At 68.3% G+C, this 57,671-nt stretch carries 44 protein-coding genes and 1 pseudogene (1 of these 45 running past the window's edge); 34 read left to right on the forward strand and 11 right to left on the reverse strand.

Annotation, left to right across the window (positions count from 1 at the left end):
- Positions 1–1,221 precede the first annotated feature (1,221 nt).
- Positions 1,222–1,677: a DUF1772 domain-containing protein gene (locus tag ACFYPM_RS20155; protein ID WP_357252489.1), complete on the reverse strand. Its 456-nt coding sequence runs from the start codon at positions 1,675–1,677 to the stop codon at positions 1,222–1,224.
- A gap of 199 nt (positions 1,678–1,876) precedes the next feature.
- Here ACFYPM_RS20155 and ACFYPM_RS20160 point away from each other — a divergent pair, with 199 nt between their 5' ends.
- The 7 genes from ACFYPM_RS20160 (at position 1,877) to ACFYPM_RS20190 (ending at position 9,260) form a co-directional block, all read left to right on the forward strand.
- Positions 1,877–2,494 (forward strand): TetR/AcrR family transcriptional regulator, encoded by a 618-nt coding sequence (locus ACFYPM_RS20160; protein ID WP_387198912.1) that lies wholly within the window; start codon positions 1,877–1,879, stop codon positions 2,492–2,494.
- Between the two features lie 745 nt (positions 2,495–3,239).
- Complete coding sequence (locus tag ACFYPM_RS20165) at positions 3,240–3,647, forward strand: acyl carrier protein (RefSeq protein ID WP_387198915.1); 408 nt, start codon at positions 3,240–3,242, stop codon at positions 3,645–3,647.
- Positions 3,648–3,651: 4 nt separating this feature from the next.
- On the forward strand, positions 3,652–4,101 hold the full coding sequence (gene acpS, locus ACFYPM_RS20170; protein WP_387198918.1) for a holo-ACP synthase: 450 nt from the start codon (positions 3,652–3,654) through the stop codon (positions 4,099–4,101).
- Positions 4,102–4,489: 388 nt separating this feature from the next.
- Complete coding sequence (locus ACFYPM_RS20175; protein WP_387198921.1) at positions 4,490–5,494, forward strand: ParB/RepB/Spo0J family partition protein; 1,005 nt, start codon at positions 4,490–4,492, stop codon at positions 5,492–5,494.
- A gap of 145 nt (positions 5,495–5,639) precedes the next feature.
- The gene (fabD, locus tag ACFYPM_RS20180; RefSeq protein WP_387198924.1) at positions 5,640–6,617 is read left to right on the forward strand and encodes an ACP S-malonyltransferase; all 978 of its coding nucleotides are present in this window, start codon (positions 5,640–5,642) and stop codon (positions 6,615–6,617) included.
- Positions 6,618–6,627: 10 nt separating this feature from the next.
- Complete coding sequence (locus tag ACFYPM_RS20185) at positions 6,628–7,731, forward strand: 3-oxoacyl-ACP synthase III family protein (protein ID WP_387198927.1); 1,104 nt, start codon at positions 6,628–6,630, stop codon at positions 7,729–7,731.
- Positions 7,731–9,260: a phytoene desaturase family protein gene (locus ACFYPM_RS20190; RefSeq protein ID WP_387198930.1), complete on the forward strand. Its 1,530-nt coding sequence runs from the start codon at positions 7,731–7,733 to the stop codon at positions 9,258–9,260. The genes ACFYPM_RS20185 and ACFYPM_RS20190 overlap by 1 nt, the downstream gene beginning before the upstream one ends.
- 290 nt (positions 9,261–9,550) lie before the next feature.
- On the opposite strand, the gene ACFYPM_RS20195 is transcribed toward ACFYPM_RS20190, so the two are convergent.
- Positions 9,551–10,144 carry a TetR/AcrR family transcriptional regulator gene (locus ACFYPM_RS20195; protein WP_387198933.1) on the reverse strand — a complete coding sequence of 198 codons (594 nt, stop codon included), beginning with the start codon at positions 10,142–10,144 and terminating at the stop codon, positions 9,551–9,553.
- Between the two features lie 129 nt (positions 10,145–10,273).
- On the opposite strand from ACFYPM_RS20195, the gene ACFYPM_RS20200 reads away from it, so the two are divergent.
- From ACFYPM_RS20200 to ACFYPM_RS20255, 12 genes are all read left to right on the forward strand, one after another.
- Entirely contained in the window at positions 10,274–11,836 is a 1,563-nt protein-coding gene (locus ACFYPM_RS20200; protein ID WP_387198936.1) for a DHA2 family efflux MFS transporter permease subunit, read from the forward strand.
- A gap of 1,092 nt (positions 11,837–12,928) precedes the next feature.
- Positions 12,929–14,119 (forward strand): FAD-dependent oxidoreductase, encoded by a 1,191-nt coding sequence (locus ACFYPM_RS20205; protein WP_387198939.1) that lies wholly within the window; start codon positions 12,929–12,931, stop codon positions 14,117–14,119.
- Complete coding sequence (locus ACFYPM_RS20210; protein ID WP_357252461.1) at positions 14,106–14,612, forward strand: ester cyclase; 507 nt, start codon at positions 14,106–14,108, stop codon at positions 14,610–14,612. The genes ACFYPM_RS20205 and ACFYPM_RS20210 overlap by 14 nt, the downstream gene beginning before the upstream one ends.
- Complete coding sequence (locus ACFYPM_RS20215; RefSeq protein WP_387198943.1) at positions 14,609–15,379, forward strand: 3-oxoacyl-ACP reductase family protein; 771 nt, start codon at positions 14,609–14,611, stop codon at positions 15,377–15,379. The genes ACFYPM_RS20210 and ACFYPM_RS20215 overlap by 4 nt, the downstream gene beginning before the upstream one ends.
- 170 nt (positions 15,380–15,549) lie before the next feature.
- On the forward strand, positions 15,550–15,990 hold the full coding sequence (locus ACFYPM_RS20220) for a hypothetical protein (protein ID WP_387198947.1): 441 nt from the start codon (positions 15,550–15,552) through the stop codon (positions 15,988–15,990).
- Entirely contained in the window at positions 15,987–17,243 is a 1,257-nt protein-coding gene (locus ACFYPM_RS20225) for a beta-ketoacyl-[acyl-carrier-protein] synthase family protein (RefSeq protein ID WP_387198950.1), read from the forward strand. The genes ACFYPM_RS20220 and ACFYPM_RS20225 overlap by 4 nt, the downstream gene beginning before the upstream one ends.
- Positions 17,240–17,644, forward strand: a complete 405-nt coding sequence (locus ACFYPM_RS20230) for a 3-hydroxyacyl-ACP dehydratase FabZ family protein (RefSeq protein WP_387198953.1) — start codon at positions 17,240–17,242, stop codon at positions 17,642–17,644. Before ACFYPM_RS20225 ends, ACFYPM_RS20230 begins: the two co-directional genes overlap by 4 nt.
- Positions 17,641–18,912, forward strand: coding sequence for a beta-ketoacyl-[acyl-carrier-protein] synthase family protein (locus tag ACFYPM_RS20235; RefSeq protein ID WP_387198956.1), 1,272 nt, complete (start codon positions 17,641–17,643; stop codon positions 18,910–18,912). Before ACFYPM_RS20230 ends, ACFYPM_RS20235 begins: the two co-directional genes overlap by 4 nt.
- Complete coding sequence (locus tag ACFYPM_RS20240; protein WP_387198958.1) at positions 18,912–21,218, forward strand: beta-ketoacyl synthase N-terminal-like domain-containing protein; 2,307 nt, start codon at positions 18,912–18,914, stop codon at positions 21,216–21,218. The genes ACFYPM_RS20235 and ACFYPM_RS20240 overlap by 1 nt, the downstream gene beginning before the upstream one ends.
- Positions 21,219–21,268: 50 nt before the next feature.
- Positions 21,269–21,976 (forward strand): alpha/beta fold hydrolase, encoded by a 708-nt coding sequence (locus ACFYPM_RS20245; RefSeq protein ID WP_387198961.1) that lies wholly within the window; start codon positions 21,269–21,271, stop codon positions 21,974–21,976.
- A gap of 103 nt (positions 21,977–22,079) precedes the next feature.
- Positions 22,080–23,240 (forward strand): FAD-dependent oxidoreductase, encoded by a 1,161-nt coding sequence (locus tag ACFYPM_RS20250; protein WP_387198964.1) that lies wholly within the window; start codon positions 22,080–22,082, stop codon positions 23,238–23,240.
- 218 nt (positions 23,241–23,458) lie between these two features.
- A complete protein-coding gene (locus tag ACFYPM_RS20255; protein ID WP_387198967.1) occupies positions 23,459–28,933 on the forward strand; it encodes a biotin carboxylase N-terminal domain-containing protein in 5,475 nt (1,824 codons plus the stop codon).
- Between the two features lie 542 nt (positions 28,934–29,475).
- On the opposite strand, the pseudogene ACFYPM_RS20260 reads toward ACFYPM_RS20255, so the two are convergent.
- The 3 genes and pseudogenes from ACFYPM_RS20260 to ACFYPM_RS20270 form a co-directional block, all read right to left on the reverse strand.
- Positions 29,476–29,568 (reverse strand): annotated as a pseudogene (locus ACFYPM_RS20260) (transposase); the annotation flags it as partial.
- An 89-nt stretch (positions 29,569–29,657) separates the two neighbouring features.
- Complete coding sequence (locus tag ACFYPM_RS20265) at positions 29,658–30,293, reverse strand: NADPH-dependent FMN reductase (RefSeq protein WP_387198970.1); 636 nt, start codon at positions 30,291–30,293, stop codon at positions 29,658–29,660.
- Positions 30,294–30,496: 203 nt separating this feature from the next.
- Positions 30,497–30,916 carry a nuclear transport factor 2 family protein gene (locus ACFYPM_RS20270; protein WP_357252435.1) on the reverse strand — a complete coding sequence of 140 codons (420 nt, stop codon included), beginning with the start codon at positions 30,914–30,916 and terminating at the stop codon, positions 30,497–30,499.
- A 190-nt stretch (positions 30,917–31,106) separates the two neighbouring features.
- Here ACFYPM_RS20270 and ACFYPM_RS20275 point away from each other — a divergent pair, with 190 nt between their 5' ends.
- Positions 31,107–31,772 carry a flavodoxin family protein gene (locus ACFYPM_RS20275; protein WP_387198973.1) on the forward strand — a complete coding sequence of 222 codons (666 nt, stop codon included), beginning with the start codon at positions 31,107–31,109 and terminating at the stop codon, positions 31,770–31,772.
- A 46-nt stretch (positions 31,773–31,818) separates the two neighbouring features.
- Here the strand turns inward: ACFYPM_RS20275 and ACFYPM_RS20280 are convergent, their stop codons facing one another.
- Entirely contained in the window at positions 31,819–32,520 is a 702-nt protein-coding gene (locus ACFYPM_RS20280; protein ID WP_387198975.1) for a TetR/AcrR family transcriptional regulator, read from the reverse strand.
- A 155-nt stretch (positions 32,521–32,675) separates the two neighbouring features.
- Here ACFYPM_RS20280 and ACFYPM_RS20285 point away from each other — a divergent pair, with 155 nt between their 5' ends.
- The 3 genes from ACFYPM_RS20285 (at position 32,676) to ACFYPM_RS20295 (ending at position 36,343) form a co-directional block, all read left to right on the forward strand.
- The gene (locus ACFYPM_RS20285; protein WP_387198979.1) at positions 32,676–34,112 is read left to right on the forward strand and encodes an MFS transporter; all 1,437 of its coding nucleotides are present in this window, start codon (positions 32,676–32,678) and stop codon (positions 34,110–34,112) included.
- A 21-nt stretch (positions 34,113–34,133) separates the two neighbouring features.
- Positions 34,134–34,829 (forward strand): NAD(P)-dependent oxidoreductase, encoded by a 696-nt coding sequence (locus tag ACFYPM_RS20290; protein WP_387198982.1) that lies wholly within the window; start codon positions 34,134–34,136, stop codon positions 34,827–34,829.
- 419 nt (positions 34,830–35,248) lie between these two features.
- The gene (locus ACFYPM_RS20295; RefSeq protein WP_387198984.1) at positions 35,249–36,343 is read left to right on the forward strand and encodes an IS701 family transposase; all 1,095 of its coding nucleotides are present in this window, start codon (positions 35,249–35,251) and stop codon (positions 36,341–36,343) included.
- 56 nt (positions 36,344–36,399) lie between these two features.
- On the opposite strand, the gene ACFYPM_RS20300 is transcribed toward ACFYPM_RS20295, so the two are convergent.
- Positions 36,400–37,407 carry a 3-oxoacyl-ACP synthase III family protein gene (locus ACFYPM_RS20300; protein WP_387198987.1) on the reverse strand — a complete coding sequence of 336 codons (1,008 nt, stop codon included), beginning with the start codon at positions 37,405–37,407 and terminating at the stop codon, positions 36,400–36,402.
- A 171-nt stretch (positions 37,408–37,578) separates the two neighbouring features.
- Between ACFYPM_RS20300 and ACFYPM_RS20305 the strand changes: the two genes are divergently transcribed.
- The 4 genes from ACFYPM_RS20305 to ACFYPM_RS20320 are packed head-to-tail and all read left to right on the forward strand — an operon-like array spanning position 37,579 to position 41,238.
- On the forward strand, positions 37,579–38,595 hold the full coding sequence (locus tag ACFYPM_RS20305; RefSeq protein WP_387198990.1) for an amidohydrolase family protein: 1,017 nt from the start codon (positions 37,579–37,581) through the stop codon (positions 38,593–38,595).
- A gap of 4 nt (positions 38,596–38,599) precedes the next feature.
- Complete coding sequence (locus tag ACFYPM_RS20310) at positions 38,600–39,409, forward strand: arylamine N-acetyltransferase (protein ID WP_357252416.1); 810 nt, start codon at positions 38,600–38,602, stop codon at positions 39,407–39,409.
- A gap of 3 nt (positions 39,410–39,412) precedes the next feature.
- A complete protein-coding gene (locus ACFYPM_RS20315; protein WP_387198993.1) occupies positions 39,413–40,258 on the forward strand; it encodes an arylamine N-acetyltransferase in 846 nt (281 codons plus the stop codon).
- The gene (locus ACFYPM_RS20320; protein WP_387198995.1) at positions 40,255–41,238 is read left to right on the forward strand and encodes an NADPH:quinone reductase; all 984 of its coding nucleotides are present in this window, start codon (positions 40,255–40,257) and stop codon (positions 41,236–41,238) included. Before ACFYPM_RS20315 ends, ACFYPM_RS20320 begins: the two co-directional genes overlap by 4 nt.
- A gap of 11 nt (positions 41,239–41,249) precedes the next feature.
- On the opposite strand, the gene ACFYPM_RS20325 is transcribed toward ACFYPM_RS20320, so the two are convergent.
- A complete protein-coding gene (locus ACFYPM_RS20325) occupies positions 41,250–43,028 on the reverse strand; it encodes a helix-turn-helix domain-containing protein (RefSeq protein ID WP_387198998.1) in 1,779 nt (592 codons plus the stop codon).
- Between the two features lie 264 nt (positions 43,029–43,292).
- On the opposite strand from ACFYPM_RS20325, the gene ACFYPM_RS20330 reads away from it, so the two are divergent.
- Genes ACFYPM_RS20330 through ACFYPM_RS20350 form a run of 5 tightly spaced genes read left to right on the forward strand, consistent with a single transcriptional unit; the run spans position 43,293 to position 50,013 of the window.
- Complete coding sequence (locus ACFYPM_RS20330) at positions 43,293–43,835, forward strand: SRPBCC family protein (RefSeq protein WP_387199001.1); 543 nt, start codon at positions 43,293–43,295, stop codon at positions 43,833–43,835.
- A gap of 10 nt (positions 43,836–43,845) precedes the next feature.
- Positions 43,846–45,417 (forward strand): class I adenylate-forming enzyme family protein, encoded by a 1,572-nt coding sequence (locus ACFYPM_RS20335; RefSeq protein WP_387199004.1) that lies wholly within the window; start codon positions 43,846–43,848, stop codon positions 45,415–45,417.
- Positions 45,414–46,622 carry an FAD-dependent monooxygenase gene (locus tag ACFYPM_RS20340; protein WP_387199007.1) on the forward strand — a complete coding sequence of 403 codons (1,209 nt, stop codon included), beginning with the start codon at positions 45,414–45,416 and terminating at the stop codon, positions 46,620–46,622. Before ACFYPM_RS20335 ends, ACFYPM_RS20340 begins: the two co-directional genes overlap by 4 nt.
- Positions 46,619–48,595, forward strand: a complete 1,977-nt coding sequence (locus ACFYPM_RS20345; protein WP_387199010.1) for an FAD/NAD(P)-binding protein — start codon at positions 46,619–46,621, stop codon at positions 48,593–48,595. The genes ACFYPM_RS20340 and ACFYPM_RS20345 overlap by 4 nt, the downstream gene beginning before the upstream one ends.
- A complete protein-coding gene (locus ACFYPM_RS20350; RefSeq protein ID WP_387199012.1) occupies positions 48,595–50,013 on the forward strand; it encodes an adenylosuccinate lyase family protein in 1,419 nt (472 codons plus the stop codon). Before ACFYPM_RS20345 ends, ACFYPM_RS20350 begins: the two co-directional genes overlap by 1 nt.
- A 103-nt stretch (positions 50,014–50,116) precedes the next feature.
- On the opposite strand, the gene ACFYPM_RS20355 is transcribed toward ACFYPM_RS20350, so the two are convergent.
- The gene (locus ACFYPM_RS20355; RefSeq protein ID WP_387199015.1) at positions 50,117–51,085 is read right to left on the reverse strand and encodes a zinc-binding dehydrogenase; all 969 of its coding nucleotides are present in this window, start codon (positions 51,083–51,085) and stop codon (positions 50,117–50,119) included.
- A 114-nt stretch (positions 51,086–51,199) separates the two neighbouring features.
- Between ACFYPM_RS20355 and ACFYPM_RS20360 the strand changes: the two genes are divergently transcribed.
- Positions 51,200–51,547, forward strand: coding sequence for a MerR family DNA-binding transcriptional regulator (locus ACFYPM_RS20360; RefSeq protein ID WP_387199018.1), 348 nt, complete (start codon positions 51,200–51,202; stop codon positions 51,545–51,547).
- Between the two features lie 140 nt (positions 51,548–51,687).
- Here ACFYPM_RS20360 and ACFYPM_RS20365 read toward each other — a convergent pair whose 3' ends face one another.
- Complete coding sequence (locus tag ACFYPM_RS20365) at positions 51,688–54,123, reverse strand: MMPL family transporter (RefSeq protein WP_387199021.1); 2,436 nt, start codon at positions 54,121–54,123, stop codon at positions 51,688–51,690.
- A 1,009-nt stretch (positions 54,124–55,132) separates the two neighbouring features.
- Here ACFYPM_RS20365 and ACFYPM_RS20370 point away from each other — a divergent pair.
- Positions 55,133–57,142, forward strand: a complete 2,010-nt coding sequence (locus tag ACFYPM_RS20370) for a LuxR C-terminal-related transcriptional regulator (protein ID WP_387199024.1) — start codon at positions 55,133–55,135, stop codon at positions 57,140–57,142.
- 68 nt (positions 57,143–57,210) lie between these two features.
- Here the strand turns inward: ACFYPM_RS20370 and ACFYPM_RS20375 are convergent, their stop codons facing one another.
- A protein-coding gene (locus ACFYPM_RS20375) for a BREX system ATP-binding domain-containing protein (protein WP_387199027.1) crosses the window boundary here: on the reverse strand, positions 57,211–57,671 show its 3' end. Its footprint extends 2,203 nt past the window's final position; the window shows 461 of its 2,664 coding nt (coding positions 2,204–2,664); its start codon lies beyond the right edge, outside the window — the gene reads right to left on this strand; its stop codon occupies positions 57,211–57,213.

The raw sequence follows: 57,671 nt of genomic DNA on the forward strand, positions 1-57,671 counted from the left end.
TTTCTTGGTGGGGGCTGCCGCCGCCGGCCCCGGCTCGGTGGCCCCCCCCCCCCGGCCATCGTTTGTGGTCTGGCCAGGGGGGGGGGGGCGCCCCGGGCCCCCGGCGGGCGCCCCCCCCCCCCCCCGCCAAGGCGGCGCGACCTGCTGGACCTTGATGGCGAGGTCGATCTCCGCTGCGCGCACGCCGCCGCCGAGGGCGAGTCGGAGGTCAGCGAGGAGCTGCTCATCCGCTGTCGGATGTGGGTCATCGGGCGTCACTCGCCGAGCCATGCCCTACCTCCTAAGGCCGTGTAAGCATTCCGATCGGGCTCGATGACATATTCATGCCCCGCACCTGATGTGGCCCCCGTGCCTTGAATCGATTGTACCAGTTTTGTTAATTTCTTTGCCCCCGCAAGATTCCGCCTGCTTGGATTCGCCGTATGGCGGCCCGCGAATCTCTCATACCGGTCAAACCCGTCGATGCGTCTAGCCAGGCCGCCCGCAATGTGGATGCTTGGTCGATCTACACCAACCGCTGCCCGCATTCCACGATCCGGTGACCGCCTGGCTGTCCACGGTTCCTGATCATGTGCATGGGATTCCGAGTGATGTGTGTGTTGTCAGCCTGACTCGTGATCGCCTGCTCTTGTCCGGCTTACGTCCGTTATGGACACTGTAACACACAGTTGTAGTGCGTGGACAGAGTGATAGGGGTGCTGTACGTTCGGAAGAAGTCGGATAAAGAATGTGCCGTAAACGGCGAAAAGTCCGCGCGGTTGTGGGGTCGCCGCGAGTGTGGCCGATGTTCGGGTGTCCCGTGAGCACATTGCTGACATATCCACCGACCGCTGCGTCGAGGCCGTCACCGATTATGGCGTCGTCGCCGTAAGGACGTGGCCGCGTTGAGTGGGCAGCCCGGACCGATGCCTCGCACGCCGCTCCTCGTGACAGCTGCCCGCGCGGATCCGAATGCTGATGAGTACGACTCCGCTCAGCGAGACCGGGTTGTCACACTGGGCGGCTCGGCGGATGACCATCTACACCGGACGGATTGAGGGTGTGTGGGTCTCCCGCCACTGGATGGCCACGCTGCGGCGCGGGCACGGGCTCAGGCCCACCGGTAGGACGCCTTCAAGATCGGCAACAGCCCTGCACGCGGTCTTGCCACCTAGGCGGGACAAATCAAATACGACGGAGCCGCGGAGCGTGGGGGAAAGTCACTACTCCTTCCACTCAGGCTCAGTCGACCGTGGCGATCGAGAGAACGACGAGCAGGAAGGCCGCGAGATAGGCCCACGATCGGTATCCCTGGAACCACTCCCAGCGGTTGCGGCGCTCCTGCCAGCGTTCGGGAGGGGAATCCTTGTCCCAGCGCAGCGTCGATAGATTGATCGGCACGTTCACGACCACGGTCGTGACGATACCCGTGGCCCAGGCTGCGGCCGCCACCCAGCGCAACACCTCGGGCAACCCCGCCCCATCAGGGCGGGCCGCGTAGCTGATAGCCAGCACGAGCGAAGCCGTCATCGCCACCGGCATCACAATGCCGAAGGTGCGCAGCAGGCCCTGTTCGACCAGGATGTGGTCACGCGGCGCCAGACGCTTGACCACCGGATGCACAAAAGCATATGAACCGAACTCGGCGCACGCCGTGAACCCCAGCACGGCGACGGTGGCGAACATCAGCACGTCCATACCCGCTCCTCTCTCGTCGTGGCGGCCTGCGCGGCACCGAGCCACATCGGCGAGCCGTGCCGCAGCATCACGCGACGTGACACCGCACATGGGAAGGCACGACAGGAGCCGGTCGCCGCGATGGCCGGTGCTCCCGCGGAGGTGGCTGATCAGCAGCGCATGCCGCGAAGGTTATTGATTGATTGATAACATGTCAACCATGGGCCAGAAACGAGTCTCCTCGTCCCAGCGGCGTGCTTCCGTGCTCGCTGCGGCGATCCGGATTTTCGGCAGTAAGGGCTTCGCCGCAACCACCACGGCAGACATCGCCCGCGAGGCCGCCGTGAGCCAGCCCTACGTGGTGTCCCTGTTCGGCAGCAAGGACGCGCTCATACGAGCCGCGATCGAGCACGCGCTCGACAGGGTCGTCGAGGTGTTCGAGCAGACGATCGACGACGACGCACCCGGCGACCTCGCGCCGCGTATTGGTATCGCCTACCTTCGGCTGTTCAAGGAGCAGGGCTTGCAACTCTGCCTCGCGCACGCCTTCACCGCCGGCAGCGATCCGGAGATCGGGCCACTCGCCAGAGACGGCTTCCTCCGCGTCTACCGAGTACTCGTCGACCGCGGCAAGCTCACACCCGAACAAGCCAGTCAGACCCTCGCCGCCGGCATGATGGCCAACGTCATCCTCGGCTTACGCCTGGCCGATGACTATGACCGTGAACCCGTCGTACGCGAACTCCTCTCGGCGACCTACCCGAGCAATGTTGACCTCCTCAGGACCGTCACCAACGCATGCGATGGTGACGCCGCTCCTCATGCCGGTGTCCACTGACGTTTACCGGATTTGCCGGTGGTGTTGTGGATCCTCGCCGCAGGTGCGGTCGAGCGACTCCCCGCCGTGGTGGTGGGGGCGGGCCACGGCTGGCCAACCACCCGCACGGTGACCACCCGGGTGGTGGTGTCGGCGGCACCCAACAACCTGGCGGCGGTCGCGAACGCCAACCATCGCTGCCGCTCTTCAGATGCGGCAACAACACCTCGAAGCACATCGCAAGCGGTCGTGAATAATCCTCGGGATCCGCGGACCACGCCAATGACGCCGAAGCATGGAGCAACGTGGTATCTCTTCACGGCTCCACTTGATCCGTAATGTTCTGGTTGAGATTGGGAAACGCGACGTCAAGCCGATCGTCACCGCGGTGACGTCACTGCACGCCCGGGTGGCGTTTTGGTGCCCTGGGGGTGTCGCTGTCGCCGACCCCACGCGCGCCGGTTTCCCATCTCGGTGTCTCCCTTTGTTCGGAGTTACACCCTTCAACGACGGACCCGGTTGCGACAGGTGGCTGTACGTGTTGTCGGCCTGGTTAGCGATCGGCTGCTCTTGTCCGGCTTAGGTCTGTTATTGGCGAGGATAACCCGCAGCGCTTAGATGTGTGACGGTGTGGGATGGGTCGAGCGGTTCCAAGAGCCGGACAAAGATTTTTTGCGTGGAGGTGTACGAACTCGGGGTCACGTCGGGTCTTTAAAAGCGAGAGGTCTTTCGAGGGCCGCTCGGTGACAACGAGAAGGGACCCATTGTGGCTGTCACGCATGATGTTGTTGTGGGCGCCGTCAAAGCGGCAATGGTGGACGCGCTTGGCGTCGAGCCCGAGGAGGTGACGCCGGAGGCGACACTGTTCGGTGATCTCGGCGCGGAGTCCATCGATCTCCTGGACATCCTCTTCCGGCTGGAGCGGAGCCTCGGTATCAAGGTCACCGCCGGCGACCTGGCCGAACGCATCCAGGGTGGTATCCCTGAGGAAGAGTTCGGCACGCCGGAGGGGGTCGTCTCCGAGGTCGGGCTTGCCCACCTGAAGAAGGTCATGCCACAGATCGCGGTGGAGGACCTGCGAGGGAAGCTGCCGGCGGAGGAGGTCATGGGGTTGTTCACTGCGGACAATCTCGTGGATCTGGTGCTCGACCGGAACACCGAGCTCGTCGGCTGATTTCGTGGGAGTACGGGTCGGTGTCGATCTCGTCGAGGTGGACCGCGTACAGACACTGCTGAAGCAGCAGCCGGCCGCCAGCAGTGAGCTGTTCACAGAACGGGAACTGGCCGCCTGCTCCGGCCGGCGAGACCGGTACGTGCGGCTCGCCGGTCGGTTCGCCGCCAAGGAGGCGGTCCTGAAGGCGCTCGGCACCGGCCTAGGTCCACGGATGCGGTGGACGGATGTCGAGATCGTCAACGAGCCGTGGGGTAAGCCGCGGGTTCACCTGTACGGCGAGGTGGCGGCGGTCTGGCGAAGGCGCGGCGCGGGTCAGGTGGAGATTTCCATCTCGCACACTGCCGGTCTCGCCCTCGCCCACGCCGTTCTGGTGGAAACGGCCGCCTGTGCCTGCGTATCCGGGCACTCGGCGGTCACCCCCGAGCCGAGTTCCGAAGTGCACGGCGACGGATAGGGGCAGGCGGGGCACCCAGACGTCCGAGACAGCACGTACGTCGAGGACGGATTGAACAGCGATGGATTTGACCTGACGGATCGACTCGCTGGTCAGACACCCAGTGGGTCAGCGTGCGTGCGGTCACGTCGAGCGTCGAGACGCACTGGCGGGAGCCGACCCACGGCATCTCTCCCGATCCTCTCGGTACGGGGGCGTCGCAGCGATCGAAGTGCTGCGGCGGGCCGATCGGATTTGGGGGTTGCCGGATCGTGCGGCTGACCACTGGCACGGCGCAGTAGGTCCTGCGGTCGGCGATCCAGGCATTTGTGAGTCCTGTTGCAGCACAGCCGATACGACATATCCGAACCTCCGGTGGGAGGTACGGGCGGATTGCGGGGGAGAACTGATGTCAGGCCGGTATTCGGTTGGTGGTGCCGCGCTGCTCGAGCGGAATGTGACGGATGTTCACGGGCATGACCGGTCCGATGCTGCGATCGCTGAGCTGCCAATCGCGGATCTTCACGGAGTCGAGGCGTTGCGATTCGGTGGTGTGAACCTGGCGTACGCGCGTGTGCTGGCCGAGTCGGGGGCGGAGCTGCCGCCGATTCTGGTGCAGCGCAGTACCATGCGTGTAATTGACGGTGCTCATCGGGTGCGGGCAGCGCTGCTGTGCGGTCAGCGGACGATCACAGCAGTGCTGTTTGACGGTTGCGACCGGGAGGCGTTCGTCCTCGCGGTTCGGCTCAACGTGACACATGGTCTGCCGCTGTCGCTGGCGGAGCGGAAAGCGGCGGCGACCCGCATCCTTCACGACTATCCCGAGTGGTCCGACCGATCGATCGCCTCGGTGACTGGCGTCTCCGACAAGACGGTTGGGGCAATCCGCAGGCGGTCGCCCGCGGAGATTCCGCAGCCGACCGACCGGGTTGCCCGTGACGGAACGATCAGCCGCCGGCCGTTGGTGGAGGGTCGGCTGCGAGCGGCCGAACTGATCCGGTCGCGGCCGCACGCGCCGCTGCGGCAGATTGCCGACGAGGCCGGGATCTCCTTGACTACCGCTAAGGACGTGCGCAATCGGGTGCGGTGCGGTAAAGATCCGCTGCCCGCCCGGCAGCGAGCGACGGTGTCCGGCGCTGTGGTTGCAGAGCCCGAGTTCGATGAGGCGGATGCGATGGCCGCAGAGTTGATGATGCAGCGGTTGCGTAGCGACCCGGCGGTGCGTCGGACCGCCGGCGGTCGGTGGGTGCTGCGCTGGCTCGCGACGATGACCTTCGACGAGCAAGGCTGTGAGCGGGCTGTCGCTTGCCTGCCGCCCTACCACCTCGAGACCGTCGCACGGCTGGCGCGGCAGCGGGGCGCGGTGTGGCTGCGCCTCGCGGGGCGAATCGAGGAGCGTACGCGGTCGAACTGAGAGGTGAACACTTCTTAATTCGTCCGCGGTCGACCACCGCATTGACAGTCGTTGTGTAGCAATGTTCTACTAGCGCCCCGCGACAGGTCGGATGACCGCTGTTCCCTTATATGAAATACTCGTCTGCGCGCGTTAGGTCGGACTGATGAACAATGACGTGCAACGCCGTTGGTGTTTTTTGTTCCCAGGTCAAGGTTCCCAGCGTGTCGGTATGGGAAGAGACCTCTACGTACAACGTCCCGATCTCGTCGCGGAAATCTTCGAAACCGCAGATGAGCTGCTGGGCTTCCCGCTCTCGGAAATAGCCTGGACCGGGCCCGAGGATCGGCTGCGCCGTACCGAGATCACGCAGCCCGCGATATTCGTGGCGAGTTACGCGGCATATCGTGTGCTCGCCGAGCGAATGTCCGAACCGGTGGCCGTCGCCGGACACAGCCTGGGGGAGTACACCGCCTTGGTCGCGGCTGGTGTATTGGAGTGGACCGACGCGCTGCGACTGGTCCGCCGCCGCGGCGAGCTCATGGCCGCGGTCAACGAGACCACCCCAGGCACGATGGCGGTCGCGCTGGGATTGACCGCATCGGTGGTCGAGCGGTTGTGCGCGGAAGCCTCCGCAGCCTCCGGTGTGGTGGTCGAGGTGGCCAACTACAACGAGCCGACGCAGACCGTCGTGTCTGGAAGGACCGAGGCGGTCGCGGAATTTCTGCGCCGGGCCACGGCCGAGCTGCCCCCCGGCGGACAGATCAAGAAGATCGGGGTCGGCGCACCGTTCCACTGCTCACTGATGGCACCGGTGGAGGAGAAGTTCGCCACCGAGCTGGCCACCGTCGACTTCCGCGATCCTCGTATTCCGGTGGTGGCCAACGCCACCGGCGGATTCGTCACCACCGGCGCCGAGGCGCGTGACTCGCTGCGCCGGCAGTTGGCCGGGCCGGTCCGCTGGACGGACAGTCTTGCGACTCTCGTCGACTCCGGCGTCACCACGTTCGCCGAGGTCGGGCCCGGCCGGGTGCTGACGGGCATCTGCCGGCGCACGTACCCCGACCTGGACTGCCATTCCGCCTCCGATGCGCGCCGCATTGCCGCTCTGCTCGAAGCCAGCGTTCTGCCTCGCACCGTCTGAAAGGACTCCCATGCGCACCGCCCAGATCATCGGCACCGGCGGATACCAGCCCGGTGACCCGATCGACAACGCCACCATTGAAAAGCTCGTTGGCCCGCTGCCGGACGACGTGCTGAACGGGCTGACCATCGAGCAGCGCTTCTGGATGATCGATCCTCGGACCGGCGAGCACTTCGACAGCAACTCCGGGATGGCGTACAAGGCTGCGGTGGCTGCGTTGGCCGCTGCCGAGGTCGAGCCGGCCGAGGTGGATCTGATGATCCTGGCGACCGGGACCCCGGACTACACGCTGCCGCCGTCGGTCAACCTCGTGCAGGAAAAGCTCGGTCTCGAATCCTGCGCCACACTGGAGATCCGCTCCGGTGGCGCGGGCGCGGCGCAGGCATTGGACATCGCGCGGCTCTGGATCGAACAGGGAAATGCCACCACGGCGTTGGTCATCGGGGTGGAGGCCATCTCGCCCGCCATCGCGCCGGTATTCCTTGAGACCGAGCCGGACAAGATCCGGATGCGCGACCGAATTCCGCTCTACATGTTCGGCGATGGGGCAGGGGCGATCGTGGTGCGCGCGGGAGAGCACGGCGGACTGCGCCGCGGTGCCACCAGGGCCATCGGTGGCCTGCGCAAGCCGGGCATCTGGGCCATCGGTGGTGGCACCCACGCGCCGCTGCTGCAGCAGCAGCGGTCGAAGAAGCTGGTGGACCTCAGGGTCGATGTGGTCGGCGCCGGGGACTTCACGCCGGTGATGGTGTCTGAGGCGCTGTCGCACACGCTCGAGGCTGGCCAACTGGCCGCGGCCGACGCCGACTGGTGCCTGATCCCGGAGGGCAATGCCGGCTGGATGCTCGACTCCATGCGCGACGCCGGTGTGAAGACCGCGGACTGGGAGGCCCTGGAGGGCCGCATCTTCGACAATTTGGCGATGACCGGCGCCTGCGGCTGCGCGGCGGTGCCGCTGTTCCTCGACAACGCGTGGCGCAACGGCATGATCCAGCCTGGGCAGCGCGTCGCCCTCATCGGCGTCGAAGCGACGAAATGGATGTACGGGGGGATCGTGTGCGACTGGACCGCCCCCACCCCCTCTCCCGCTACGCAGAGCAACGAGTCCGTCTGATGTTTGATGTTGTCGTCATCGGCAGCGGCCTTGGCGGGCTGTCGGCCGGGGCGCTGCTGGCGCGCGCCGGTCTACGAGTCGCGGTGGTCGAGCGCAACGCCGGGCCCGGTGGCTATGCGCAGCCCTTCCGCCGAGGTCCCTACTTGTTCGACCCGGCCATTCACTTCACCCTGGATGCAGGTCCCGCCGGGTTCATTCCCGGGGTGCTGGACCACCTGAATGTCGCTGATCGCGTCGAGTTCCGGGAGTTACCTCAGACGTACCAGGCGCGGTTCCCGAGCCTGACTGTCGATGCGCCGCCTGGCCGGCTGGCGTTCCTCGAGCTGCATCAACGGCTGTTCCCGCGACAGGCCGACGGATTGGCGCGGCTGTTCGAACTGCGTCGCGAGATGTTCACCCAGTTCGCTGCGCTGCCGCAGCATGTCGGCCCAGGTGGACTCGATGCCGCAATGGCGGCGGCACCCCTGGTCTTCCGCTATCGGCTGTCGACCTTGACCGAGGTGCTGGATGAGTTTCTGGACGACCCGCAGTGTGCGGCGGCGATAGGCAGCATCTGGCCCTACATCGGCTCACCGCCGTCGAGGATGTCGTTCCCCCTGTTCAACCAGATGCTGGAGACCCTGCATCACGGAACCTTCTACCCGCGCGGAGGTTTCGGGACCCTGGTCGACGCCCTGGCCACCGCGGTACGCGACAACGGTGGCGAGCTGCTGCTGAACGACGAGGTGCGGCGCATCCTGGTCGAGGACGGTCGCGCCGTAGGCGTCGAGACGGCGGGCGGGACCGTGCTGCACGCTCGCGCGGTGGTCTCGAACGCCGACGCGCGGCAGACGTTCGGCGAACTGGTCGGCTGGGACCTCCTACCGGCCGCGCTGCGGCGCAGAGTTGACCGGTACCGCCTGGCGCCCTCGGCATTCGTGCTCTACGGCGTGCTGCACGCCGATCCGGCGGAACTGGGCCTGGCACACGAGAATTTCGTGTTCGGATCATGGGACCATGACGCCATCTGGGCTGACGTGCAGGCGGCCCGGCCCGGTGGCATTTGGGTGACCGTGCCGACCCTGGCCGACCCGGAACTGGCGCCAGGAGGTGGGCATCTGGGTGTGGTCACCAGCCTGGTCCGAGCCGGCGCCGACGGTAGCTGGCGCGCGATCCGGGACGCGCACGCCGACGCACTGCTGTCCACGGTCGAGGCGGGTGTGCCCGGCTGGCGCGACGCCTTCGAGATCGTCGACATGGCCACCCCCGACACGCTATTCCGCTACAGCCGCAGCGCTGGCGGAACCGCCTACGGCTGGGAGAACACCCCCGCGCAGACCGCCAGCAAACGGCTGCCGCACCGCACCGCGCTGCCGGGCCTGTATCTGTCCGGCCAATGGGCCGAGGAGGGTACCTCCTCGCTGCGGACCCTCACCTCGGGTCGAGCCACGGCCGCCATGGTGGCTGCCGACCTCGAACACCCCACGGCGATACCGGATTTCGGCGGCCCGTCGTTCGTCAACGAGCTACTGACGGGAGCGCGCCAGTAGCTGTGGGAGCGATCGCGCCGATGGGCTGAGACAGCGACGTTGGTCGTCGAGCCGATGCGGCGGTCCTTCGGATCACCGGGCCGGGATATCACGCGGCTGCACCGGGTTTCGCTGGATCGCCGCTTGTCGTTGCCGACTAGTGTGCTGCCTCATGAATAGCTAGTCGCCTCGGGGAATTCCTGGTCGGGAGTCGTGCTGCTGCACGGTTGGTGCTTGATCCGGGTCAGCGGGAGTTGCTGAGGTCGTTGGCGAAGTCGCGTACAGCGGAGCATCAAATCTGAGGCGCAACACTAGCGGTGTGCCTGCAATCCGCGGATGATCAGGTCCACCAGCCTGGTGTAGCTGCTCCCCAGGTCGGGGGAGCGCAGGGCGCCGTTGAGTTCCAGCGAGACCGCGCCGTGTAGCGCTGCCCAGACCTGCTGGGCGAGCTCGACGCTATCGCTCTCGGTGATCGCGCCGCGGGCCATGGCGTAACGGATGTGCGAGACCAGTTCCCCGAACGCCCGGCTGGCGCTGTCCTGCACCGCTCTATTGGTGAAGTGCCTGCCAGCCGAGGCATGAAACATGATCAGGTAGTGCTGCGGGTGCTTGGTAGCGAACGCGCGGTAACCTGCCGAAGCCGCTCGCAACCGGGCGATCGGGTCGGTGTCGGCCGGTGCGGCGACCTCGGCCCGCAGTCGTTCGAAGCCACGGATCAGCAGCTCCGACTCCAGGCCGTCCTTGCCGCCGAACCGGTTGTAGACGCCCATCAGCGCCACCTGGGCCTCGGCGGCGACCGCCCGCACCGTGACCCCGGCCAAGCCGTCGCGGATCAGGACCGCCTCGGCGGCGTCGACGAGGGCACGCTCGACGTCCTTGCTCGGCGTGCGGGTGCGACCAGCCATCTGTTTCGGTCTCCTCGGTTCGCGCTGCCGGACTGTCACCCTAGCCGCTTGACCTGGTTGACGGCCCGATGACGATGCTGTAGAACAACGTTACACAGATACCGCAGTCTGTTCCACAGGAGGCATGCCGTGTCCACACCCACTTTCGAGCGGGCTGATACCTCTGAGCAGACTCTGGGCACTCCCGACCCGGCCACACACACCGGCGCACGCCGCTGGCTGGCGCTGGCGGTCGTGTGTGTGAGCGTGATGTTGGCGGTGATCAACAGCACCGTGGTCAACGTCGCCCTGCCAACGCTGGGGCGGGAACTGGGTGCTTCCACCACCGCAATGCAGTGGATCGTCAACGCCTACACCCTGGTGTTCGCGGTCATGCTGCTCACCGGCGGCGGTCTCGGCGACCGATTCGGCCGTAAACGCACACTGCATGTTGGCCTGGTGCTCTTCGCGGCCTCCTCCCTGGCGGCGGCGAACGCCACCAGCACCGGCCAGCTGATCGCCGCCCAGGCAGCGATGGGCGTGGCGGCCGCATTCGTCTATCCGGCAACGCTGGCGCTGCTGTCGGCGATCTTTACCGATCGCAAGGAGCGAGCCGTCGCCATTGGCATCTGGTCGGCGGTCTCCGGCCTGGGGGCCGCCGTCGGTCCGGTCGCGGGTGGTCTGCTGCTTCGGCACTTCTCATGGCAATCGGTGTTCCTGGTGAATTTGCCGCTGATCGCGGTGGCGCTGGTCGGCGGGCTCCTGCTGCTGCCGAGGTCGCGTGCCGAGTCGACCGGTCGGTTCGACGTCATCGGCGCTTTGCTGTCCATGGTCGGTGTCGGGCTGCTGGTGCGTACGGTGATCGAAGGCCCGAGCGACGGCTGGCTGTCGGCGGTGACGTTGGGCGGATTCGCCGGTGCTGCCGTGCTTCTCGCACTGTTCGCCTGGTGGGAAGCGCGCACTGTCGAGCCGCTGCTCGATGTGAGCATGTTCCGCGACCGGCGGGTGACGGCGGCGTGCGTCGCGATCATGATGGCCTTCCTCGGGCTGCTCGGTTTCGTCTTCCTGATCACCCAGTACTTCCAGGTGATCCGCGGCTACGACACCTTGAAGGCCGGCCTGGCCATCCTGCCGTTCGCGGCGGTCATGGGCGTAATGGCGCCGTTGAGTATGGCGCTGACCGTCCGAATCGGACCGCGGCTCGTGATCTCGCTCGGCATGCTGTCCCTGAGCGCGGGTTTCGTGGTGGCCATGCAGCTCACTGCCGAGTCCAACTACTGGGGACCGGTGGTCGGTTCGATGGTGCTGATGGCCGCTGGGCTCGCCTGGGGGACTGCTCCCGCCACGGACACGATCATGAGCGTACTGTCGGCGAACCGCCTCGGCGCCGGGTCCGCGGTCAACGACACCACCCGCCAGATCGGCGCGGCGCTGGGCATCGCGGTGATCGGCTCGGTGATGAACCAGGTCTATGGTGACCGGATTACCAGTGGATTCGCCACACTTGGGTTGCCATCGGAACCGGCATCGGAGTCGCTGGTGGCGGCGGTGGGAGTGGTTCAGCAACTGCCCCCCCAGGTGGCGGAACAGGCGCTGCAGACGACCCGGGACGCGTTCATGTCGGCGCTGCACGCCGGTTCGCTGGCGGCGGCGATCGCGACCGCCGCTGCGGCAGGGGTGGTCGCGCTGCTCATGCCGGGCCTGAGGCGGTGAGGCCCGGGTCCAAGCGATAGCTGGCCGAGATCCGGAGGCGGACCCGGTCGTGCGATCGAGTCTGGACGACTCTCCCTCGGCCCGCGCCACCGCCCGAGCGATCGGCCCCAAGATGGAACGTGCAACCGGTAACCCTGCGGCAGCGGATTCCGGCATGCCACGAACCCAAGGAGGAGTACGACGAGATCGGGCGCCGGCGACGAGAGAGCCCTGATCTACGGCCAGGCCAACACCGATTTAATTCGCATCCGCCTACTCGCGCGGAAGATGGTGTCCGAAGCGAGGTGCCCGGACGAGTCGGATGTGGTCGGTGAGGGGGCGGAGCTGGAGCCCGAGGAACCGCCGCAGAACGACTGACCGAACAGGGTCGGCAGGTAGCCTGAACGGAACACTGCCGTAGCCCCGACGGGCTACGGCTATTCCAATGTGCGTGGCCTGACCGGACCGACACCGCCTCCCCTGGTACATGGGCACGTCGATGTGGATCAGGCCGTGGTGGGGATCCAGGGGTTGCTGGTAACGGCCTGGACGAAGTGCGTACGCGGGTAGCCGGAGACCTTGATCCTCAGTCTCGGCAGGCACATGCCCTGCCCGCCGGCGACCGTCGTCGAGGGACACTGCAGCGCCGCTGACGAAGCGTAGGTGGTCGTCTCGGCGGTCCCGCCGCCACACGGGCAAGGCGTGGTGCCTGCGTTACGGCTCGCCTGGCCGCTAGACGGCGACTGTCGCGCCGAGCATGAGGGCCGATCGAAGCAGGTGCTCCTGAGACGCACCCCGATCCCGGCGACGCGGGGTCCACGCGCCACCAACTCCGCAGACGAGGGCATCGACGACAACTAGGCAAGCACGATCCGTCAACTTAAAGACCTCCACAACGAACGCCGCGTCAACCCGGGCCCTATCCAGTCAACGTGGTGTCCTTTCTTGCCGAGCTGGGTCGTGTTCGTGGGGTCGCAATGAACGCGACCAACAAGTGCAGAAACCTGGATTCGCTGCGATACTCACTGCGGGCAAGGTGAACGGCGCAGCAGGCGCCAACATTTCTGCCGTGCCATGCAATTCCGATGGCCCGGTGAATTCTCCGGGGGGCACATGCTCACGTCCAAAAAACCCATTCTCATTATCGGTGGCGGTATCGGCGGCGCCGCAGCCGGACTCGCGCTGCGGCAGGCCGGCCTCGACGCCGTCGTCTACGAGGCACGCAGTCAACGCGGCACCCGCTACGGCGGCTGCTATGTGCTCTGGTACGCGGGTATGCGTTCACTGCGGCGACTCGGCGTGGCCGACAAGGTGCGCGCGGCGGGCCATCGGGTGGACCGGTTCGAGATGTGCGACGAACGCGGCCGCCTGCTGTACCGCGTCGACATGGACTCGCGCTCCGTCGAGCCGGGCCTTCGCCCGCTGGCGATCCGCCGGGCCGACGTGGTCGACATCCTGCACGCCGAGCTCGGATCCGAAGCCTTGCAGTTGAACTCGACGCTGCGGGAGTTCCGCGAGACCGCTGCCGGTGTCGATGCGATCTTCACCAACGGCCGGGTCGAAACCGGCCCGGTGCTGATCGGCGCCGACGGGCTGCATTCGAGGGTCCGCGCGCACCTACACGGCCTGAGCCCGGCCCGGCACCCTGGCTACGCGCACTGGTCCGGGATCGCCGAGACCGATTGCGGCGCGCCCAAACACGTTTTCCGGATTATGCACGGCAACGCGGCCCGGTTCGCGTTCTTCCATCTCGGTGACGGACGGGTCAACTGGTGGTGCACCCGCAACGCTCCCGCGGGCTCGGACGGCGACCACCTCGGAGAGCTTCGCGCGCTCGAAACGGCCTACCGTGGCTGGCATCCGGTCGTCGGCGACCTGCTCGCAGCGACTGCGCCGGAGTCCGTGCACCGCCGTGACACCGTCGACCGCCCACCCTTGAGGCGGTGGGGCCGCGGCCGGATCACCCTGCTCGGCGACGCTGCCCACGCCATGACCTTCGATCTGGGCCAGGGCGCCGGCACCTCGCTCACCGACGGGGTCACGCTGGCCCACCATCTGTCCCGGCGCGGCGCCCCCATTGCCGCGCTCCGCGACTACGAGCGGGCCCGCCGTGCGGTGACTGTGCCGCTGGCGCTCGCCTCGCGGCGCATCGGTGAGGCCACCGGGTGGCGCGGACCGTTCGGCCCGCAAATGAACCACCTGATCCTGCGCACGATCGGTGCCCGGATCACCCCCTCTTTGCTCGCACTGGACGCCCGCAGTCATTCCGCACTCGATATGGAGTTGTCGCATGCCGTCAGATGAAGCGGAAAAAAACAAGGCAATCATTAAGCACTACCTCCAGAAGGCATGGAACGAGGGCGACTGGAGCGTGGCCGAAGAGGTTGTCGACGAGAACGTGGTCTTCCACGACATGGTCCGCGACGGCAAGTACCCGAAGGGCCGCGAGGGTCTGCGTGCGGCGATGAATGACATCCGTACCGGCATCCCCGACTTCGTGATGGACCTGCAGCATCTCGTGGCCGAGCACGACCTGGTGGCGGTCGTGTGGAGCGCCACCGGAACCCACGCGGGGATCTTCAACGGCCTGCCCGCCACGAACCGCGTCGTGACCCTGCACGCCATGAGCATGGTGCGGATGAAGGATGGCAAGATCATCGAAGGCTGGCAGGAGGCCGACCAACTCGGTGTGGGCCGCGAATTGGGCATGGTCCCGAAATCCGAACTGCCGCGGCCGGTCGGGAGCCTGCTCGCCTTCGGCATCCGTACCCGTGACCGCATGGTGCGCACGCGATGAACCTGGGCGGCAAGGTGGCGCTCGTCACCGGCGGTGCCCGCGGTATCGGCCGCGCGATTTCGCTCGCCTTGGCCGCCGAGGGGGCCGACGTGGCCGTGAACTACCGCTCGAGTGAGGCCGCGGCCAAGGATCTCGTCGCCGAGATCGAGTCGAGCGGGCGGCGAGCGATCGCCATCGGCGGCGACGTCGCGGACCCGAACGCAGCCAAAGCGATGGCCACACAGGCGGTTTCGGAACTGGGCGGCCTGCACATATTGGTGAACAACGCCGGCATAGCCCACGACAAGCTCATTTACCACATGACGGCCGACGACTGGCGATCGGTGATGGACGTCAACTTTGGCGGCGTCTTCAACGGCACCAAGGCGGTGCTGGACCACTTCATGGTTCAGCGGGAGGGCGCGATCGTCAACATCTCCTCGGTGATGGGCGAGCGCGGCTGGACGGGGCAGGCCAACTACTCCGCGTCCAAGGGTGCGGTCAACGCGTTCACCCGATGCGCCGCAGTCGAATTGGCCCGCTTCGGCATCCGCGTCAACGCGGTGCTGCCCGGCTTCACCCCGACCGATCTCGTGGCGGAACTGGTCGACAAGGGCGGCAAGGGCATCAAGAAGCAGATCCCGATGCGCGACTTCGCCCGGCTCGAGCACATCGCCGCCATGGTCGTCCACCTGGCCAGCCCCGATTCGGCCTACACCACCGGCGCCACGATCGCCGTAGACGGCGGCGCCAGCGCTCAGCTCGGCCTCGGCCGTCCCGAGTGGTAAGGCCCGCCGCCGATTCTGATCGCCCAATTGGAGAGAAGGAACGTCGTAATGAACGACACCCTGTTCCGCCAGGTCCGCACCGCCGTCGCCGAGGACGCGGCGGCCCTGCCCGACGAGCTCGGCTTGGTCACGCTGGTCGAGTCCCGCGCGGCCGTAACCGCCTGAGTGCCGTGCGATTCCACCTGATCGACCGGATCGACGAGTACGAGCCGCACAACCGTGTTCGCGGCCGCAAACTCGTCTCGGCCGCGGAGTCGGGCCTGCGCGAGTCCGCGGACGGACCGGTCCTCGAATCCGCGCTCGTACTCGAGGCGCTGTGCCAGGCCGGCACGTGGCTGATCATGCTGTCCACCGAGCGTCGCAAACGGGCCGCGCTGCTGCAGATCGGCGGCGTCGAGTTCAGCGGCGTCGCCCGGCCGGGCGACGTGGTGGTTCTCGAGGGCACCGTGGAGTCGATGTCGGACGAGATGGCCGTGTTCTCGGGCACGGCGCAGATCGACGGCAGCGTGCTGATGCGCGCCACCGACATCATGTGCGCCCTTATCGACGCGGGCGATCTGCAGGACGACGCGCACAGCGGCCGTCTGCTCGAAGGGCTGGTGCGGGCATGAGACGCGTAGCCATTACCGGTATTGGCGCGGTGACGCCGGTCGGTAACGACGCCGACGCCACCTGGAGTGCTCTGCGAGCCGGGCGATCCGGCGTCGGTCCCATCACCTCCTTCGACGTGTCGACCTTCGCCGTCCGGATCGCCGGCATGGTGAAAAACTTCGATGCGGAAGTCGCTATCCCGGACGCCGCGCTCCGGCGCAACCTGTCGCGCCCGGGCGCCTTCGGAGTCGCCGCCGCCCTGGAAGCCCTCGCCGATGCGGGACTGTCGGACGGAGGCGATTACCGGCCGGGCGAGCGCGGCGTGAGCGTCGGCGCCACCGCCGGACGGCCGTCGCTGGCCGAGATGGCGGAGATCTTTCACCGACTACGGGAGTCGCTGCCGCTGTACCGGCAGCCAGTCGAGCATGTGCTCGAACGCGATCAGAACACCCCGGCCGCCGCCATCGCCCGGGCTGGTGGGTGTGCCGGACCCATGGTCGGAGTCTCGACCGCCTGTACCGCCTCCGGTCACGCCCTCGGCGAGGCCTACCGGCTGATCCAGGAGGGGGAGGCCCGGATGATGGTGGCTGGGGGATACGACTCGCTCATCTCCTGGCTGGATGTGCTCGGTTTCTCGCTGCTCGGTGCACTCACCACCGAGCACGCCGACGAGCCCGAGCGGGCGTCGCGACCGTTCAGCGCCGATCGGTCGGGCTTCGTGCTCGGCGAGGGCGCGGTGATGTTCGTGCTTGAGGATCTGGAATCCGCGCGGCAACGCGGTGCCCACGTACACGCCGAGATCGTCGGATACGCGGCCACGATGAACGCCTACCGGATGACCGATCCACCACCGGACGGCGGCGGCGTCAGCCTTGCGATGGCACACGCGCTCGACGACGCAGGGCTGCAACCGTCCGACATCGGATACATCGCCGCGCACGGCACTTCGACACCCGGCAACGACATCTGTGAGACGAGGGCAATCAAGGACGTGTTCGGCGAGCACGCCGACCGGGTCGCCATCAGCTCGGTGAAATCCATGATCGGCCACATCACCGCGGCAGCCGCCGCCGCGGGCCTGCTGGGGGCGTTGGGCGTGCTGCGCACCGGATACGCGCCGCCGACCATCAACCTCGACCGCCCGGATCCCGCGCTGAACCTCGACTATGTCGCCGACGTCGCCAAACCGGTGGAAACCGATGCCGTCATGGTCAACGCTTTCGCGTTCGGCGGTACCAACGCCTGCCTGATCCTGCGGAGGGACACCCCATGATCGCCATCACGGCACCAGCTCCGAAGCTGGTCGGATTGGACCGGATCGTCACCCTCGAGCCGGGCCGTGCCGCGACGGCTGTGCGTAATGTGCCCAGCACCCTCGACATCTTCGACAGCCACTTCCCGCTTTTTCCGGTACTACCGGGCGTGCTGATCCTCGGGTCCCTGGCCGAGTTGGCCGGGTTGCTGATGACCGAGACCTTCGATGGCACCTGGCAGTTGGCCGCAGCCCACAGCGTGCGCTATCGCCACTTCGTGCGGCCGGGCGACCGCATGGAATTGAGGGTGGATCTGATCGAACTCGGCGCCTGCTCGGCACGCGTGCTGGTGGACGGCAAGCGGGTGACAACCGTTGCTCGTCTTGTTCTTTCGCGGAGCGACGTCGGCGGCGCGCGATGAAGCGGGTGGTCGTGACCGGCGTCGGACTGGTCACCGGGCTCGGTGTCGGCACAGCACAGACGTGGCATGCGTTGCTGGACGGTAAGAGTGCGGTCGGGGCCCTGCGCGGTTTTGACGCGAGCTCCCTACAGTCGCGGCTCGGGGCCGAGGTCATCGACTTCGATCCGGCACCGTTCGCGGTGAATCGGCGGGTGTTGCGGAACATGACACGCAACGACCAGTTCGGCGTTGCCGGTGCGGCTTTGGCGCTCGCCGACGCCGCGGTGACTATCGACGATCCGGATCGCACGGGGTTGTTTCTCGGCGGCAACAAGGAGATCTCCGAACCGGCCAAGGTGCTCGACGCGGTGCTGCTGGCTCGCAACCCGGACGGCACCGCCGACCTGGCGCGGATGGGCGCCGAGGGCGCGGCACGGTTCTATCCACTGTTCTACGTCGAGGGCCTGCAGGCGGCGGCGCTGTTCTATATCTCGCAGGCGCACGGATTGCGCGGCACCAACACGTATTTCGCTGGCACCGGCGAGGCCGGCGCCACCGCGATCGGTCGGGCCTACCGGGCCGTGCTGCGCGGTGAAGCGGCCGTGGCCGTCGCCGGCGGCTTCGACGATCCCACCTCCTGGTGGAGCATGACGAAGCTGGACCCGATGGGTGTGCTCACCACCCGAAACGATCTGGGCGCGGGCGCGACACGGCCCTACGACCGCAACCGAGACGGATTCGTGCCGGGTGAGGGCGCCGCATTCTTGGTACTCGAGGACGCCGAATCCGCCGCCAGCCGTGGTGCCTCGGTGTACGCCGAGATCGCCGGATTTGGGCGCGGTTTCGGTGCGGAGGGCACCGCGGGAGTGGTCGGGGCTATCGAATCGGCGCTCGCCGAAGCCGGTATCGAGCCGGACGCACTCAGCTTGGTCGTCACCGAGGGCGCCGCCTCACCGTCAGGTGATATTGCCGAGATCGCGGCACTGCGTTCGGTCCTCGGCGACGCGTTGCCGCGACTGTCGGCGACCGCGGTCACGGCGGCGACCGGGTATCTGGTCGCTGGCGCGGGCGCGCTCAACATCGCGGTCGCCGCATTGGCCACTCGGCACGGCGTGGTACCGCCATTGCTCAACATGACCGACCCGGACCCCGCGTGCGCAGGACCGAACTGGGTCGTCGATGTGGCCCGCGAGCAGTCAGTGGGCTACGCCCTTGCACTGACCCGCGGGTTCGCCGGCCAGCATGTCGCACTCGTCCTCCGGACACACACAGGAAGGACACCGCAGTGATGAACACCCCCAGCCAGGGCCGCGTCGTCGTCGTCGGCGTCGGCGCCATCACCTCCCAAGGACCGACCGCCGAGGATCTGTGGCTCGGCGCCAGCCAGGGCCAGGTCGCGATCCGTCCGGTCGAGCACATGTCGATGGACGGGTACCGCACCCGCTTGGCCGGTGAGGTCGTGGCCGGCCACTCCCCTAAGCACGACGTGGGTTATCCGACCGGATTCAACGACCGCGCACTGGATTTCGCGCTCATCGCGGCCGAGGAGGCGATGGGGTCGGTAGGACTGGGCAACGACGCTGTCCCGGCCGAGCGTTGGGGCGTGGTGCTCGGCACCTGCAACGCCGGACTGCTCAGCGCCCGGCACTGGTACTTGGCTCGCGAGCACGGCGAGCCCGTCGATCCGCGGGTGCTGCTGTTCACCCCACCGCAGGCCATCGCGGAGGCACTGGCCGGCGCGTTCGGCGTGTGCGGTCCGGTGCTGTCGGTGAACACCGCCTGCGCGGCGGGCGCGAACGCCATCGGCTACGCCGCCGATCTGATCCGCTCCGGCCGCGCCGACGCCGTGCTCGCCGGCGGCACCGACGCGCTGTCGGATGTGCTGGTCGCCGGATTCAACTCGCTGGAGTCGCTGTCCCCCGTGCCCGCGGCGCCGTACTCCAAAGACCGGCAAGGGCTGTCGCTAGGTGAGGGCAGCGGCATGCTGGTGCTGGTGCGCGCCGACCTGGCCCGCGAACTGGGCCGTCCGATCCTGGCCGAGGTGGCCGGGCTCGGGCTCTCGGCCGACGGCTATCACGCCACCGCGCCTCGTCCGGACGGCACCGGCGCCGCGCGGGCCATCCAGGCCGCGCTACGGTCTGCGGGCCGCGCGGCCGAGGACGTGGTCTACGTCAACAGCCATGGCACCGGCACCGCTAAGAACGACCCGGCCGAAACCATGGCGATGAAGGTCGGTCTCGGCGATGCCAGCCGGTCGGTAGCGGTCAGCAGCACCAAATCGATGATCGGTCACCTGCTGGGCGCGGCAGGGGCGGTCGAGGCGATCGTGACCGTGAAGGCGATCGAGGAACAACTGGCCCCACCCACCGCGAGCTTCACCGCCGGTGATCCGGACTGCGATCTGGACTACACGCCGAATGTCGCCCGCCGTCTCGACATCGGCGTCGCCATGTCGAACAACTTCGCCTTTGGTGGTGCCAACGCCTCCCTGGTGCTGACCCGCGACGCGTCCCCGCCCGCTACCCCGACCACCGACCGCGTCGTGATCACCGGAGTCGGCGTCCTCTCCTCGGCTGGAGTGGGCACCGAGGTGCTGCGCGAAGCCTTCGCGAACGACCGCCGATGCACCACCGACGAGTCCGGCGCCCGAGTCGGTCGTGTCCCGCTCGACGTCGGTGAGTACCTGACGACCAAGGCGCGTCGTCGGATGGACCGGCTCGGAATCTTCAGCGTCGTCGCAGCTCGGTTGGCCCTACAGGACGCGGGCCTCACCCTGGATGACGGCAACCGGACCCGTGTCGGCACCGTCCTGGGCACCGGAATCGGCCCGATGGACACCATCGAGGCATTCGCACGCCCGCTGTTCGAAAGCGGCCCCCGCGCGGCCAACCCTGCCCTGTTCCCGAACACTGTCTACAACGCCGCGACCGGGCAGGTGAGCATGCACGTCGGCGCGGTCGGCCCGACCACCACAGTCACCACCGGGCACGCGGCCGGTGCGGGCGCGTTGGCCTATGCCTTCGACATTCTGTCCCGCGACGAGGCCGACGGCATGCTGGCGATCGCCGCGGATACCCTCACCGACACCGTGATCGACGCCTACGGCGAGATCGGGCCACTCACCACCGACGGATTCGGCCTGGCCGAGGCCGGTATCGCCGTGCTGCTTGAGCGGGCGGGTGTGGCAGCTGCCCGTGGCGCGAGTCCGCGAGCCGAACTGCTCGGCTACGGAATCGCGTCGGACGGTAGGGGGGTCGGCCGTTGGGATCGCGACGGGCACGGCGTCGAGCGAGCGCTGCGGGATGCGTTGGAGCGGGCCGGGCTGCGACCGTCAGACGTCGCCGCCGTGTGGACCAACACGGTCGGTCTGCCGGACGTAGACGATCCCGAAGACCTGGCTCTGGCACGGCTTTTCGAGGGTTCTGCCGCACCGCCGAGGTTCGCGCCGAAACGGTTGTTCGGCGAGCCGATCGGTGCCGGCGCCCCGCTGGCGTTGGCCGTGGCGACCGCCGGTGAGATGGATGGTCCGGCACTGGTTGTGAGCAGCTCGCTAGGTGGCACTCACATCGGTCTCGTCCTTGGGCCGGTGCGTTGACCGGTAGGGCGCGACCGCTTACCCGCGAGGTCGAGATCGGTGGCCGGCGAATGGGTTACGGCATCCTGCCGGGTAGCGGCCCGCCACTGCTACTGGTGCACGGTGCCGCAGCCCGCTGGCAGGTGTACCGGCCGCTGATGCTCGCCCTCCAGGACGGCTACCACCAGTACGCCCCCGACCTGCGCGGCCACGGCGTTTCGGACCGGGCACCCGACTACGGCATCGACGGCTTCGCCGCCGACATCATCGACTTCGCCGACAAAGTGGTCGGCGCACCGGTGCACCTGTTCGGGCATTCGCTGGGCGGCTGGATCGCGCTGACCGTCGCCGCCCGCCGAGCGGACCTGGTGCGGTCGCTGGTCATCGCTGACTCCGGCATCTATCCGGACGACATCCCGCATGAGGTGCGGACGGCCTGGCTGGCCGGGCTGCCGCTGGCCTTGCGATCGCTGGCGACATCGTTGCACCAGTTCGATACCGAGGTGCTCAACCAGTATCACGACAGGCGCATGACCCGCGACTACCACCCGGATGAACTGCTGGCGCGGGTACGCTGCCCGACCCTGCTGATACAGGCCGACCCCGCCTGTGGCGGGTTCATGTCCGACAACGACGTCCGGCGGGCGACCAAGCTGCTCGCCGACGTCCGCCACATCCGCCTCGACGGCGTCGGGCACGGCCTGCACATCGAGGATTCTGCCCGAGTTGCCGACACCTTCCGTGAATTCCATCGGCCCACCCAGTCGATCAGGAGCTGATCATGCCCGCCCTCGCAGACCGCGCGAGTAACCTGTTTCCCTCGATGATCATCCGCTCACCGCTGCACCGCCTGCGCGGCGGCGTGGAATTGGATGCGGCGCAATGAGTACTCGCAGGGTCGTCATCGTCGGCGCCGGTATCGGCGGGCTGACCACCGCTATCGCCCTGCGCCGCATCGGAATCGATGTCGTCGTCATCGAGAGGGCAGGTGCCGACGAGCTCGCCAAGGGCGTGGGAGTCCACCTGTGGAGCAACGCCATCCGCGCCCTGCAGCACATCGACCTCGCCGATCAGGTGGCTGAGATCGGCACAGAGGTCACCGCGCACCGCAACCTCGACTGGCGGGGCCGTCGGCTGGGTTCGTTCGACCTGGCAGCGCTGAGTGATGAGTTCGGCGCGCCGTCGGTAGGAATGAGCCACCCTGATCTACACCGCCTGCTGCTGCAGACCCTCGGTCCGGATGTGCTGAGGCTGAACTCGGAGCTGATCGGCTTCGAGCAGAACACCCAGCGTGTGGTGGCCCGTCTCGCCGACGGCAGCGTGGAGCGCGGTGATCTGCTGATCGGCGCGGACGGCATCGCATCGATGGTCCGCCGGCAGTTGCACGGCCCGACTAAGCCCCGGTATTCCGGAATGGCGGCCTGGCACGGCATCACCGACTACACCGATCCGCAGATCCCCGTCAGCGAGATGCGGACCTACTGGGGTCCGGGTGCGCGGATCCTGCACTATCACGTGACCGGTCAACGCCTGTACTGGCTCGCGATGCTGAAGTCGCCTCCCTGCATGCCCGAGCCGCCAGCCGGACGCCAGGCCGCGGTCCTGAAGACGTATCGCGGCTGGCCCGCCCACATCCAGCGGATGATCGCCGCCACCGAGCCCGATGCCATCCTGCGCAACGACGTCGTCGACCGGGATCCCCTGCAGCACTGGGGATTCGAACGCGCCAGTCTGCTCGGTGACGCCGCGCACCCGATGACGCCCGACATGGCGCAGAGCGCGGGGCAGGCCGTCGAGGACGCCGTCTGTCTGGCCGGCATCCTCAAAGCGGCGGCCGATCCCGTCGCGGCGCTTCGCGAGTACGAGCAGCGCCGCACGGGCCGCGCCAACGAGTTCGTCAGAACCTCGCGGATGGTGAGCCGGATGAGCGTGCTCGATGCCGCTCGGCTGCGGGTGGTGGGCGACAATGTCGTGCTGCGCGCCGTCCACGCCATCCAGCGGTCCCGATCCAAAGCTCGCACCGATCTCATTGCCCGACCGTAAAGAACGCAGCCTCATGTCCGTCGAGACTGCAACCAAGCCCCCGTTCGTACCGGCGCCCGGCATTGTCCAAGTCGACCCGTCGCGTCGCCGGACTGCCGTTGCTGATCATAATTTCCAGGCTGACCGTCGGGTTGGTAAGTCTCGGCGCGGCTCTGCTGCTGCGTCGATAGCCGGATCGAACCCGTCTTGTCGACGATTTCCGCTGAGGAGTGACTGGCGTGTTCACCCGTATCGCCATCGTCAACCGTGGTGAGGCGGCTCGCCGCCTGATCCACGCGGTCCGCGAGTGCAATGCCGAACACCGCGACCGCGAACCGATCCAGACCATTGCGCTGTACACCGATGGTGAACGGCACGCCGGTTTCGTGCGCGAGGCCGACCAGCGATACTGCCTTGGTCCCGCCTCGGCACGTCCGTACCTGGACCTGGCGGTGCTGGAGCGGGCGCTGACCGATACCGGGGCCGACGCCGCCTGGGCTGGTTGGGGTTTTGTCGCCGAGGATCCCGCATTTGTGGAACTGTGCGACCGGCTCGGGGTCACCTTCATCGGCCCGAGTGCGGAAGCGATGCGGGCACTGGGCGACAAGATCGGTGCGAAGCTGCTGGCCGAGCAGGTTGGTATCCCGGTCGCGGCGTGGGGCCGGGGACCCGTCCAGTCGCTTGACGCCGCCCTGGCGCAGGCGGCCGGAATCGGATATCCGTTGATGCTCAAGGCAACCGCCGGTGGCGGCGGCCGTGGCATCCGCATCGTCGGATCGCCCGACGAACTGCGCGATGCCTACGCCCGCACCAGCGAGGAGGCGACGCGAGCCTTCGGCAACGGGGTGGTGTTCCTCGAGCGGCTGGTCACCGGTGCCCGCCACGTCGAGGTGCAGGTGATTGCCGACGCGCACGGCACCGCCTGGGCCCTGGGGGTGCGTGACTGCACCGTGCAGCGGCGCAACCAGAAGATCATCGAGGAATCAGCCTCACCGCTGCTGAACCAGGAACAAATCGCGACGGTGAAGGATTCGGCCGAACGGCTCGCTCTGGCCGTCGGCTACCGCGGCGCGTGCACTGTCGAATTCCTGTACCAGCCGCAGGAGCAACTCTTCGCCTTTCTCGAGGTGAACACCCGACTGCAGGTCGAGCACCCGGTCACCGAGCTGACCACCGGCATCGATCTGGTGAAGGCACAGATCGAGGTGGCAGCCGGGCTGCCGTTGCGCGGCGATCGTCCGGTCGAACGTGGGCACGCCGTCGAGGCGCGGCTCAACGCCGAGGACGCCGACCGCGACTTCGCGCCCGCGCCGGGCCGTATTGAGCTGCTGCGCTGGCCTGGGGGACCAGGCGTGCGCATCGACACCGGTATCGTCGAAGGCGACGAGATACCACCGGATTTCGACTCGATGATCGCGAAGATCATTGCCTACGGTCGCGATCGTGACGAGGCACTGGCCCGGCTACGCCGCGCGGTCGCCGAGACCACAGTCGTCATTGAGGGCGGCGCCACCAACAAGAGCTTGCTGATGGCGCTGCTGGACGCCCCCGAGGTCATCGACGCCACCGCCGACACCCGCTGGGTGGATCGAGTCCGGGCAGCGGGTGGACTGAGTGCCATCCAGCAGGTCGGCATCGCCCTGGCCGCCGCCGCCATCGCCAGCTACGACGAGGAGGAGCAGGCGCGCAGGACCCGCCTGTGGGAAACCGGCCGCGGCGGACGGCCGCAAACTCTGGATGAACCCGCCCGGGCCGTCGAAGTGAAACTGGCAGGCCGCGGCTATCCGGTTACGGCTGCCCGCATCGGCGCGCACCGCTACCGGATCGGCATCGACGACGTCTCGTTCGACGCCGATATCGAACGGCAAGACCGGTACTCGAGCCGGCTGACAGTCGGCGACCGTAGCTACCGGATCATCACCGCGGTTCACGGCACGGTGCACGTCGTCGAGGTCGACGGCGTCGCGCACCGGGTCAGCCGGGACGAGGGCGGTGCGGTGCGGGCACCCGCACCCGCGCTGGTCGTGGCCACACCGGTGCCAGAAGGCGCCGAGATTGCCGCCGGCGCTCCGGTGCTCGTGCTGGAGAGCATGAAGATGGAGACCGTGCTACCCGCGCCGTTCGGCGCCCGGGTGCGCAAGCTGCTGGTCTCAGTCGGCAGCCAGGTCGACACGGGAACGCTACTGGCACAACTGGATCCAGTAGGGGAAGACGCCGACCCAGTGCGACACGATCCGGTCGACCTGATGCTGCCGCTATTGTCTGCCGACGACTCCGCGGCCCTCCGCGCGCAGCTGACGCTGAACGAATTGTCCAGCGCGGTACTGGGTTACGATCGAGCGGACGATGTGCATTCGGCGCTGTCGCTCTACCTGCGCGACCGTAGTGGCCTGGTGGCCGAACACGGCGCGCCCTTGGCCGGCGAAGCCGCCCTGATCGAGTCGTTCTGCGACATCGTCGAACTGTCCAGCCCGGAGCCGGAGGAGTCGTCGCACCGCAGCCGCCACGAGCAGCTGCACACCTACCTGCAAAGCCTGGACGTGAACCGAGGCGCGCTGTCACCGGGCTTCCGGCACACGCTGCACAGCGTCCTGGCTCGCTACGGAGTCACGGAAGTCGATCGCTCGCCTGAGCTGGAGCAGGCGCTGTATCGCATCGTACTGGCCTGCAGGCGCTTCGCTGACAGCTCCCGGGTAGTGCAGGAGCTGTTGAAGGTGTGGCTTGGTGAGCCGCGCCCGGTCGAGGACGGTATCCGCCCCGCGTTGGATCGGCTGATCAGAGTCGTCGCCGGCCGCTCGCCCCTGCTGGCAGATCTGGCTCGTAGCGTGGTGTTCCGCTGGTATCTGCACCCGGAGGCGGAGGGCGCCCGGGCGGCGATGCTGGCCGGGGTACCCGACGAGCTTCGGGCGCTCGCCGACATGCCGGAATCCCCCGAGCGCGCCCGGCGAATCGCGGCCATCGCCGACATTCCGGAATCACTGGACCGCATCGTGGTAGCAAGGCTGTTCCAGGACACCTATGCCCCGGTGGATCCATTGCTGGAGGTGCTGTGCCGCCGCCGTTACGGCGAGCAACGGCTGGGCGCGGTACGCACCCTCACTGTGGCCGGGCGGGCGTTCGTGGTCTGCGACTACCGGCTTGAGTTGCGCCCGCGCCACGCCGTGCCGACCGTCTGCGCCGCGACCGTAGGCCGGATGACGGACCTGCGCGAAGGCGCTTCTGGCACATTGGTGAGCACGCTACGTGATTTGCTCGACGCCGCACCGGCCAACCATGTGCGGGTGGCGGACCTCCTGCTGGCCTGGCCGGACGCGCCCGCCTCGGTCGAGGAGCGGGCGGCCGAACTGCTGGCCGCGCTGCGGCATGCCGGGCTGGCGCGGCATGCGCGCCGTATCAGCGTCGCGTTGCCACCTCTCGACGGCGGGCCGTTGGAACACTTCACGTTCCGGCGGCGCGCGACGGGCCTGGTGGAGGACACGGTGATCCGTGGTGTGCATCCGCTGATCGGGCGGCGGCTGCATCTCTGGCGGCTGCGCAACTTCCACCTGAACCAGCTTCCCGCACCGCCGGACATGCTGCTGTACCACGCCGTAGCCAGGGACAATCCGACCGATCAGCGACTGGTCGCCATGGCGCAGTTGCGACGCTTCGAACCGGTTCGCGACTCCGACGGGGCGATCATCGCCGTACGTGGTGCGGAGACCATCCTCAGCGTCTGCGCCGAGGCGGTCGCCAAGGCGCGCCGTGAGTTGGACCCGGCAGGGGACCGGCTGGATCTGAACCACCTCTGGCTCGATATTCGCCCGTTCATCGACGTCGACACGGCGCAGTTGGCGGACTGGCTACACGCCACCGCGCCGCAGATCGTGCGGGCCGGCATCCAGGACGTGGTGATGCACGGGCGGGTGCGCCAGCCCAACGACTCGTACGAATTCCAGGTCACCCGGTTCTGCTACGACCTCAGCGGTGGCACCGAAGTGTCGGTCGACTCTCCGCCGGTGGAACCGCTTGCGCCACTTAACGACTACGACCAGAAGGTGCTGCGGGTGCGCCGGCGCGGTGCGGTGTATCCCTACGAGCTGATCGACCTTGTGCGCGGCCCCGGAGGCGAGTTCACCGAATTCGACCTCGAAGGGGAGTCGCTCGTCGAGGTGGACCGGCCGCGCGGGCGCAACCGCGCGGGCATCGTGGTCGGGTTGGTGTCCACGCCAACCAAGCTGTATCCCGAGGGAGTACGCCGCGTCGCGCTGTTCGGGGATCCCCACCGGGCGTTGGGCGCGCTGGCTGAACCCGAGTGTGCCCGGATTGTCGCGGCACTGGACCTCGCTGAGCGGGAACGCGTGCCGGTGGAGTGGTATGCGATATCGGCGGGCGCACGGATCTCGATGGACTCCGGCACCGAGAACATGGACTGGGTGGCCCGGGCGCTGCGCCGGATAGTGCAGTTCACCCAGGACGGCGGCGAGATCAACATCGTCGTCGCCGGAATCAACGTCGGCGCTCAGCCGTACTGGAACGCCGAGGCGACGATGCTGATGCACACCAAGGGAATTCTGGTGATGACGCCCGCCGGTGCGATGGTGCTGACCGGCAAGCAGTCGCTCGATTTCTCCGGCGGTGTCTCGGCAGAGGACAACTTCGGGATCGGCGGCTACGCCCGGGTGATGGGACCCAACGGGCAGGCCCAGTACTTCGTCCCGACTCTGGCTGCGGCGCAGGAAATTCTGCTGAGCCACTACGCGCACACGTACGTGATCCAGGGCGAGCGGGGCCCACGCCGCGCGACGACCATCGACCCGGTTACCCGAGACGTCACCGCGTCCCCGCACCACCACCCCGACAGTGACTTCATCACCGTCGGCGACATCTTTTCCGCGACCGCGAATCCGGACCGCAAGAAGCCGTTCGCGATTCGCGCGGTGCTGCAGGCGGTCTCGGACCAGGACCACCCATTGGTGGAACGCTGGGCAGACATGGCCGAGGCTGAGACCGCGGTCGTGGCCGACTCCCGCATCGACGGTTGGCCGGTATGCCTGATCGGCATCGAGTCCGGTCCGGTCGCACGGCATGGCTTCCCACCTGCGGACGGACCTGAATCCTTCACCGCCGGAACGCTTTTCCCGTTGTCGTCGAAGAAGGTGGCGCGAGCGATCAACACCGCCAGCGGCAACCGTCCGGTGGTAATGCTGGCGAACCTGTCCGGGTTCGATGGATCGCCGGAGTCTCTGCGGCGGCTGCAACTTGAGTACGGCGCCGAAATCGGCCGCGCCATCGTCAACTTCGATGGCAAGGTGGTGTTCTGTGTCATTTCCCGCTACCACGGCGGTGCGTTTGTGGTGTTCTCCAAGGCGCTCAATCCGAACATGACCGTGCTCGCCGTCGAGGGCTCGTTCGCCTCGGTCATCGGCGGCGCCCCCGCCGCCGCGGTCGTTTTCGCCCGTACCGTCGACGCCCGCACCACCGACGATCCACGCATTCGCGGGCTCGAGCAGCGCATCGCCGCCAGTGATGTTGCGGAGAAACGCGCCGACCTGGTGACTGAACTCGCTGACCTGCGCACCGCTGTGCGAGCTGAGCACCTGTCCGCCCTGGCTGCAGAATTCGACAGGGTGCACAGCATCGAACGCGCGGTGCGGGTCGGCTCGGTCGATGCGGTCATACCGGCATCCGAACTGCGCGCGCGGATCGCGGCGGCGATCGAGCGGACAGGCTGACTATGACCACGGTCGGTGACACCGGAGGCAAGCATCGTTGCCGCTGCGCTGGTGTTTCGAGGGTGTGTTGGTGATCCGGATATAGCGAGGTCTCCGGCAGATGTTCCATCGACGATGGAAAGCATCTGCACGGAGACCTCGTGCACATCCATGCCGGTGGCCGGGCTACCGAATGCCGAAAATGGCTACGACGACGCCTGCCGCCAGGACAGACAGGCCGGCGCTCCGCCCGCGTAGCCACGCCCAGCGCCGCCAGGGTAGCCACGCCCAGCGGCCATGGTGCGTCCGGGCCGAACTCCAGCGGGTGCCCGCGAGGATCAGTGCCGCTGCCGACAGGCCGGCACCGACGGCCCACACCAGCGCCGGCACCACCTGCCGGGCGCCGACCGGGTACGCCAGGACCCCGATCCGGTAAGGCTCGTCCCACGAGCAGCCCTTCAGGCGTGCTGATGGGTACGCACGATGGTGGCGTCGACTCGGGCGTCCCAGTTGATGTCGTCGTCGAGTTCGGCCAACGCGATGACGTGAGCTTTGCGGCTGGCCCAGGTGCCGTCGGCCGCCCAGCGGCGCAACCGTTGGTAGGCGCTCTTCCATGGCCCATACCGTTCGGGCAGGTCACGCCGTGGCGAACCTGTCCCGGACAGCCGAGCGAACAGCGTCACGCATCGGCAACGGCGAATGCGAGACGGAGCCGCCGAATCCGCAGTCGCCCCAGCGCACGACACTAGGCCGACGTCAGCGCTGACATCATGCGCGTCTGGCCAGGCGCGAGTTCGCCTTCCGCGCGGGCCTTGTTCAGCGCGGTCGCCCACCAGGCGAGGTCGTCGAGCATGATTCGCAGACCGATGTCCGTCGCGCGGTCGAGCGGCTCCCCGGCTGTGGTGAAGGCCGTCTGTACGAAGGGCAGCAACACGGTGCTGCGCAGCGGCACGGCATCGGCCGCGATGACGATCTGCGCCAGATGCTGGACGGCCCGGCTGCCACCCCCGATGCCGGCGCTGTAGCCGACGGCTGCCACCGGCTTGTTCCGGAAGCCGAATGCGGGCCACACGCTGTCCATGGCGTTCTTCAGGCTGCCGGGCAGACTGTGGTGGTACTCCGGGGTGATGACGATGAAGGCGTCGGCCTCCCGCACCCTCGTGTTCCAGGCTCGCAGGACCGGGTCGGAGCAGGTGGGGTCGTCGATGTCGCCGACCGTACCCAGGTGTTCGGCGAACATCGGCAACGCCCAGTCCCGCAGATCAGCGATCTCGACCTCGAAGCCACCGTGCGCGTTGACCCGCGACGCCAGCCAGGGCAGGACCAGGTCGGCAGCCCGGACGGGGCGGATGCTGCCGACGACGACCAGGAGCTTCGTCATACCTGTTCTCCGTATCCGTCGGGCCCGGCGGCGGCCTGAGGACCGCGCGCCGGGCGGATCTACTCGCCGGTGCGGATGCGGGCCCGTTCACCGGAAGGCAGCGGGCCGGCGCGGCGCGGGACCGGCGCCGTTCCCGGCGAAGGACCGCGTAGGAGGCCGCCGCCAGGTGGCCGGGCTGGGCACCGCAGGGTCCACCCGCCTCGTCAGTGCGGGAGTTCGCCCGCGGTCTTGATGCCTGCCGGGTTGCTGATAAGGCAGCGCCAGGCGCCATCGGCGCCGCGCCGGAGCACATCGACGGCGGTGCCTTCGATACGCAGGTGCTTGCCATCCGGGGTGGTTCCCTCGTGCACGTAGTCGTTGATCAGCAGGGCGATGTCCCCGGTGATGTACTGGTGGCGGATGGCGACCTTGATAGGCAGGAAGTGCGGGAGCTTCTCCTGGTTGCGTGCGCGCCGTTCGTCGCCGGCCAGGACCTCGCCGGGGGCCAGGACCAGCAGCGCGTCGGGCTCGAAGAGTTCCTCGAGCAGGTCGAGGTTGCGGGTGTTGAAGGCGTGCTCGAACAGCGGCACGAGTTCCTCGGGATCGGCCGGTGCGGTGAGCGGCTTCTCGGGTGCGTTCGACATGGGTCGCAGCACATCGGGACCGGGACGCGCCGGTCAACGGTGGCGGCCCGGTTGTGTCAGGTCGGGGGCGGAAACGGCCCGGAGGTGACTAACTAAGGTTCGTGCCGTTTGTCGGCGCGGTCGCGGTCGACAGGATGCCCGTAGATGGTCCGTGCGATGCCCAGGCGCATCGACCCGTGAGGAGCGTTCTGTGATCAAGGTGGCAATCGTCTTCCACTCCCGCAGCGGGAATACCTACCAGCTCGCCGTGGCCGCGGCCGCCGCGGCGGTGAAGGCTGGCGCCGAAGCGCAGCTCTACAGGGTTCCCGACCTGCCCAATCCCATCGTGTTGGACCGCAAGGCGTACGCCGAGCTCAACGCCGAGACGGCGGACGTGCCGGTGGCGACCATGGCGGATCTGGTGGCGGCTGACGCCATCATGATTGGCACGCCGGTGCACTTCGGCCTGCCGGCTCCGCAGATTATCGACTTCATCGACCACTCCGGCCCGGTTGCCATTCCGGGCGACCTGGCCAACAAGGTGGTGGGCGTTTTCGCGTCCGGCTCGATGCCGCACGCTGGCGCGCAGACGGCCATCCTGGCTCTGCACAACGTCATCTGCCACTGGGGTGCGCTGATCGTGCCCAACGGTTCCAGCGTCGCGGTGCTGGGGCTGCCGAACAACGGCGCCCCGTACGGCACGTGCAGCGTTTCCCGGCACGAGGCGAGCAACGTCCACGAGGACAACCTCGCGGCGATCGAGTACCAGGCGCTGCGTCTGGTCGAGGTGGCCGCCGCATTCAAGATCGGCCGGGAGCAGACCACCTCGGCGATCCAGTACGTGGGTCACGAGGTGCTGAAGAAGTACGACCTCTGATTCCCGTTCCGGACCGGCCCGCACATGGTGCGGGCCGGTCCGGCGTTTATCGGGCCTGGTTGCCGGGCGGGCGGATGCGGGCGGCGAGGCCGTCCAGCACGTACGCCAGCCCGAGCTGGAAGTTTCCGGCCCAGTCGTCGTCGAGCAGGTGCTGTTGCGCGACCAGGGTCGGGTAGAGGGCACGCTGGTCGTCCAGTAACCGCTGACCCTCCTGACGTTCCTCGGCCGACCAGCGCAGCGCGGTCTGGCTGCCTGCGGACCCCTGGACATGGCTGTACAGGACCCAGCTCGCCGCGGCGACGTCGCGATGGCCGAATCCGGCCCGGGTCAGGGCGGCTTGGAGAAATTCCATCCAGGACAGGAAGCCGGGGCCGACGGCGGGACGCTGCCGCAGGGGGAGCGCCGCCGACCATGGGTGTCGCAGCAGTGTCTCGCGCCAGTTGGTGAGCTGGGCGGTGATGTCCGCCCGCCAGTCGTCGCTGTGTTGCTCCGGTGCCGACTCGGCGAACACCGTGTCGACCGCCAGGTCGAGCACGTCGTCCTTGGTGTCGAGGTGCCAGTACAGCGTCGTCGTGCCGACGCCCAGATGCTCGGCGAGCCGGCGCATGGTGAGCTGACCGACGCCGTCCCGATCGAGCAGCTCGACGGCGGCGGTCGCGATGCGCGTGAGGCTCAGTGGCGGGTTGTGGTGACGTGGCGAGGTGGTCCTGAGCCACACACCCTTGCCGGGACGTGCCTGACCGACCATGGCGTCACCTGCCTTCCGAGCCCTCGCTTGGCCGTTCTCAAGGTGAGCGTAGTACATTGGTCGGGCACCGGAACAACGTTCTGGTGCCCGACCGGCGTTCTAGTGGCTCTTGCGCGAGCCCGGCCAGGGGGGCGAGTGCGACAGAAGTGAACGACGTGACCACGGCGGCACCAGCGGCGACCCGCTCGCGATGGATCCTGGCGACGATCTGCCTGACGCAACTGATGATCGTGCTCGATTCGACCATCGTGAGCATCGCGTTGCCGTCCGCGCAGGACGCTCTCCAGATGTCGGACGGGGTCCGGCAGTGGGTGATTACGGCCTACGTCCTGCCGTTCGGCGCGCTGCTCCTGGCCGGCGGCCGGATCAGCGGCATCGTCGGGCACCCCAGGGCACTGGTCTGGGGGCTGGCCGGCTTCGCCGTGGCCTCGGCCCTGGCCGGCTCCGCGCCGAACGCGCCGGCGCTCATCGCCGGGCGGGCACTACAGGGATGCTGCGCGGCCCTGCTCGCGCCGGCCGCGCTCGCGTTGCTCGCCACGATATTCGCCGAGGGACGGGAGCGGGGTCGGGCCTTCGCGGCGTTCGCGGCGGTGAGCGCGGCCGGCTCGGCCATCGGCCTGATCGCGGGCGGCCTGCTCACCGAGTACGCGGGCTGGCGCTGGTGCCTGTTCATCAACCTGGTGATCGTGCCGATCGGCCTGTTCGGCGCTCGTGCGCTGCCGCGGGGGGAGCGCCTCACCGGCGGCCGTTTCCCAGCAGCCACCGAGGTCCTGCTGAGCGTGGCGTCGGTGGTCACGGTGGTGGCCGGGTTCAGCGCGGGAGCGTCACACGGCTGGGCGGACCCGCACACGCTCATCCTGCTGCTGGCCGGCGGGGCACTGCTCGCGGCTTTCGTCGTGGTGGAACGCCGGTCCCGCGACCCGCTGGTGCCCCCGCGCATCGTCGCTCACCGTCGGCGCGGCGGCGCCCTTCTCACCGTCTTCCTGCTACAGCTGGCGCTGTTCGGCTGCTACCTGTTCATGACCTACTTCACCCAGACGGTGCTGGGTTATTCCCCCGTCCGGGCCGGTCTGGTCCTGGTGGTGACGAGCGTGGGCGCGGTGGCCGGCGCGGTGGTCGCCGGACTCTTACCCGGCCGTGTGTCGACCTGGGTGATCACCGCGCCGGGCCTGCTGGCCCTCGGCGCCGGCATCCTGATCCTGTCCCGGGCACGGGCGGACACCCCCGATGTCTTCCTGCTCTACCTGCTGCCGGCACAGATCCTCGCCGGGATGGGCCTTGGCTCTGTGCTCACCCCGCTGACCAGCGAGGTGACCGCAGGCACCGACTCCGCCGGCAGCGGCGTCGCGTCGGGCCTCTACAACGCCGTGCAGCAGGTCGGGGCGGCGGTGGGCACCGCTCTGTTCAACACCGTCGCGACCAGCACCACCGCGGCGCTGCTGATCGGCCCGGACACCGACGCCCCGACGCGGAATGAGGCGACGGTGACCGGCTACGCGACGGCGCTGATCGTCGCGGCCGGCGTCGTGCTCGGCGCGGTCGTCGTGGCCTGGACGACCGGCCGGCCGGACCATCGATCGGTAGGAACGTAAGTCAAGAAGAGGTGAGGTTCGATGAAACTCGTGGTGTTCGGCGCGAACGGCCCGACCGGCCGGCTGACGACGGAGATGGCACTGGCTCGGGGGCACCTCGTCACGGCGGTGACCCGCCGCCCGGGGTCCTTCCCGCTCAGTGGAGCGGGGCTGCGGGTGGTCGGCACGGATGTGCTGGACGCGGCCGCGGTGGACGCTGTGATCGCGGGGCAGCAGGCGGTCATTTCCAGTCTCGGCATTCCGTACACCAAGCAGACGGTACGGGTCTACTCGCAGGGGGCGGCCAACATCATCGCCGCGATGAAGGACCACGGCCTGCGCCGACTGGTCTGCGTGACGTCGACCGGCACCACCGGCGAGCACGCCGAGGGTGAGACGTTCACCTTCAAGAAGATCATCGCGCCGATCCTGCTCCGGATGGGCCGGACCGTCTACGACGACATGGCCCGGATGGAGAAGCTGGTCAGGGCGAGCGGCCTGGACTGGACGGTGATCCGTCCCGCCGGTCTGTTCGACGGCGACGTCATCACCGACTACCGCGCCGAGCCGCGCCGGCTGCCCGGCCGGTTCACGTCCCGCATCGATCTGGCTGACCTGCTGATTCGCGAGGCGACCGAAGACAATCACCTCGGTCAGTTCATCGACGTGGTCACGACCGCCGGCGCCCCGACGTTCGCTCAGATGTTCGTCCGGGAAGCGCTTCACATCGGCAAGTGAACGGCATCGCCCCGGCTGCCGCGACAGCAGCGGCCGGGGCGACGGTTGGCTGCCCAGGCAGGCCCATCAGCCGGGAGATGGTCCGGGCGGGGAGGTCGACCGCGGTCATCAGGTCGCCTGTACCGGGCGTGGACGCCGCGCGGTCAGCCGGCTGCGGTCACCAGGGCAGCACGTGGATTCCACCAGGAGAGACCGATCTACAAGGCCCGTCGTGGACGACCCGGGCGGGCCTCAGCATTTGCCGGCAACCGATTATGTCAGGATCAGCGCCGTCCGACTCGCTCTCTCCGGCGTCATCGCGTGAGATGCGCCTCCGGCAACCACCGCTGCCGCAAAGGCGGTGCTGTCAGCACCTCGACCCTCCCCGCTGCGCATTACAAGCTCATTGTGTTCGCCGCTGGGTGCCCCGAGGAGGCAGGATGCGTCTGCACGACGACGTCACGGACTTGTGTACGGACATCTTGGCCGGACTGCCGCGGAGTGACCAACGCAGGCGTGGCACGGAATACATCCGAGGACTCCTCCTGACCCGTGGGCGTAAATCGATCCGCAACATTGCCGCCATATCGGCAGAACCTGCGGCGGAGCAGGCGTTGCACCATTTCGTAAGCGATTCCACCTGGGACTGGATGCCGGTCCGCCAGGCACTCACCGGCCATGTCACCCGGGTTGCCAACGTGTCGGCCTGGGTGCTGCACCCGACGTTGATCCGCAAGGCCGGGACGCACTCGGTGGGGGTAGGCCGGAAGTATTCGCCGGGCCTGGGACAGTCGCTCAACGCGCAGCACGCCGTGGGCCTCTGGGCCGCCACGCCCGACTTCGTCGCCCCGGTCAACTGGCGTCTGCACCTCAACGAGGACTGGCTGGCCGACGAGCACCGCCGGCGGCGCGCGGCCATCCCGGACGACATGGTCGCGCAGTCCCTGGGCGCCTGCACCGTGGAGACCTATCTCGAACTGGGCGTTGCGGCGGACGATCTCGTGCTGGTCGACGCACGGGAGATGGAGGCCGGGACCGTCATCCGCCGGCTCCGCGCCAGTGGCGCGCCGGTGCTGATCCGCATCCCGGCCGGTCTGCGCCTCGTCGCCGCCGGGCGGTCGGCCAGCGAGTGCGCCGGTGCCCTGGCGGCGGCGGCACGGCACAGCCGGCGGCCGGTCTTTGGCCTGACGGCGAATCCGCCGGTGCTGGCCGGCACCGTCGCGGTTCGGTTGCCCAGCACCCGGGCACACGACCCACTGCTCATGGTCGAGCTCAGCGCGCCCGGCGGGTCCGGTCCCGGCCAGTTGTGGCTGACCAGCCGCGGCGATGTCGGCCTTGCTGACCTGGTCCGCCTGACGTCGTTGGTCCCACGGGTGGGACACGATCTGGAGATGACCGGTGACCGGGTGGGTCTGCGCGCCTTCACCGGTCGCTCGTACCGGGGCTGGCACCGACACGTCACGCTGGCCTCGGCGGCGCACACCGTCCTCGCGGCGCGGGGCCGCGCGGAACCGGCCCTCCGGCGTACGTCCTGAGCGATGGGCGCCCGCCGCGCCTAGCGCGGCGGGCGCCCGCCGTACCCGAGTTCCTTCTACCGGGCCGCCTGCAGAAGAGTCATCCCCATGGTCATCCCGCCACCAAAGGCGGCGAGGAGTAGCAGGTCACCGGGTCGGACCGCACCGGAGCGGCGCAGCTGGTCGTAGGTGATCGGTACCGACGCCGCCCCGGTGTTGCCGTAGACGCCCAACGTGGTGGCGAACCGCTCGAACGACACTCCGAGCTGATCCGCCATGGTGGCGAGGATCCGTCCGTTGGCCTGGTGTGACACCAGGTGGCTGATCTCCTGCGGCCGTATCCCGTGCTCGGAGAGGAACCCGGCGATGCCGGGGGTTACGTGGTCGTCGATGAAGTCGCGTACACCGCGCCCGTCCATGGTGAAGTAGTGCGAGCCGTCACGCATGGTTTGCTCCGAGGCCGGCAAGCGGCTGCCGCCAGCGGCCACCCCGACCAGGCCGTGCGCCTCGCTGAAGCTGACCAGCCGGGTGGCAAGGATGCTGTGCGTCGCGCCGACGCCGATCACCGCGGCTCCGGCCCCGTCACCGAAGAGGACCGTCGTGCGGCGATCGCGCGGGGACAGGATGCGCGAGTAGACGTCGGCGCCGATCACCAGCGCCGGGCGGTCGCCATTCGCGGCCACCAGCCGCTCGGCGACGGCCAGGCCATAGCTGAAGCCGCTGCACACCGCGTTGATATCAAACGCGACCGTGCCGCGACCAGCTCCGATCTCGCTCGCGACGATGCTGGCGGTGGGGGGCTGCGGGGAATCCGGGGTCGAGGTGGCCACGACGACGAGCGCCAGGTCGGCGGCGTCGATGCCGGCATCCGCGAGGGCCATTCGCGCGGCGCTGATCGCGAGGTCAGAGGTCGCCTCGTCGGCCTTGGCCCATCGCCGTTCCCGGATCGCCGTCTTCTCGAACACCCAGTCGCCGGTCACGCCGGCGTGCTCGGCCGCCTCGGCGTTTGTCACCACCCTGCCCGGCAGATAAGAGCCGGTGCCGAGCACGCCGACCGGCCGTTCGCCTCGTGGAAATGTGAGCATTCACCAAATCCATTCCTTCGCCGGAGCCCGTCGACGAAAGCGATACGGACGGGCACGGATTCTGTCGCCAAATGTATGGCACCCGGACCGCCCGAGCAACAGTCGGAAGAGAGGTGACACATTAGCTCCGGCGTACTTGGCAGGGACATGTGCGATTGCAAGAATTCGAATGTGGACGTCAACCCCGACAACGAGCCGGCCGGATCGCCGTGGATGGATGCCATCGACGTGCACCACCACATCATTCCCGACTTTTACAGCGCGGCGGTCCGCGATATGGGCGGCGTCGCGGTGCTTTCCGGTGTCGATCGGCCGTCCTGGAGCGTCGCCAGCAGTCTCGCCATGATGGATCGGCAGGGAATACGCGCGGCCGTGGTCAACCTGTGGCCGGGTGTGCCGATGCTGGAGCGTTCCCGATCCCGCGCTTTCGCGCGCCGACTGAACGAGTATCTCGCCACATTCGTGGCCGACGGCGCCGGCCGTTTCGGCGCGTTCGCGGTGCTGCCGTTCCCGCACCTCGACGACTGCGTCGAGGAGTTCGTGTACGCGATCGACGTGCTCGGCCTCGACGGGCTCGGGCTGCTGACCAACTACGACGGCCTCTACGTCGGGGACCGTCGGCTCGATCCGCTGCTGGCCGAGGCCGAGCGGCGGCGCACACCGATCTTCATCCACCCGGGAGTTCCGCCCTCGGTCGGTCAGCCCACCTTCGGCCTGCCGCTCTCCCTCTACGAGTTCCCGTTCGAGTCGGTGCGGCTGGCCGCCCAGCTTCTCTACAACGGCACCCTGGAACGATTCCCTGACCTGCCGATGATCCTGCCGCACGGCGGTGGTGGGATCAGCTACTACGCCGACCGGCTCACCTATGGCTCGATCATCAACGGCGAGCTCGCCGCCCGCCTCCCCGACGATCCGATCGCCGCGCTCCGACGGTTGTATTTCGACGTGGCGATGTGTGGTGGCCGGCACTCGTTCGCCTCACTCCGGCTCTTCGCCAACGTCGAACGGATCTTGGTCGGCTCCGACTACCCGTTCATGCCGGAGAGCTTTGGCGCCTCGAACGGTGAGGGAGTGGCTCGCCTCGCGCAGTTCGACCCGGCGGAATGGACCGCGGTCAATCGCGCCAACGCGGAGAGGCTCTTTCCCCGATTCCGCCCCACGGAGAGCTTCCCATCCACAGAGAGGTGAAGACATGCTCGACGACACGACGGTCGCCGCGTACCTGGACCGGATCGGCACCTCGCGGCCGGAGCGTCTCGACGCCGACGCGCTGCGGCTGCTGCACGCGCGACACTCGCTGACGGTGCCGTTCGAGACCATCGACTACCACCTTGGCAAGGAGATCTTCGTCGACGAGCGCGTGGTCGAGAAGATCGTGTACCAGCGCCGGGGCGGCGGCTGCGGGGAGATCAACACCTCGTTCCACTATCTGCTTGAATCGCTGGGCTTCGACATCACCATGCACCAGGGCCGGGTCTGGCTCGGGCAGGAATTCACGCCCCCGTACAACCACTCCGTGAGCACCGTGCGGTTCGGTGACGATCGGTGGCTGGTCGATGTGGGGCTGGGGCGCAGTAGTCGCTATCCGCTGTTGCTGGAGTCGCCGCAGCCGCAGGACGACCCGCACGGCACCTTCTCGACCAAGCGGGTCGCCGACAACGCCACCGACGTCTACCGAGCCGACGTGTTGCAGTTCCGCTTCTACGACGAGCCGATCGTGGCCAGCGACGGCATGCAGGTCGTGTGGTGGTACCGCACCTCGCCCGACTCGCCCTTCCTGAAGAACCTGTCCACCACGCTGCCGACGGAGAACGGGCGGGTCATCCTGCGCGAGAACAAGCTCGTGGTGATCGACGGGGATCAGCGGCGGATCGAACGGATCACCAACGACGAGGATCTGCTGGCGGCGTACGACAAGTACTTCGGCATCACGCTCGACAAGCCGCCGGTGCCGAGCCCGCACGCCAACAAGTCAATGCGTATGTCGTACGAACAGGACTGATACGTGCTGACCGAGCAGCAAGTACAGGACTACCTGGTCCGGATCGGTGCCGACCGGCCCGAGCGCCCGGACCTCGCCGCACTGCGTGACCTGCAGGAGCGTCACACCCTCACGGTGCCGTTTGAGAGCCTCGACTATCACCTCGGTCACGAGATCTACATGGACGAGCGGATCGTGGACAAGGTGGTGTACCGGCGGCGGGGCGGCGGCTGCTACGAGATCAACACCGCTTTCTACCTGCTGTTGCAGGCACTGAACTTCCCGGTGACGCTGCACCAGTGCCGGGTCTGGATCTCCGGGCGGTTCACCGCCCCGCACAATCACGTGATGATGACCGTCCACTTCCCGGACACCGGCTCACGCTGGATGTCCGACGTCGGCTTCGGCAAGAGCAGTCGTCTTCCGATGCGGCTCGGCACGACCGAGCCGCACGTGGATCCGCACGGCCGGTTCAGCACACGACGCCCGGAGCCGGACACCACCGACGTGTACCGCAACGATCTGCTGCAGTACCGCTTCTATGACGAGCCGGCCGAGTTGCCAGACTTCCGGCAGAACCTGTGGTGGTACCGCACCCATCCGGCGTCACCGTTCCTGCAGAACATGTTCTGCTCCCTGCCCCTGGAGAATGGCCGCGTCACCCTGCAGGGCAACAAGCTGACCGTCCTCGCCGACGGCCGGCAGACCACCGAGACCCTGGTCGGCGACGCCGCCGTGCTCGAGGCGTACCAGCGCTGGTTCGGGATCACCCTGGACGAGCCCCCGGCGCCCGGTCCGTACGCCGACGATTCCATGCGCATGTCCTTCTTCCAGAGTGACGACGGCCTCAAGAGCCTGGTGCTGCGGTGACGACCGTGCGTGCCGCGTACATCGACCGGCTCGGGCCGGCCGCCGCGATCCGGTACGGCGACCTGCCCACGCCGCGTCCCGGACCGACCGATGTGCTTGTCGACGTCGTGGCCACGACGGTCAATCATGTCGACACGTTTGTCCGCTCGGGCGCGTTCCGGACGCACGTCCCGCTGCCGTTCGTCGTGGGCCGCGACCTGGTCGGTGTGGTCGCACGTTCCGGTGATGGTGTCGCCGAGTTCCACGCCGGGGACCGGGTCTGGTGCAACAGCCTCGGCCACGGAGGCCGCCAGGGCGCCGCGGCGCAGCGGGTCGTGGTGCCCGCGGATCGGCTCTATCACCTGCCTGCGGAGGCGTCGGCGGAGGCGGTAACCGTGCTGCATCCGGCCGCGACCGCGTACCTGGCGTTGGCCGTGCACGGACGCCTGCGTCCCGGCGAGACGGTAGTGGTCGGCGGGGGCGGCGGCAACGTCGGCACGGCGTTGATCACGCTCGCGGTGGCCCTGGGAGGTCGCGTGGTGGCGACCGCCGCGCCCCGGGACGAGACGTTCTGCCGGTCCGCGGGTGCTGCCGAGGTCATCGACTACGCGGCGCCCGATCTCGGGGAACGGTTGTCGGCGGCCTGCCCGGGGGGCATCGACATCTACCTGGACACCTCCGGCACGAACGATTTGGATCTGGTGGTCGGGCGGCTCGCGGCCCGCGGCCGGATCGTGTTGCTCGCCGGTGCCCGAGCCAGGCCGGCACTGCCCGTCGGTGACCTCTACATGATGGATCGGTCGATCGTCGGCTTCGTCATCTCGCACGCGACGACCGCCGAGCTCGCGGAGGCTGCCGGCGCCGTCAACCGGCTGCTGGCCGCGGGCCGGCTGAACCCACGGGAGGTGGTCCGCATCCCATTGTCCGACATGGCGAAGGCGCACCAGATGGTGGAGGACGGAGAGATGCGCGGGCGCCGGGCACTCGTCGTACCCGGCTGACCCGGCGGGTGTCACAGCTCGGTGAGCAGGCGGTGGAGGCGGAGCGCGAGCTGTATCTCCAGTGCCCGTGACGGGCGCTGCCAGGTCGGGCCGAGCAGCCGCGTCACCCGCTCCAGCCGCCGGGTGACGGTGTTCGGGTGCATGTGCAGCAGTTTCGCCGCGTTGGTCGGGCTGCGCCCGGACTGGAAGTACGCGTCGAGCGTTCGGCCCAGGTCGCCGTTGCGGTGCCGGTCGTAGTCCAGGATCGGCTGGAGCGTGGTGTCGATGAACTGGTCGATGCCCTCCCGCCCGGCCAGCAGCATCGGCAGGAAACCGAGCTCCTGCACGGATACGCCACGGCCGCCCAGGTCCATCAGGATCATGATTTCCAGGCAGCGCAGGGCCTGCCGGTACCGTGCGGCCACGCCCACGGGGCCGGAGCTGGGGTTGGAGGCGGCTGCTGTCACCGGCCGGCCGAAGAGCGATCCCGACTCGTCGGCGGCCGTTCGGGCGACCTCGGCCGGGTCGGTGTCTCCCGGCAGCAGCAGCACGATGTCGCCGTCGTGCATGGCGGACAGCCCACCGCTACGGGCGGCGAATGCAGCGCTCCACACCGACGCCCAGTGCGGGCTGACGCCGTCCGGACGCAGGACCACCACGACGTACGGCCGGTCCAGGTGGACGCCGAGCCTGCGGGCCTGATCCACGAGTGTGTCGGCGGGCTTCGGCGTGGTGATCATTTCATTGAGCAGCGCCCGCCGGGCCTGACTCTCCATGCTGTCGTCGAGTTGCCGCAGGATGACCGCCGCCGCCTGGCCGATCAGGAGCAGTAGCTGGTGATCCGGCTCGCCCGGGGCTTTGTCGATCTCGACGAACAGGCTTCCCATTCGCCGGTCACCGGCCAGTACCGGGACCACCCAGGAACGCACGTCGCGGGCGATCGGATCCCGACCGGTGGCGGCCGGACCAGGGAGCGCCTCGGTGAGGCCGCCGCCTCCGGCCGCGGGGCGGCTGACGGCGACCACGAGGCCGTCGGTGGTGCACAGACGCACTGATCCGCCGATCCGCCGGTCCGCCTCGTCGACGAAAGCCTGTGCGTCACCCCTAGCCACGGCCAGGTCGATGAAGCCGTAGTGCACCGAGCGCAGAGCCTGTAGCCGGTCCAGGTCGGCGGCGGCGCGGGCGGACTGCTGCTCGAGCCCGTAGAGCCGGGCGATCGCGAGGTCGAGCAGTTGCGTCTTTTCCATCGCCGCACCGGCCAGCCGGGCGAACGAGGTCAGCTGGATGCGCTCGCTGACGATGATCGCCCGGGGCCGCCGGTCGCTGAGGTACAGCGCGGTGACCGAACGGCGGGGGGCGGATCCGTGAACGCGGCCGAGTCGTACGGCGATCACCGGGTGCAACGGTTCCTCGCGGGGATCGCGCGGGCCGACCCCGGGCTGTCCGGCGGCCCCCCGGGCATCGTCCGAGAGGCACCAGAGAGACGAGCCGTCAAGCAGCGCCGCAGCGGACGGGTGGCTCCCCGGCAGGCGCAGTTCGTTGCCCATGCCGGAGCCGTCCATCGCGCGTACCGTGATCGCGGGCCCCTCCTCGGTCACGACGGCGACGAATGCGACCGGTGCGTCGAGCAGCCGCCGCCCCTGACGGGCGATGTCCTGGAGCAGGGTTCCCTCGTCCTGCGGTGGCGCGAGACCCTGCACCTGGCCGGCGACTCCGTCCGGCTCAGCGACGTGCACGGATCCGTAACGTCGGTGGTCCGACAGCACCGGTTCCGCAAGCACGGTGGTGCCTTCGTCGATCTTCGTAGACATGACTCTCCCCGTGTCCATAGTCGCGTCCCGGGCGTTGGCGCGCGGCACCTCCCGACGATGCCGAGCGGGTGTGCATGTCGCATCACCCACCGTCACGCCGCGCACCTGGATCGCTACCCGAGATCCAGGCTAGAGCGTCGGACGGCGCGAAGAATATGGCGTGAATCAAGTAATTCGCCGGTCGGCGCGAGCGACGGTGGCGACCTGATGGATCAGCTCCGAACGCTTTGACCCTCCCGGAAGTCGTTACCGACGATTCTCCCCATGGCCCACACCGAGACCACCACGCCACTGTTCGAATCACAGGCGGAACTCATCGTCGAAGCCACCCCGACCGAGGTGTACGCGCTCGTCAGCGACCTTCCCCGCAGCCGGGAGTGGAGCCCCGAGTGCACCGGAGGCGAGTGGATCAGCGGCACCCCCGGTACGCCCGGCGCGGTGTTCCGCGGGCACAACCTGCGCGGCGAGGACGTCGTTTCCTGGGCGCCGGTCGTGCGCGGCACCTGGACCACCGAGGCGGAGATCCACACGGCCGTCCCCGGCACGGAGTTCAGCTGGGCGATGCGAGACAGCCAGGGCCGTGCCCAGACGAGCGTGTGGGCCTTCCGGATGATCCGGGAGCCGAACGGCTGCCGGCTCGTGCACCACTTCCGGATGGATGCGCCCACCGAGGGGATCCGAAAGATCACCCAGGACATGGGCGACGACGAGCGCCGGCGGTTCATCACCGAGTGGGGCGCCAAGGTCGGCGCCGACCTGCACGAGACGCTGCGCCGCATCAAAGCGATCGTCGAGAGCGAGCGGTAGGAGTCCTGACATGTTGCTACAGAGAATCGCCAACCGCGGCATCGGACTGGGCACGCTCTTCGAGCGAGCCGCGGCCGCCCACCCGGGTACCGACATCACCCTCGACCACGACCTCGACGTGGCGCCGGAGCTGGGGCGGCGGATCACCGTCGGTGCCATCGCCGACCTGATCGCCGACCTCGCCTCCCGGCTGCACGCCGCGGGTGTGCGGCCCACGGACCGCGTGGTGGTGTACAAGTCTCACAATTTCGACATCACGCTCACCGCATGCGCGCTGGCCAGGATCGGCGCCGTGCCGGTGCTGCTCTCGCCCCAGCTCGACGGCGCCACGGTCCTTCAGCTGATCCGTCGCGCCGGCCGGCCATACCTGCTGACCGACCGCGCCAAGCTCGAGCACGAGCTGCCGGAGCCGGTCTTCACCGAGACCGCCGGGGTGCTGCTCGCAGCCGGCGAGCATCCCCGTACCACCGCCCTGCGGGCGCTGACCGGCGTGCCGGAGGTCGCTCCGATCATCATGGCGCCGGATCAGCCCACCCTGATCACCCACACCTCGGGCACCACCGGCATACCGAAGCTGGCCGTCCACACCAGCCGGACGCTCCAGGCGCGCTACCGCCCGCAGGCGTCGATCGCCGCGCTGGTCCGGCGCCGCTGCCCGGTGGCCATTCACGTCTCCTTCGTGCACTCCCGGCTGTTCACCGCTCTGGCGATCACCCTGTTGCGGGGATTTCCGCTGATCGTGCTGGCCGACAACGACCCGGACCGCGCCGCGGATCTGTTCGCGGCCCACCGGCCGGGTGTGCTGGAGACCCATCCCAACTCGTTCCTGCGCTGGGAGCGGTTGGCGGACGACCCTCGTCGGCCGCTCGCCGCGGTGCGCTACTTCAGCAGCACGTTCGATGCCATCCATCCACGGACCGTGCGGCGGATGCTCGCGGCGTCCGCGTATCCGAATCCGGTCTTCGGTCAGTTGTACGGGCAGAGCGAGGTCGGTCCGGTGGCTGCCCGCGCCTTCACCCGCAAGCGGCCGGAGGGCGCCGACGGGCGCTGCGTCGGCATGCCGTTCCCCGGCATGACCGACGTGCGGGTGGTCAGCCGGGACGGGCGCCGCCCCACCTCCGAGAATCCCGGCTACATCGAGGTGCGTACCGACGGGCGCATCGTGACCTACCTCGGCGAGCAGGAGCGGTACGAGGGTCAGCGCCACGGATCGTGGTGGCGGATGGGCGACCTGGGCTACCGGACCCGGTGGGGTTGCCTGCACCTGCTGGACCGTGAGGTGGACGAGATCGACGGGTTCGGCAGCACGCTCGCGGTCGAGGACACCCTCTTCACCCAACTCGACGAACTCGTCGAAGTGATCATCCTGCCGGCTCCGCAAGGGCCACCGGTCCCGGTGATCTGCACTGACGGGGACCGCCCGCTCGACATCGCCCGCTGGGCCGCCGCGGTCGCCACCCTGCCTCCCATGGCACAGCCCGTGCAGTGGCGTCTGCAGGACCTCCCGGAGACCGCCACCACCAAGATCAAGCGGCTGGAGCTGGCCCGACAGCTGCTCGACCGGGGCAGCGCGGCGAAATGAGCACGCGAGCACCCGTACGTGTCCTGGTCGCGGGAGGCGGCATCGGCGGGCTCGCCGTCGCCCTCGCGGTGGCGGCACACGGACATCACGTGACGGTCCTGGAACGCCAGCCGGAGTTCACCGAGCTGGGGGCGGGTATCCAGCTGGCGCCCAACGGCCTGTACGCGCTGGACGTGCTGGGCCTGGGCCCGCAGGTCCGGGCGAGCGCCGTCGCGATGTCCGAGCTGCGGTTCATGGACGGAGTGAGTGGCGAGCACGTCACCAGCATGCCGCTGACCGAGGAGTACGAGCGTCGATTCGGCAGCCCGTACGTGGTGGTCCATCGCGCAGAGCTGCACCGCCAGCTGCTCGACGCCTGCCGGGGGCGGCCCCGGATAACCCTGCGCCCCAACGCGTCCGTCGCCAGGTACACACAGTCCGCGGCCGGCGCCACCGTCCATCTGGACTCCCGCGAACAGCTGCCGGCCGACGTGATCATCGGAGCCGACGGCATCCATTCCCGGATCCGCCGTCAGATGATCGACGACGGCGAGCCGCGTAACTCCGGCATCACCGCATACCGCGCCATCGTCCCCATGGACCGGGTTCCCGCCCGGGTACGCCGGGACGCCGTCACCTGGTGGGCCGGCCCGGACTGCCACTTCGTGCACTACCCGATCAGCGGCGGCGCCTACCTCAACATGGCGGCCAGCCACGTCAACGGTGCGTCGACGCTGATCGCCGGCCGGCCGACCGAGGGCGCCCTGGTGCGGGCCGCGATGTCCCAACTGCCTGCGGTCCGCGACCTGCTGAGCCTGAGCGACGACTGGCGTGCCTGGGTGCTGGTCGACCGGCCACCGATCGACGGCTGGACCGACGGCCGGGTCGCCCTGCTCGGCGACGCCGCGCACCCCATGCTGCACTACGCCGCGCAGGGGGCCTGCCAGGCCCTGGAGGACGCGGTGGTACTCGGCGACCTGCTCGGCCACGGCGTCGAGCCGGTGCGCCAGGTACTCCTCCGGTACGCCGCTGCGCGACGGGAGCGAACCTCGGCGGTACAGGGCATCTCCCGCGACAGCATCCGGCTCTGGCACGCTGCCGGCGACGCCGCGTCGGCTCGCAACCGCGCACTCGCCGCGATGGCGCCGGAGCACCTGCACGACAGGGTGGCCTGGATGCACGGGGTCCGGGTGGCCGCCCGACGACCGAGTGAAGCCGTGCAATGACCCGTACCGGTCATCTGGAGATCTGTGTCGTCGGCGCCGGACCGCGCGGCCTGTCCGTCCTGGAACGGCTCTGTGCCCAGGAACGCCACGATCGGGCCTGCGCCAGCATCACCGTGCACGTGGTGGATCCCGCCGTCCCTGGTTCCGGCGCGGTGTGGCGCACGGACCAGTCCCGGCTGCTGCTCACCAATACGGTCGCCTCGCAAATCACCGTCTACACCGACCCGAGTTCTCGGCTGGGCGGCCCGATCGAGCCTGGACCCAGCCTCTACGAGTGGGCGAAGAGCGTGGCGCTGCTCGGCCCGCTCGGTGGGCACGACCAGGCCATCCTCGACGAGGCCCGGGAGCTCGGCCCCGACGACTATCCCAGCCGGGCGTTCTACGGCCATTACCTGCGGGACAGTTTCCGTCGGGTCGTCGCGAACGCGCCGCCGCACGTATCGGTTCGCTGTCACCGCTCCCGGGCGGTGGCGATCGCCGACACCTCGGGCGTCACCGGCGGCCCGCAGGGCGTACGCATGGCCGACGGCACCCGGCTGCACCACCTGGACGCCGTCGTGCTCACCCTGGGTCACGTGGCCTCCCGGCTGGATCCCCGGCAGGCCCGCGCCGCGAGCCTGTCCCGGATCCACGGGTTGACCTACCTGCCCCCAGCCAGTCCGGCCGACGTCGATCTGGATCACCTCGCCGCGGGTGAGCCGGTGCTGTTGCGAGGGCTCGGGCTGACCTTCTTCGATTTCATGATCCTGCTGACGGTGGGTCGGGGGGGAACGTTTGACCGGACCGACCGGCGCCTGCGGTACCGACCGAGCGGGGCCGAGCCGATGCTGTACGCCAGTTCGCGGCGCGGAGTGCCGGCGCACGCCCGCGGCGACAACCAGAAGGGAGTGTCCGGCCGGTACCTGCCCCGGCTGCTGACCGCGGAGGCGGTGGCGCAGTTGCGAGCGCGTCGTGCGCGCGGCGAGTCGATCCGGTTCCGGCGGGACCTGTGGCCACTGATCGCCGCCGAGGTGGAGAGCGTCTACTACGCGACGTGGCTGCGCCGGGCGGGGTCGGTCGACCAGGCCGATTCCTTCGTGGAGCGCTACCTGGCTGCACCGGAAGGGCGGCGCGCGGCTCTGCTCGACGAGTGCCAGGTACCGGCGGTGGACCGCTGGGACTGGGAGCGGCTGGCCCAGCCGTACCGTGATCGCACCTTCGGCAGCCGGGATGATTTCCGGGCCTGGCTCATCGAGTACCTGGCCCGCGACGTGGCCGAGGCGCACGCGGGCAATGTTCGGGGGCCGCTGAAGGCCGCTCTGGACGTTCTTCGTGATCTGCGCAACGAGATCCGCCTGGCGGTCGATCACGGCGGCATCGACGGCGACTCCTACCGCGACGAGCTGACCGGGTGGTACACGCCGCTCAACGCGTTCCTGTCGATCGGTCCACCGGCTCGGCGCGTCGAGGAGATGGTCGCGCTGATCGAGGCGGGTGTCCTGGAGCTGACCGGGCCCGGTACCCAGATCGTCATCGACACGCAGACGCCGGCATTCGTCGCGACGTCGCGGGTGGTGCCCGGCCCGCCGGTGCGTGCCGGAGTTCTCATCGAGGCGCGACTACCCGAGGCGGATCTGTCCGGCACAGCCGAGCCGTTGCTGCGCCACATGCTCGACACCGAGCAATGCCGGCCGTACCGGATCCCGTACGGCGACGGAGGCAGACATGAAACAGGAGGACTGGCCGTGACCGAACGTCCGTACCGGGTCATCGACGCCCAGGACCAGGCCCACCCTCGCCGGTTCGCGTTCGGTGTGCCCACCGAGTCGGTGCACTGGGTCACCGCGGCCGGCGTCCGGCCCGGCGTCGACTCGGTGATCCTGGCCGACGCCGACGCGATCGCGTCGGAACTCAGGTCACTGCCGCCAGTGGGGCCCACGGTGACCGACCGTGACGCCTCGGGCGCCGCCGGCATCCACGGGGTGATCGTGTGATGGGCGACGTGGACGTGGCGGTAGACAGCGGGCTGCTGTCGCCGGTGCGCGCCGGCACGAGGGTCGAGCAGGTCGTCGGGGACCGGGCCTGGCTGCAGGCCATGCTGGACGCCGAGGCGGCGCTGGCCCGCGCACAGGCCCGGTTGGGCACCATGCCGCTGCAGGCCGCCGCGGTGATCACCCGTACTGCCCGGGCCGAGCTCTTTGACCTCCGGGAGATCGCGCTGGCCGCCCGGGACACCGCGAACCCGGTGGTGGCGCTCGTCAGCCGACTCACCCGAGCTGTCGCGGAGCTCGACCCCGCATCCGCCGAGTACGTCCATCGGGGCTCCACCAGCCAGGACATTCTGGACACCGCGGCGATGATGATCGCACACCACGCACTGACCGTGGTGGACGGCCATCTCGGCGAGGCCGCCGACGCGATCGCCGAGCTGGCCCTCGTGCACCGCGACCTGCCGATGGCCGGGCGCACGCTGGCCCTGCACGCCGCGCCCACGACATTCGGGCTGAAGGCGGCGGGCTGGCATCAGTTGCTGGTGGACGCGCGTGTCCGCCTGCGTCGGGTACGGGACGAGGGCCTGCCCGTGTCGCTGGGCGGGGCGGCCGGTACCTTGGCCGGCTATCTCGAGTACGCGGCGCTGGACGGCGTCACCGAACCCGGTCCCGAGTACGTGGAAGGACTGGTGGTGGCGTTCGCGGAGGAAACTGGGCTGAGCCGGCCGGCGCTGCCGTGGCACACGCTGCGTACTCCGTTGGCGGACCTCGCCGCGGTGCTCGCCTTCGTGGCCGGCGCTCTGGGCAAGATCGCGGTCGACGTGCTCTCGCTGGCCCGCAGCGAGGTGGGAGAGGTGGCGGAGCCTGCGGCCCGCGGTCGAGGTGCCTCCTCGGCAATGCCGCACAAGCGGAATCCGGTCTTCGCCACGCTGATTCGCAGCGCCGCTCTCCAGGTGGCGCCGATGGCGGCCGGACTCACCCAGTCGCTGGTCAGTGAGGACGAGCGGTCCGCCGGGGTGTGGCACGCCGAGTGGTTGTTGCTGCGCGAGTGCCTGCGGCTGACCGGCGGTGCCGCCGAGACGGCCGTGACACTGGCACGAGGGCTGGTCGTCCACCCGGATCGGATGGCTGCCAACCTCACGATCACTCGCGGCCAGCTCACCTCCGAGCGGATCGCCGCCCAGCTCTCCCGTACGGTCGGCCGGGACCGGATCAAGGAGGTGCTGACCCGGGCCTCCGCGGAGGCGGAGGCCACCCTGCGTAGCCTGTTCGACGTTCTGGCGGAAACACCGGAACTGCGGGATCGTTACACCGCCGAAGACCTGGCTCGGATCGGTGATCCGTCCCGGTATCTCGGCGCGGCGGGCCACCTGGTGGACGGGGTGCTCGGCGACCGGCCGCGCCCTCAGGGAGCACGGTGATGAGCTGGTCCGTGCCCGCCGGCTCGTCCAGACCCGGACGGCACCTACCTGGTGCTGATGCCCGCCGAAAACCACAGGCGATTGGGAGCGGTCGACCGGCCCATCACGGAATGAGCAGCGCCTTACCCGGGATCGACCGAGCCTCCATCGCACGGTGAGCGTCGGCTGCCCTGGACAGCGGATATTCCTGTGCGATGACCGGACGTACCCGTCCCGCCGCGGCGTCGGTCAGAGCCTTGCTTGCGAGCCGCACCATGTCCCGCGCCTCGAACTGAACGTCCGCGATACCACGCACCACAATGCCGCGGGAGCCGGTGCTCTGTTGGTCCGTTGTGGCGAAGTCGCCGCTCGCCGCCCCATGCGCCGACACGCGTCCGCCGTCGGCCACCAGCTGGAATGCCTGCGTGCCCAGAGCGCCCCCGACGCCGTCCAGCAGCACGTCGACCGGTAGGCCGCCAAAGGCGTCACGTACCGCGTCGGTCCAGCTGTCCTCGGTGTAGTCGACGACAGCGTCGGCACCGAGCCGCCGCACCAGCGCGAGCTTGACCGCGCCACGGGCAGCCCCGACGACCTGTGCGCCAAGCTGGTGCACAAGCTGGACCAGCAGCGTTCCCATGCCGCCGGCGGCTCCCAGGATCAGCACCCGGTCGCCCGGCTTGACTGCAACTCCGTCGATGATGCCGGTGGCGGTGACACCGTCGTGCGCAAGAGCAGCCGCGGCCCGCAGGTCTAGGCCGTCGGGGACCGGCACCAGCCGGTCCGTGCCGGTGCGGATCAGCTCGGCATAGGATCCCCGCGTTCCGGGGCCGGCAACGACTCGTCGGCCTAGCCAGGACGCGGGGACGCCGGAACCGGTGGAGACCACCGTTCCCGCTGCTGCGCCACCGGGTACATAAGGCGTAGTGACACCGAGCACCTCGCCCCAACCACCCCGGATCTGGGTTTCAAGATAGATGGTGTCGATAGCCTCGGCCCGTACGACAACCTCGCCGTTCCCTGCTTGCGGGTCGGGCAGGTCTACCGGCACCAGTACCGCCGGACCGCCGTACTCGGTTACCTGAATCGCACGCACGTGATTTCCCCTGATCCGTCTGGCCCGCCGGTGCCGGACCGCCGTTGACAATTTCTGTTGGCAACGTTAGAACTTCAACATTGGTTGAAGTCAACCGGAAGGTGAGATGGGCTGATGGCAACGTTCACCGTCGGCGACGTCGCCCGGGACAGCGGTGTAAGCAGTTCGGCGGTCCGGTTCTACGAGGCTCGTGGCCTGATCACCGCCATCCGTACCAGCGGCAACCAGCGCCGGTTCGATGACCACGCCGCCTGCCGGGTGAGAGTCGCACAGGTCGCCCAGCGGATCGGGCTCAGCATCAACGAGATCGCAACCCTGCTGGGGACCCTTGGCCCGAGTCCGACATTCGATGACTGGAAGCGGCTCCACACGGAACTGACCGCCGAAGCCCACAGACGTATCTCCGAACTTCACCAGACACTCGACGACATCAGTTCCCACCGGAAACTCTGCGAGAGCTGACCGGCGGGGGCATCGGCGATCGGCGCGACCACGAGCGGGCCGAGCGACTCGCCGTATGGCGGACCCTATTGCGGTGGGGGCTTGGGGAAGGAGTGCGGGGAATGTGTTAGGGGGTTCCCCGCACTCCTCCCGAGGAAGGGTCAGACTCTGGCCGCTTCCTCAACCTCGGCCGGGGGTGCCGAGGTGACCTTTGGTGCCCGACGTCCGGGCATCCACCAGTTGGCGTTGCCGCACAGTTCCATCACCGCCGGGACGAGGATCATCCGGATGATCGTGGCGTCGACGAGCACGGCGACAGCCATGCCGAGACCGATCTGCTTGACCGAGACGTCGGGGCCGAGCAGGGCGGTCGTGAAGACGGCGATCATGATGGCGGCGGCGGCGGTGATGACCTTGGCGGTCCGTGCCAAGCCGCGCGTGACGGCCCTGCGGGTGTCGCCGGTGGCCTCGTACTCCTCCCGGATCCGCGAGATCAGGAAGACCTCGTAGTCCATCGACAGGCCGAACAGGAGCGGGAACATCATCATCGGCACCCAGGTCGTGATGGGCATCTCGGTGGGGAACCCGAGGGCCGAGCCGAGCCATCCCCACTGCACGACCGCGACCAACACGCCATAGGCCGCGCCGATCGACAGCAGGTTCATCACCGCGGCCTGCAGCGCGATCGTGACCGACCGGACCAGCAGGAGCAGCAGCACCAGGGACAGCACGATGACGACCCCGATCATCAGGGGCAGTCGTGAGCTGGTGTCTTCCGCGTAGTCGATCGCGCCGGCGTTCGGGCCGCCGAGGTAGACGTCTTCGCCGCCTGGCGTCGCGGGCAGCACGTCGTCGCGCAACTCGTGCACCAGGTCGGCGGTCGCCTCGTCCTGGTACCCGGTCTTGGGGAACGCCATGAAGATGGCGGCCTGCCCGTCCTCGCTGATCCGGGGCGGAGTCGAGTAGGCGATGCCCTCGGTGTTCCGGACCGCCTCGACGACGGGGCTCAGGTCGGCGTCGCGGGAGTCGACCGCAGCGGCGAAGACGAAGGGCGCGCCGTATCCGGGGCCGAAGCCCTCCGAGAGGATCTCGTACGAGGTGTAGCTGCTCCGGTCATGGGGCTGGACGCTGGCGTCGGGCAGGCTCAGCCGCATCGACAGCGCGGGTGCGGCCAGCACCAGCAGGATCGCGGTGGCCAGGACCGCGGCGACGAGTGGCTTGCGCTGCACCACGCCGGCCCAGCGCTCGGCGGGCGTGGAGCGCTCCCGCGTCGGTATGCCGGTTGTCGCCGTCCGGCGGGTCGTCCGACGGGGGAGGCTCAGCGAGTTGATCTTGAGGCCGGTGAAGCCCAGGAGCGCCGGCAGCAGGGTGACCGCGGCGCTCATCGTCACCAGCACGGTCGTCGACGCGCCGATCGCCACGCCGATCATCATCTTCTGGCCCATGGCGACCAGGCCCAGCAGCGCGATCACCACGGTCGTGCCGGCGAAAAGAACCGCGTGACCCGCGGTGGTGATGGCCTTGACCGTGGCGCTCTCGGGATCGTCGCCCTCCTGCAGGCTGTCCTTGTAGCGGGTCAGGATAAACAACGCGTAGTCGATTCCGACGCCGAGTCCGATCAGGACGGCCACGATCACCGTGAAGTCGGGCGAGGGGATCAGGTGCCCCGCGAGCTGCATCAGGGCTATGCCGCCGACTACCGCCAGCAGTGCGGTTATGAGGGGCAGGCCCATCGCCACCAGCGACCCGAAGGCGATGAACAGGATCACCGCTGCCGCCAGGATGCCCACCGCCTCGGCCGTGCCCTGCGGGGGCGTCTCCGCCTCCTCGGCCTTCTCGCCGCCCAGCCCCAGCGTCACGCCGTCGGCGGATGCGTCCTTGACGGTATCCACCAGAGGCTTGACCTCGGAGATCGATACGTCAACATTGGTCAGCGGAATGGTCGTCCTGGCGATATGACGATCCGCCGTCACGAGGTTCTGGTCCTCGTAGGGCGAGATCACCGGCCCGGTGATCGGCGAGGCGGCCAGGTCGGCGAGGACCTTTTCGATCTTCTGGCGAGCGGCGGGGTCGTCGATCCCCTTGTCCGCCTTGATCGCGAGCGTGAGCGTGTCGCCCTGCTGGTCGGGGAAGTGCTTCTCGATCAGGGCCTGGGCCTGGGCGGAGTGGGAGTCCCCGCCGGAGAACGAATTGTCGGAGGGGGCGCCGTAGCTGAAGCCGAGGAACGCCACGGCGACGACGCCGACGATCCAGCTCAGGAGCACCAGTCGACGACGCCGATAACAGAACCGGGCCAGTCCCGCCAGAGCTCCATCAGTACGTGGACTCTCGGTAGGCATCAGCTTCTCCTCATAGTTATTTAGCTTGCAGTGCAATACTCGTGTTCGGGGGTGCCCGCGTCGAGATCCAGATGAAGGCACTTTTCGGATCGCGCTACCACGGGCGCGGTACTCCATCCGCAGTACAGCTCGTCGGCATTCGCCGTCGTCGGGAGGGGCAGATTCAGACAGTCGACGCATTTGCGGCTCTATGTCGTGTTCGATGTTTCGAGCATTACCGCCGGTGGCGATCTGGCGAGGGCTTTCAACTGGCCGCACCTGTCGTCAAAATCGGTCAATGTGTAATGGCTGAACCGCAATTTCAGGATGTTGATGTGCCGGACCGCTCGGAGATACCCTACCGGCCCGGCGATCGGAGTTCCTGTTGTCTCCGCATCGATGTCGTGATGGTCAGGTGTCCTGGTAGACGACTCGGGCGAACGTCAGTCTCGCGCCGATTCATTGCCACCTGAGGCGGCATACGCAGCAGCGCTTGCGCGAATCGCGCAATGTCGTACGACGCACGGGGTGTCTCGATGCTCGGCCCGCTATTCCCCCGTGGCGCACGACTCCCGCGCGTCGGGTGCTTCGGGTGGACGAGCCATGGCGACCATTCCGACCCGGCGGGCGCTCGATCCGGTCGACAGGCGCTGCGTCTGGTAGGTGTGGTGCGGCGGCCCACGGTGACGGTGCGTTCGATCAGGAACACCTGGGGTGATGCGCGGTAGGCGGGGCCGGCCGGGACGGGCTGCGCCCCCCGCTGGTGCGCGGCCGCACCGGCCTTGGTCGCCCGCACACCTCGGTGGGCGGCGCCGCCGTTGATCTAGGGCCGCCAGAGTGCCGGCGGCAACGTAGACCTACCCGCGAGGGGGCGCCGGGCCCCTGTCAGCGGTCCACCAGCTCCGCCCGACTCGGCGACACGCCCCGTTCAGGTGCACGACAAGGGGTAGTAAGTCAGGTCGGGACGGGCGAGCGATGCCCCGACCGAAGGTGAGCGAAAAAGTAGCGGGGAGTAATGCCGTTGACGTTACTGCTCAGTTTAGTCCGATATTGGTCGCGGCTGCCCGAATGGCCACGACTTACCCCTGTTGCCTGGTGGCCGGGGGTGCGGCCCAAACATGATCCATGAGCGCCATTGTTTGTGGTAGCGTGATCGTGACCTATCGATTTAAAGGTCTTCATTCAGGTGCGTGCGCATAATCTCGGGGGGATTATGACAACGGGACCGAAACTAAAGAACCAGAGGTCAGACGCGGTTCTGGCCGCCGTGTGTGTCACCAACGGGTTGGTGCCGCGGCCGCCGGGCGAGGATGCCGACGAGCGGGTCTTGCAGTACATCCTCGGGGCCGCCTTGGACCATGAGTTGATCGACTTCGCCGCCGGCGCGGGCGGGAATCCCCAGCTACTCGCCGAGTTGGCGCTCGGGCTTGCCGAGGAGGGGCTTGTTCGGGAAGTCAGTGGCGGTCGGGGCGTTAATGGCACGTTAAAACTTGTTTCGCGGCGGACTCCCCGTCGCGTCCTGGAATTTGTGGTGTGCCGGCTGAATGACCTAAGTGCGAGCTGTCAGCAGTTCTTGAAGGTGGCAGCGGCATTGGGGAAATCCTTCAGACTGGAGGATGTGGCAGGATTGCTGGACAGATCTTCAGGAACACTGCTCTCTCCCTTGGACGAAGCAATGGCATCAGGATTCGTCGTCGCCGCCGAGCACCAACTTGCGTTTCAGAGCGATTTTGTTCTGGAGGCGATCATCGAGTCCATCCCCGCCCCCGCACGTGACGCCCTGCGGCGGGAGGCGATGAGTCTTTCCAGAAGACGTACCCCGGCGTACGGTCAGCGGCCTTGGCTGGCCGAGCGGCCGAGCGGATCGTCAGGCATCGTCAAGGACGAAGCCGGCGGGGCGTGCTCCCGGGCGCACAGCCTGATTATGAACGGGGACGCGGCAGCCGGAGTCCGTGCGGCGGAGCGAGTTCTCGCCAGTCCGGGCATCTCTTTGGCCGCTCGGCTCGACGCGGAGGCGTCTCTTGTTCTGGGTTACCACCTGCTCGGCAGGGCAGAAGCCGAGATCGCCTCCGAGCGGATCCTGCGGGAGCGAGGGGCCGGGCCGGGGGATATCGCCGCAGCGATGGCGCTGACGGCACGATCCAATGTGCTGTGGCGTACGGGGCGGTTGTCCGAGGGCCTCAAGCTCGGTCGCAACGCGGTTCGCCTCAGCGAGCATGCTCATCCGGTCTGGTGTCTTCATTCCCAACTCGCTCTGGCCGGGAAACTTGTGAGCCTTCGCGAATTCGACGCGGCCGAGACGCTTATCGATGACGCCGAGGCCGCTCTGCGCGGACTGCCCGTACCGGTCTGGACGGCAGCGTGTGCGGCCGTGCGGGCCCGGCTGTTCCTTCAGTCCGGTCGTATCGGGGACGCGCGTCGGGAGGCGGCGCTGGCGATCGCCGCGGAGGAGCGGGACGCCGTTCCCATGCTCGGACCCCTTGCCTACTCGGTGCTCAGTACCGCATCGTTCTACATGGAGGACCTGCCCGCGGCCATCGAGTACCTGCAGCGGGCGCATACCGCCGCGGCGAGCCAGGTGGTGCTCGACTCCGTGCAGTATGCCTGGGCCGAGATGCTCATCGCGGTCAAGAAGGAAGGACCCAGCGAGGCGGCTCAGCTACTGTCCGGCAAGTACAGCCATCTGCCGACGCAGCGGAGCCTGTACATCGAGGTTCCGAGTGCCGCTGCCTTCCTGGTGCTTCTCGCGCGAGACGTGGGCGACAGCGACCTTGAGTACAGCGTTCTCCGGACGGTCGACGGTCTGGCGGAGGACAATCCTGATTTCCCGATTATTGGATTGACTGCCATGCATGCAAATGCCCTGGCGAACAGTGCCTCGGCCGCGCTCGCCCTCATCATCGTGCAGTCGCCGGATCCGATCTCAGTGGCCCTGGCGACCGAGGAACTCGCCAAGCTCTATGCGGCCAAAGCGCCGGCGGGGGCACGGCCGGTCGCGTCGGCCCACTCCGAAGAGGGCACTTCGCGACTTGCCACCCGCTGGTCCGCTCTTTCCGACATGGAGCATCGTATCGCCTATCTGGTGAGCGTGGGCTTGACGAATCGGCAGATCGCCAAACAGGTGCATCTGTCGGCGCACACGGTGAACTACCACCTCCGCAAGGTCTACAAGAAGTTGGACATCAACACCCGTGTCGAGTTGGCAAACGCGGCTGCGATGTACTCGAGCAGAGCGGCGGTCTATTCGATGGATGAGGAGAAATGGGGCTCCGGCCGCGCCGACGGTCGGGCCGGCTGATAGTCGGAAGAACCGCAGAAAACCATTCATCGGTTCCGCCGGCTGATCTGATCAGCCGGCGGACTGGTCTACCGGGTACTACCTGATCGCTGTGCCGAGACCCTGGATGGGAAGGCCTCGTGGGCGATGAAGTGCCTGGTCAGTTCGACGCGGCTGTTGATCTTTAGCTTCGAGAACACCCGCCGGAGATGGCTGTCGACGGTGTGCGGCGACAGGAACAGTGCGCTCGCCGCCTCCCGGTTGGTCCTGCCGTCGATGATCGCCCGGATGACGCGAAGCTCTGCGCTCGTCAGGCTTTCCCAGCCCGACTTGGGCCGCTCGGCATCCAGCCGACGGACATTGTGCGCGTCGAGATGACGCAGCTTTTCCCGCACCCGGTCCACGTCACCCTGCGCGCCGCATTCCAGATAGAGATCCACGGCGGAGGCGAGTAGCCGGGCCGCTCGGGCCTTGTTCCGCAGGCTCTGCTCCACCCGCGCCGCGTCCTCGAGCGCGGTCGCCGCCGCCAGCGGACGTCCGGCTAATCGGT

The sequence above is a fragment of the Micromonospora sp. NPDC005203 genome, assembly GCF_042872705.1.
Taxonomy (GTDB): domain Bacteria; phylum Actinomycetota; class Actinomycetes; order Mycobacteriales; family Micromonosporaceae; genus Micromonospora.

Coding starts and splice junctions, on each gene's coding strand:
- ACFYPM_RS20155 (WP_357252489.1), bottom strand. CDS start 1,677: ATGGACGTGCTGATGTTCGCCACCGTCGCCGTGCTGGGGTTCACGGCG.
- ACFYPM_RS20160 (WP_387198912.1), top strand. CDS start 1,877: ATGGGCCAGAAACGAGTCTCCTCGTCCCAGCGGCGTGCTTCCGTGCTC.
- ACFYPM_RS20175 (WP_387198921.1), top strand. CDS start 4,490: ATGTCAGGCCGGTATTCGGTTGGTGGTGCCGCGCTGCTCGAGCGGAAT.
- fabD (WP_387198924.1), top strand. CDS start 5,640: ATGAACAATGACGTGCAACGCCGTTGGTGTTTTTTGTTCCCAGGTCAA.
- ACFYPM_RS20185 (WP_387198927.1), top strand. CDS start 6,628: ATGCGCACCGCCCAGATCATCGGCACCGGCGGATACCAGCCCGGTGAC.
- ACFYPM_RS20190 (WP_387198930.1), top strand. CDS start 7,731: ATGTTTGATGTTGTCGTCATCGGCAGCGGCCTTGGCGGGCTGTCGGCC.
- ACFYPM_RS20195 (WP_387198933.1), bottom strand. CDS start 10,144: ATGGCTGGTCGCACCCGCACGCCGAGCAAGGACGTCGAGCGTGCCCTC.
- ACFYPM_RS20205 (WP_387198939.1), top strand. CDS start 12,929: ATGCTCACGTCCAAAAAACCCATTCTCATTATCGGTGGCGGTATCGGC.
- ACFYPM_RS20210 (WP_357252461.1), top strand. CDS start 14,106: ATGCCGTCAGATGAAGCGGAAAAAAACAAGGCAATCATTAAGCACTAC.
- ACFYPM_RS20215 (WP_387198943.1), top strand. CDS start 14,609: ATGAACCTGGGCGGCAAGGTGGCGCTCGTCACCGGCGGTGCCCGCGGT.
- ACFYPM_RS20225 (WP_387198950.1), top strand. CDS start 15,987: ATGAGACGCGTAGCCATTACCGGTATTGGCGCGGTGACGCCGGTCGGT.
- ACFYPM_RS20230 (WP_387198953.1), top strand. CDS start 17,240: ATGATCGCCATCACGGCACCAGCTCCGAAGCTGGTCGGATTGGACCGG.
- ACFYPM_RS20235 (WP_387198956.1), top strand. CDS start 17,641: ATGAAGCGGGTGGTCGTGACCGGCGTCGGACTGGTCACCGGGCTCGGT.
- ACFYPM_RS20240 (WP_387198958.1), top strand. CDS start 18,912: ATGAACACCCCCAGCCAGGGCCGCGTCGTCGTCGTCGGCGTCGGCGCC.
- ACFYPM_RS20245 (WP_387198961.1), top strand. CDS start 21,269: ATGGGTTACGGCATCCTGCCGGGTAGCGGCCCGCCACTGCTACTGGTG.
- ACFYPM_RS20250 (WP_387198964.1), top strand. CDS start 22,080: ATGAGTACTCGCAGGGTCGTCATCGTCGGCGCCGGTATCGGCGGGCTG.
- ACFYPM_RS20265 (WP_387198970.1), bottom strand. CDS start 30,293: ATGACGAAGCTCCTGGTCGTCGTCGGCAGCATCCGCCCCGTCCGGGCT.
- ACFYPM_RS20270 (WP_357252435.1), bottom strand. CDS start 30,916: ATGTCGAACGCACCCGAGAAGCCGCTCACCGCACCGGCCGATCCCGAG.
- ACFYPM_RS20280 (WP_387198975.1), bottom strand. CDS start 32,520: ATGGTCGGTCAGGCACGTCCCGGCAAGGGTGTGTGGCTCAGGACCACC.
- ACFYPM_RS20290 (WP_387198982.1), top strand. CDS start 34,134: ATGAAACTCGTGGTGTTCGGCGCGAACGGCCCGACCGGCCGGCTGACG.
- ACFYPM_RS20295 (WP_387198984.1), top strand. CDS start 35,249: ATGCGTCTGCACGACGACGTCACGGACTTGTGTACGGACATCTTGGCC.
- ACFYPM_RS20300 (WP_387198987.1), bottom strand. CDS start 37,407: ATGCTCACATTTCCACGAGGCGAACGGCCGGTCGGCGTGCTCGGCACC.
- ACFYPM_RS20310 (WP_357252416.1), top strand. CDS start 38,600: ATGCTCGACGACACGACGGTCGCCGCGTACCTGGACCGGATCGGCACC.
- ACFYPM_RS20325 (WP_387198998.1), bottom strand. CDS start 43,028: ATGTCTACGAAGATCGACGAAGGCACCACCGTGCTTGCGGAACCGGTG.
- ACFYPM_RS20330 (WP_387199001.1), top strand. CDS start 43,293: ATGGCCCACACCGAGACCACCACGCCACTGTTCGAATCACAGGCGGAA.
- ACFYPM_RS20335 (WP_387199004.1), top strand. CDS start 43,846: ATGTTGCTACAGAGAATCGCCAACCGCGGCATCGGACTGGGCACGCTC.
- ACFYPM_RS20340 (WP_387199007.1), top strand. CDS start 45,414: ATGAGCACGCGAGCACCCGTACGTGTCCTGGTCGCGGGAGGCGGCATC.
- ACFYPM_RS20345 (WP_387199010.1), top strand. CDS start 46,619: ATGACCCGTACCGGTCATCTGGAGATCTGTGTCGTCGGCGCCGGACCG.
- ACFYPM_RS20350 (WP_387199012.1), top strand. CDS start 48,595: ATGGGCGACGTGGACGTGGCGGTAGACAGCGGGCTGCTGTCGCCGGTG.
- ACFYPM_RS20360 (WP_387199018.1), top strand. CDS start 51,200: ATGGCAACGTTCACCGTCGGCGACGTCGCCCGGGACAGCGGTGTAAGC.